At 73.5% G+C, this 57,671-nt stretch carries 48 protein-coding genes (1 of these 48 running past the window's edge); 28 read left to right on the top strand and 20 right to left on the bottom strand.

What is annotated here, in order from left to right:
* Positions 1-8: the 3' end of an SCO1431 family membrane protein gene (locus HZS56_RS19130; protein WP_216721925.1), read on the top strand. 154 nt of this gene lie to the left of the window's left edge; only the last 8 of its 162 coding nucleotides appear in the window; the start codon falls outside the window, past its left edge; its stop codon occupies positions 6-8.
* A gap of 82 nt (positions 9-90) precedes the next feature.
* Positions 91-747 carry a TetR/AcrR family transcriptional regulator gene (locus tag HZS56_RS19125; RefSeq protein WP_216721924.1) on the top strand — a complete coding sequence of 219 codons (657 nt, stop codon included), beginning with the start codon at positions 91-93 and terminating at the stop codon, positions 745-747.
* Between the two features lie 58 nt (positions 748-805).
* On the opposite strand, the gene HZS56_RS19120 is transcribed toward HZS56_RS19125, so the two are convergent.
* A complete protein-coding gene (locus HZS56_RS19120; RefSeq protein WP_216721923.1) occupies positions 806-2,056 on the bottom strand; it encodes a glycoside hydrolase family 18 protein in 1,251 nt (416 codons plus the stop codon).
* A gap of 356 nt (positions 2,057-2,412) precedes the next feature.
* Between HZS56_RS19120 and HZS56_RS19115 the strand changes: the two genes are divergently transcribed.
* Positions 2,413-3,588: an acyl-CoA dehydrogenase family protein gene (locus HZS56_RS19115; RefSeq protein ID WP_216721929.1), complete on the top strand. Its 1,176-nt coding sequence runs from the start codon at positions 2,413-2,415 to the stop codon at positions 3,586-3,588.
* Here HZS56_RS19115 and HZS56_RS39090 read toward each other — a convergent pair.
* Positions 3,551-3,832 (bottom strand): hypothetical protein, encoded by a 282-nt coding sequence (locus tag HZS56_RS39090; protein ID WP_253914497.1) that lies wholly within the window; start codon positions 3,830-3,832, stop codon positions 3,551-3,553. The genes HZS56_RS19115 and HZS56_RS39090 overlap by 38 nt on opposite strands.
* A gap of 179 nt (positions 3,833-4,011) precedes the next feature.
* Positions 4,012-4,449, bottom strand: a complete 438-nt coding sequence (locus HZS56_RS19110; RefSeq protein ID WP_216721922.1) for a hypothetical protein — start codon at positions 4,447-4,449, stop codon at positions 4,012-4,014.
* Positions 4,450-4,726: 277 nt separating this feature from the next.
* Here HZS56_RS19110 and HZS56_RS19105 point away from each other — a divergent pair, with 277 nt between their 5' ends.
* From HZS56_RS19105 to fxsA, 4 genes are all read left to right on the top strand, one after another.
* Positions 4,727-5,167: an Lrp/AsnC family transcriptional regulator gene (locus HZS56_RS19105; RefSeq protein ID WP_216721928.1), complete on the top strand. Its 441-nt coding sequence runs from the start codon at positions 4,727-4,729 to the stop codon at positions 5,165-5,167.
* A 255-nt stretch (positions 5,168-5,422) separates the two neighbouring features.
* Entirely contained in the window at positions 5,423-7,027 is a 1,605-nt protein-coding gene (locus HZS56_RS19100) for an amidohydrolase (RefSeq protein ID WP_216721921.1), read from the top strand.
* A 524-nt stretch (positions 7,028-7,551) separates the two neighbouring features.
* On the top strand, positions 7,552-8,430 hold the full coding sequence (locus HZS56_RS19095; protein WP_216721920.1) for a polyprenol monophosphomannose synthase: 879 nt from the start codon (positions 7,552-7,554) through the stop codon (positions 8,428-8,430).
* Between the two features lie 46 nt (positions 8,431-8,476).
* Positions 8,477-9,049, top strand: coding sequence for an FxsA family membrane protein (gene fxsA, locus HZS56_RS19090; protein WP_216721919.1), 573 nt, complete (start codon positions 8,477-8,479; stop codon positions 9,047-9,049).
* A gap of 215 nt (positions 9,050-9,264) precedes the next feature.
* Here fxsA and HZS56_RS19085 read toward each other — a convergent pair whose 3' ends face one another.
* The 4 genes from HZS56_RS19085 to yczE form a co-directional block, all read right to left on the bottom strand.
* Entirely contained in the window at positions 9,265-9,639 is a 375-nt protein-coding gene (locus HZS56_RS19085) for an RNA polymerase-binding protein RbpA (RefSeq protein ID WP_003977404.1), read from the bottom strand.
* A gap of 277 nt (positions 9,640-9,916) precedes the next feature.
* On the bottom strand, positions 9,917-11,272 hold the full coding sequence (locus HZS56_RS19080; protein WP_216721918.1) for an MFS transporter: 1,356 nt from the start codon (positions 11,270-11,272) through the stop codon (positions 9,917-9,919).
* 54 nt (positions 11,273-11,326) lie between these two features.
* On the bottom strand, positions 11,327-12,094 hold the full coding sequence (locus HZS56_RS19075; protein ID WP_216721917.1) for a glycerophosphodiester phosphodiesterase family protein: 768 nt from the start codon (positions 12,092-12,094) through the stop codon (positions 11,327-11,329).
* Positions 12,091-12,813, bottom strand: a complete 723-nt coding sequence (gene yczE / locus HZS56_RS19070; protein WP_253914496.1) for a membrane protein YczE — start codon at positions 12,811-12,813, stop codon at positions 12,091-12,093. The genes HZS56_RS19075 and yczE overlap by 4 nt, the downstream gene beginning before the upstream one ends.
* Before the next feature lie 64 nt (positions 12,814-12,877).
* Here yczE and HZS56_RS19065 point away from each other — a divergent pair, with 64 nt between their 5' ends.
* On the top strand, positions 12,878-14,377 hold the full coding sequence (locus HZS56_RS19065; protein WP_216721916.1) for an SCO1417 family PLP biosynthesis transcription factor: 1,500 nt from the start codon (positions 12,878-12,880) through the stop codon (positions 14,375-14,377).
* A gap of 145 nt (positions 14,378-14,522) precedes the next feature.
* Here HZS56_RS19065 and HZS56_RS19060 read toward each other — a convergent pair whose 3' ends face one another.
* The gene (locus HZS56_RS19060; protein WP_216721915.1) at positions 14,523-16,487 is read right to left on the bottom strand and encodes a hypothetical protein; all 1,965 of its coding nucleotides are present in this window, start codon (positions 16,485-16,487) and stop codon (positions 14,523-14,525) included.
* A gap of 52 nt (positions 16,488-16,539) precedes the next feature.
* Positions 16,540-16,734: a hypothetical protein gene (locus tag HZS56_RS19055; RefSeq protein WP_003977410.1), complete on the bottom strand. Its 195-nt coding sequence runs from the start codon at positions 16,732-16,734 to the stop codon at positions 16,540-16,542.
* A gap of 196 nt (positions 16,735-16,930) precedes the next feature.
* Here HZS56_RS19055 and HZS56_RS19050 point away from each other — a divergent pair, with 196 nt between their 5' ends.
* The 5 genes from HZS56_RS19050 to HZS56_RS19030 all read left to right on the top strand — a co-directional run bounded on the left by HZS56_RS19050 (position 16,931) and on the right by HZS56_RS19030 (position 22,803).
* Positions 16,931-17,323, top strand: a complete 393-nt coding sequence (locus HZS56_RS19050) for an ankyrin repeat domain-containing protein (protein WP_216721914.1) — start codon at positions 16,931-16,933, stop codon at positions 17,321-17,323.
* Between the two features lie 332 nt (positions 17,324-17,655).
* Complete coding sequence (locus HZS56_RS19045) at positions 17,656-19,074, top strand: HEAT repeat domain-containing protein (RefSeq protein ID WP_216721913.1); 1,419 nt, start codon at positions 17,656-17,658, stop codon at positions 19,072-19,074.
* A 602-nt stretch (positions 19,075-19,676) separates the two neighbouring features.
* Positions 19,677-20,804, top strand: coding sequence for a glycosyltransferase family 4 protein (locus HZS56_RS19040; protein ID WP_216721912.1), 1,128 nt, complete (start codon positions 19,677-19,679; stop codon positions 20,802-20,804).
* Positions 20,801-21,958, top strand: coding sequence for a glycosyltransferase (locus HZS56_RS19035; RefSeq protein ID WP_216721911.1), 1,158 nt, complete (start codon positions 20,801-20,803; stop codon positions 21,956-21,958). Before HZS56_RS19040 ends, HZS56_RS19035 begins: the two co-directional genes overlap by 4 nt.
* Positions 21,955-22,803: an SGNH/GDSL hydrolase family protein gene (locus tag HZS56_RS19030; protein ID WP_216721910.1), complete on the top strand. Its 849-nt coding sequence runs from the start codon at positions 21,955-21,957 to the stop codon at positions 22,801-22,803. Before HZS56_RS19035 ends, HZS56_RS19030 begins: the two co-directional genes overlap by 4 nt.
* A 164-nt stretch (positions 22,804-22,967) precedes the next feature.
* Here HZS56_RS19030 and HZS56_RS19025 read toward each other — a convergent pair whose 3' ends face one another.
* Both HZS56_RS19025 and HZS56_RS19020 read right to left on the bottom strand, forming a co-directional pair.
* Positions 22,968-23,801 (bottom strand): putative hydro-lyase, encoded by an 834-nt coding sequence (locus tag HZS56_RS19025; RefSeq protein WP_216721909.1) that lies wholly within the window; start codon positions 23,799-23,801, stop codon positions 22,968-22,970.
* Positions 23,798-25,126: an MFS transporter gene (locus tag HZS56_RS19020; protein WP_216721908.1), complete on the bottom strand. Its 1,329-nt coding sequence runs from the start codon at positions 25,124-25,126 to the stop codon at positions 23,798-23,800. The genes HZS56_RS19025 and HZS56_RS19020 overlap by 4 nt, the downstream gene beginning before the upstream one ends.
* Positions 25,127-25,307: 181 nt before the next feature.
* On the opposite strand from HZS56_RS19020, the gene HZS56_RS19015 reads away from it, so the two are divergent.
* The 5 genes from HZS56_RS19015 (at position 25,308) to HZS56_RS18995 (ending at position 33,504) form a co-directional block, all read left to right on the top strand.
* On the top strand, positions 25,308-26,003 hold the full coding sequence (locus HZS56_RS19015; RefSeq protein ID WP_216721907.1) for a GntR family transcriptional regulator: 696 nt from the start codon (positions 25,308-25,310) through the stop codon (positions 26,001-26,003).
* 199 nt (positions 26,004-26,202) lie between these two features.
* Complete coding sequence (locus HZS56_RS19010; protein ID WP_216721906.1) at positions 26,203-27,729, top strand: hypothetical protein; 1,527 nt, start codon at positions 26,203-26,205, stop codon at positions 27,727-27,729.
* Entirely contained in the window at positions 27,726-27,884 is a 159-nt protein-coding gene (locus tag HZS56_RS19005) for a hypothetical protein (protein ID WP_216721905.1), read from the top strand. Before HZS56_RS19010 ends, HZS56_RS19005 begins: the two co-directional genes overlap by 4 nt.
* Complete coding sequence (locus HZS56_RS19000) at positions 27,881-28,762, top strand: hypothetical protein (protein WP_216721904.1); 882 nt, start codon at positions 27,881-27,883, stop codon at positions 28,760-28,762. The genes HZS56_RS19005 and HZS56_RS19000 overlap by 4 nt, the downstream gene beginning before the upstream one ends.
* An 80-nt stretch (positions 28,763-28,842) precedes the next feature.
* Positions 28,843-33,504, top strand: a complete 4,662-nt coding sequence (locus tag HZS56_RS18995; protein ID WP_216721903.1) for a hypothetical protein — start codon at positions 28,843-28,845, stop codon at positions 33,502-33,504.
* On the opposite strand, the gene HZS56_RS18990 is transcribed toward HZS56_RS18995, so the two are convergent.
* The 5 genes from HZS56_RS18990 to HZS56_RS18970 all read right to left on the bottom strand — a co-directional run bounded on the left by HZS56_RS18990 (position 33,501) and on the right by HZS56_RS18970 (position 40,551).
* Positions 33,501-34,661, bottom strand: coding sequence for an aromatic ring-hydroxylating oxygenase subunit alpha (locus HZS56_RS18990; protein ID WP_216721902.1), 1,161 nt, complete (start codon positions 34,659-34,661; stop codon positions 33,501-33,503). The genes HZS56_RS18995 and HZS56_RS18990 overlap by 4 nt on opposite strands.
* Positions 34,658-35,806 (bottom strand): N-methyl-L-tryptophan oxidase, encoded by a 1,149-nt coding sequence (gene solA, locus HZS56_RS18985; RefSeq protein WP_216721901.1) that lies wholly within the window; start codon positions 35,804-35,806, stop codon positions 34,658-34,660. Before solA ends, HZS56_RS18990 begins: the two co-directional genes overlap by 4 nt.
* A gap of 21 nt (positions 35,807-35,827) precedes the next feature.
* Complete coding sequence (locus HZS56_RS18980; protein WP_216721900.1) at positions 35,828-38,299, bottom strand: GcvT family protein; 2,472 nt, start codon at positions 38,297-38,299, stop codon at positions 35,828-35,830.
* Positions 38,296-39,381 (bottom strand): S-(hydroxymethyl)mycothiol dehydrogenase, encoded by a 1,086-nt coding sequence (locus tag HZS56_RS18975; protein WP_216721899.1) that lies wholly within the window; start codon positions 39,379-39,381, stop codon positions 38,296-38,298. The genes HZS56_RS18980 and HZS56_RS18975 overlap by 4 nt, the downstream gene beginning before the upstream one ends.
* 345 nt (positions 39,382-39,726) lie before the next feature.
* Positions 39,727-40,551 carry an IclR family transcriptional regulator gene (locus HZS56_RS18970; protein WP_253914493.1) on the bottom strand — a complete coding sequence of 275 codons (825 nt, stop codon included), beginning with the start codon at positions 40,549-40,551 and terminating at the stop codon, positions 39,727-39,729.
* Between the two features lie 200 nt (positions 40,552-40,751).
* Between HZS56_RS18970 and HZS56_RS18965 the strand changes: the two genes are divergently transcribed.
* On the top strand, positions 40,752-41,150 hold the full coding sequence (locus tag HZS56_RS18965) for a bifunctional 3-phenylpropionate/cinnamic acid dioxygenase ferredoxin subunit (RefSeq protein ID WP_216721898.1): 399 nt from the start codon (positions 40,752-40,754) through the stop codon (positions 41,148-41,150).
* On the top strand, positions 41,147-42,322 hold the full coding sequence (locus HZS56_RS18960) for an NAD(P)/FAD-dependent oxidoreductase (protein WP_216721897.1): 1,176 nt from the start codon (positions 41,147-41,149) through the stop codon (positions 42,320-42,322). The genes HZS56_RS18965 and HZS56_RS18960 overlap by 4 nt, the downstream gene beginning before the upstream one ends.
* Before the next feature lie 163 nt (positions 42,323-42,485).
* Here the strand turns inward: HZS56_RS18960 and HZS56_RS18955 are convergent, their stop codons facing one another.
* On the bottom strand, positions 42,486-43,061 hold the full coding sequence (locus HZS56_RS18955) for a hypothetical protein (protein ID WP_216721896.1): 576 nt from the start codon (positions 43,059-43,061) through the stop codon (positions 42,486-42,488).
* A gap of 423 nt (positions 43,062-43,484) precedes the next feature.
* Between HZS56_RS18955 and HZS56_RS18950 the strand changes: the two genes are divergently transcribed.
* The 6 genes from HZS56_RS18950 (at position 43,485) to HZS56_RS18925 (ending at position 49,354) form a co-directional block, all read left to right on the top strand.
* Positions 43,485-46,337, top strand: coding sequence for a sensor histidine kinase (locus tag HZS56_RS18950; RefSeq protein ID WP_216721895.1), 2,853 nt, complete (start codon positions 43,485-43,487; stop codon positions 46,335-46,337).
* A complete protein-coding gene (locus HZS56_RS18945) occupies positions 46,334-46,768 on the top strand; it encodes a roadblock/LC7 domain-containing protein (protein ID WP_216721894.1) in 435 nt (144 codons plus the stop codon). Before HZS56_RS18950 ends, HZS56_RS18945 begins: the two co-directional genes overlap by 4 nt.
* A gap of 10 nt (positions 46,769-46,778) precedes the next feature.
* Entirely contained in the window at positions 46,779-47,174 is a 396-nt protein-coding gene (locus HZS56_RS18940) for a DUF742 domain-containing protein (protein WP_216721893.1), read from the top strand.
* 46 nt (positions 47,175-47,220) lie between these two features.
* Entirely contained in the window at positions 47,221-47,826 is a 606-nt protein-coding gene (locus HZS56_RS18935; RefSeq protein ID WP_216721892.1) for a GTP-binding protein, read from the top strand.
* A 134-nt stretch (positions 47,827-47,960) separates the two neighbouring features.
* Positions 47,961-48,770 (top strand): M15 family metallopeptidase, encoded by an 810-nt coding sequence (locus HZS56_RS18930; RefSeq protein WP_216721891.1) that lies wholly within the window; start codon positions 47,961-47,963, stop codon positions 48,768-48,770.
* Positions 48,771-48,817: 47 nt separating this feature from the next.
* On the top strand, positions 48,818-49,354 hold the full coding sequence (locus HZS56_RS18925; protein ID WP_216721890.1) for an NUDIX domain-containing protein: 537 nt from the start codon (positions 48,818-48,820) through the stop codon (positions 49,352-49,354).
* On the opposite strand, the gene HZS56_RS18920 is transcribed toward HZS56_RS18925, so the two are convergent.
* A complete protein-coding gene (locus tag HZS56_RS18920; protein ID WP_216721889.1) occupies positions 49,345-51,723 on the bottom strand; it encodes a glycoside hydrolase family 31 protein in 2,379 nt (792 codons plus the stop codon). The two genes, HZS56_RS18925 and HZS56_RS18920, sit on opposite strands and share 10 nt — an antisense overlap.
* 212 nt (positions 51,724-51,935) lie before the next feature.
* On the opposite strand from HZS56_RS18920, the gene HZS56_RS18915 reads away from it, so the two are divergent.
* On the top strand, positions 51,936-53,912 hold the full coding sequence (locus HZS56_RS18915; RefSeq protein ID WP_216721888.1) for an acetoacetate--CoA ligase: 1,977 nt from the start codon (positions 51,936-51,938) through the stop codon (positions 53,910-53,912).
* Between the two features lie 121 nt (positions 53,913-54,033).
* The gene (locus tag HZS56_RS18910; protein WP_216721887.1) at positions 54,034-54,969 is read left to right on the top strand and encodes a DUF8829 domain-containing protein; all 936 of its coding nucleotides are present in this window, start codon (positions 54,034-54,036) and stop codon (positions 54,967-54,969) included.
* Between the two features lie 81 nt (positions 54,970-55,050).
* On the opposite strand, the gene ptsP is transcribed toward HZS56_RS18910, so the two are convergent.
* Together ptsP and HZS56_RS18900 are read right to left on the bottom strand one after the other, a co-directional pair.
* Positions 55,051-56,721 carry a phosphoenolpyruvate--protein phosphotransferase gene (gene ptsP / locus HZS56_RS18905; RefSeq protein ID WP_216721886.1) on the bottom strand — a complete coding sequence of 557 codons (1,671 nt, stop codon included), beginning with the start codon at positions 56,719-56,721 and terminating at the stop codon, positions 55,051-55,053.
* 87 nt (positions 56,722-56,808) lie between these two features.
* Positions 56,809-57,258: a PTS sugar transporter subunit IIA gene (locus tag HZS56_RS18900; protein WP_216721885.1), complete on the bottom strand. Its 450-nt coding sequence runs from the start codon at positions 57,256-57,258 to the stop codon at positions 56,809-56,811.
* Positions 57,259-57,671 lie beyond the last annotated feature (413 nt).

The raw sequence follows: 57,671 nt of genomic DNA, 5'->3' as shown, positions 1-57,671 counted from the left end.
TCTTGTGACGTAACCGGCGTGTGACCTGCCTCAAGTTCCGACCTGCCATACTGCGGGTGTCCCGCCGCCCGTAGGAGACCAGGGTCGAAATTGAATATTAGTCAACAACGCGCCGACGCCCGTCCCCGGGCGCGCGGCACCGAGCGTTCACTGGCTCGCCGCGCCGAACTCATCGCCATCGGGCGGAGGTTGTTCGCCGACACGTCCTACGACGCGCTCTCGATGGACGACATCGCGCGGCAGGCGCATGTCGCCAAGGGGCTCATCTACTACTACTTCCAGTCCAAGCGGGGCTACTACCTGGCCATCATCCAGGACTCCGTGACCGACCTGGTCACCACCGCCGCGCGCGGCAACGAACTGCCCCAGGTGGACCGCGTCCAGCGCACCATCGACGGCTATCTGCGCTACGCCGAGCACAACCAGGCCGCCTACCGCACCATCGTGAGCGGCGGAGTCGGTTTTGACGCGGAAGTGCACGCCATCCGGGACGGAGTGCGCGAGGCCATCGTCGCCACCATCGCCGAGGGCGCGTACGGCCGTACCGACATCGGACCACTGGCGCGCATGGGCCTGCTCGCCTGGGTGTGCAGCGTCGAGGGAGCCACCCTCGACTGGATCGGCCGGCCCGAACTGCCCCGCGAGACCATGCGGGAACTGCTGGTGAAGACGCTGGGCGGCGCCCTGCGCGCCATCGAGGAACTGAACCCGGACTGCCCGGCCCCGGCCCCGGCGCGCCGCGACTGACGGAAGGGCGGAGACCCGAGCCGGTCTCCGCCCTTCCGCCCCCCGTGGGTGAGAACGGTCAGTCGATCGCCTTGATCAGCTCACCGTTCGCGGTGTCGCCACTCAGCTCCCAGAAGAACGTGCCGCCGAGGCCCTGCTCGTTCTTGTAGGCCATCTTGGTCGCGATGGTCTCCGGGGTGTCGTAACTCCACCAGTCACTGCCGCACTTGGCGTACGCGGTGCCGCCCACCGTGCCGGTCGCCGGGCAGCTGTCCTTCAGCACCTTGTAGTCCTCGATGCCGTCCTCATAGGTACCCTTCGCCGGGCCGGTGGCGGTGCCGCCGGGCCCGTCCTGGGTGACGCCGGTCCAGCCGCGCCCGTAGAACCCGAGGCCGAGCAGCAACTTCTCGGACGGGACGCCGAGGTCCTTGAGCTTCGCGATCGTGGCCGAGGTGTCGAAGTCCGCCTTCGGGATGCCGTCGTACGAGGTCAGCGGCGAGTGCGGAGCCGTCGGCCCGGTGGGGTCCCAGGCGCCGAAGAAGTCGTACGTCATCGGGTTGTACCAGTCGACGTACTGCGCGGCGCCCGCGTAGTCGGCGGCGTCGATCTTGCCGCCGGACGTGGCGTCGGCCGTGATCGCCGCGGTGACCAGGTAGTCGGAGCCGAACTTGGCGCGCAGCGCGCTCATCAGCTTCGGGAACGCGTCCCGGCCGCTGGTGTCGCAGCTCAGGCCGCAGGCGTTCGGGTACTCCCAGTCGATGTCGATGCCGTCGAAGACGTCGGCCCACTTGGAGTTCTCGACCAGGTCGTAGCAGGACTGGGCGAACGCCGCCGGGTCCTGTGCCGCCTCGCCGAACCCGCCGGACCAGGTCCAGCCGCCGAAGGACCAGAGGATCTTCAGGTCGGGGTGCTTCTGCTTCAGCTGGAGCAGCTGGTTGAAGTTGCCGCGCAGCGGCTGGTCCCAGGCGTCCGCGGTCCCGTCGACGGACTCGTCCGCGGTGTAGGTCCGTTCGGTGGCGGCGAAGGAGTCGCCCATCGCGCACTTGCCGCCGGTCACGTTGCCGAACGAGTAGTTGATGTGGGTGAGTTCGGCGGCCGAGCCGGACGACTCGATGTTCTTGACGTGGTAGTTGCGGTCGTAGACGCCCCATTCCGTGAAGTAGCCGACCACCTTGGAGCCGGCCGCGGCCTGCGTGCCGGACTCCGCGGCCGGGGCGGTGGCCGTGGCCGGACCGGCACCGGCCAGTAGCCCGGCACCGAGGGCGACCGTACACAGGGTGGAGAAGAGCGCCCGTATGGGGCGGACGCGGGGGAGATGCGGGACGTGCATCGGGTGTCTCCTCGTGGGGGAAGAGGGAACGCGCGCCGTTGGCATGAACGCGGTGACGCGTTCGGGGTCGTTACCGTAGAAGGACTAGACCAGTGTGGTCAATGGTGCGGACCATTTGTCCCTGCCGGGGCACCGGAATTCGGCCTTCCGGAAAGGGTTCGAACATTTCTCGAAGTAAGCGGTCGTTAACTGTGACTCCGTGCCTCCGATCGGGCATACTCACTGCGCACAGCCGCTGGTCAGCCGCTTCCGCGACCCGGGAGTGCGAGCATCGACCAGGCCGAACGATCAGGCGGAGCCGCCTCCACCCAAGGCGCATGCCCGCCGATGCGCCCGACAGGGAGGAGAGCGTCGCCATGCCCGACCGCGCCCCGCAGCCGGTGGACCGGCAACTGCCCACGGAGGAGGCCCGGGACCTGCTCTCGCTCGTCCACGACATCGCCCGCCGTGAGATCGCCCCGAGCGCGGCCGAGGAGGAGGACGCCGGCCGCTTCCCCCGCGAGGTCTTCCGCCTGCTCTCCGAATCCGGCCTGCTGGGCCTGCCCTACGACGCGGAATTCGGCGGCGGGGAGCAGCCGTACGAGGTCTACCTCCAGGTTCTGGAGGAGTTGGCCGCCGCCCGGCTCACCGTCGGGCTCGGCGTCAGTGTGCACACGCTCGCCACCCACGCGCTGGCCGTGTACGGCACCAAGGAGCAGCAGGCCGAGCACCTGCCCGCGATGCTGGGCGGGGGCCTGCTCGGCGCCTACGGCCTCTCCGAACCCGCGGCCGGCTCGGACGCCGCGTCGCTGCGGACCAAGGCGGTGCGCGAGAGCGGCGGGGACTGGGTGCTCGACGGCACCAAGGCCTGGATCACGCACGGCGGCGTCGCCGACTTCTACACCGTCATGGCCCGCACCGGTGAGGACGGGCCGCGCGGGATCACCGCCTTCCTGGTGCCCGGCGACGCCGAGGGGCTGAGCGCCGCGGTGCCGGAGAAGAAGATGGGGCTCAAGGGGTCTCCCACCGCCCAGGTCCACCTCGACGGCGTGCGGGTCCCCGACTCCCGGCGCCTCGGCGACGAGGGCCAGGGCTTCGCCGTCGCGCTGTCCGCGCTCCACTCCGGACGCCTCGGCATCGCCGCCTGCGCGATCGGCGTGGCCCGGGCGGCGCTGGACGAGGCGGTCGCCTACGCGGGCGAGCGGCGGCAGTTCGGCAGACCGATCGCCGACTTCCAGGGCCTGCGCTTCATGCTGGCCGACATGGCGACCCAGGTCGAGGCCGGCCGCGCGCTCTACCTGAGTGCGGCGCGGCTGAGGGACGCCGGACTGCCGTTCGCCAAGCAGGCTGCCATGGCCAAACTGCACTGCACCGACGCGGCGATGCGGGTCACCACCGACGCCGTCCAGATCCTCGGCGGGTACGGCTACACGGCGGACTTCCCGGCCGAGCGGTACATGCGCGAGGCGAAGGTGCTGCAGATCGTCGAGGGCACGAACCAGATCCAGCGCATGGTCATCGCCCGTCACCTCGTGGGTCCCGAGGGACGGTGACATCGCCGGTGACGCGGAGGTCGCCGGTGGTGAAGGAGTGCCCGGGCCCGTGCGGGGGCGCTGCGAGCCTGGTCCACTCCGGGTCGTGGCGCCCCGGCAGCGTGCGGCCGCCGTCGGCCCAGGTCCGCATCAGCTCACGGTAGATCGGCGGGTCCGGGACCTGCGGTGCAGACGGAACCGCTCCCGCCGGCACCGGGACGAACACGCGACGCCGACGCCCGGTCTCCGAGTACGTGGGGGTCATGCATGGGCAACGCGGCGACCTGCCGACAGGTCACGCCGGGCGCAATCGGGTGTGCGTTCGCGGACGCACACCGAACCGCGCCACGGCGCGTCGCTGGGCGGTGACGGAGCGGGGTGTGTTCCTCGGAGTGTCCCCCGAATGCCCCCGGAACGGGGGGAGACGGAGAGGAGCCGGGTGGATCAGGCGGCCTCGGCCCGCAGCGTCGGCACCCGCATCGGACGCGAGCCCGGACCACCGACGTGGGAGAAGGGCTGGGTCCGCCAGTCGAGACCCCGGGGGAGCGTCAACAGCAGCGCGGTGTCCTGCTCGTGGGGCCGGAAGGACTCGTCCGCGGGGCGAGCCTCGGCGGCCCGGCGGCCGGTGCCGGCGCAGACCGTGAGCCCGAACGGGTTCCACGGCGAGGCGCACAGGGCGTGCTCCGGCAGCGCCTCCTCGTCCGCCAGCAGGGCGATGGGCTGCGCGCAGTCCGGGCAGATCACCCGGTACATCTCGAAGGTGTCGTAGGCGTCGAGTTCCTCGTCGTCCAGGGCGTCGGGTTCGACGCCCTCCGGTACAAGCTCGACGACCTGCTGCTGCCGCTTGGACGTGGTGCGACCAGGGCGCTTGAGACTGTGCATGGGATTCTCCCCCTCGGGCTGGGCCGTGACGACACTGCGGCCTCGACCACAGCAAGCACTTCCCGTCCCCCTTCCGGGGTAATCACGAGAACATCACGGAGACCGTTCGGACGGTGTGGTCTTCGTCACATGCCGTGCGCAGGTGCCCTCTGCGGCGGTTTTGCCCCGGCCCGCCCGGACTCCGGCACCGTCCGACGCCCCGTCACATCACGAACGGGGCATGACCTGGACTGCTCAGGTGTCCGAGGAGATCGACGGCCCTGTAGGTTCTTGCGCCATGGAGGAGCTGGACCGACAGATCGTGCAGCTGCTCGTCAAGGACGGGCGGATGAGCTACACCGACCTGGGCAAGGCCACGGGCCTGTCCACATCCGCCGTGCACCAGCGGGTGCGGCGGCTGGAGCAGCGTGGCGTCGTCCGCGGTTACGCCGCGGTCGTCGACCCGGAGGCCGTCGGGCTCCCGATGACCGCGTTCATCTCGGTGAAACCGTTCGACCCCAGTGCGCCCGACGACATCGCGGACCGCCTCGCCGGCGTCCCCGAGATCGAGGCCTGCCACAGCGTGGCGGGCGAGGAGAACTACATCCTCAAGGTGCGGGTCTCCACCCCGCACGAACTGGAGGAACTACTGGCCCGGGTCCGCTCTCTCGCCGGGGTGTCCACCCGGACCACGGTGGTGCTCTCGACCCCGTACGAGTCCCGGCCGCCACGCATCTGACCCCTCCGGGGGCACCCGCCGGGACGCACCGCGCGGGCGCCGGGGGCCGGGCTCCGGGGCGGGGAGGCGGCCCGTGGAGGCCGGTCCGCCCGAGGCTGCCAAGGCTGACCGCGCGGGGGCGTCCTCCGTGCGGCCGGGGGCCGGTCGCAGGGAGGACGCCCTCGCCGTTCCCGGCCGCCCGGCCGCTCCTCCCGGTGCCGCCGGGCGGCCGCCCCGGCTGCCGGACAGGCCACGGGAGGGGCGAGACTGGTGCTCATGAGTGAGTCCACCACCCCGTCCTCGACCGTCCTGCTGCGCCGCGGCGAGGTCCACAGTCCCGCCGACCCCTTCGCGACGGCCATGGTCGTCGAACGCGGCCAGGTCGCCTGGGTCGGCTCCGAAGGCGCCGCCGACGCCTTCGCGGACGGGGTGGACGAGGTGGTCGACCTCGACGGTGCCCTCGTCACCCCGGCGTTCACCGACGCACACGTGCACACCACCGCCACGGGCCTCGCACTCACCGGTCTCGACCTGTCCGGCGCCCCCACCCGGGAGGCGGCCCTCGCCCTCGTACGGGACTTCGCCGCCGCCCGCCCGGGCGACCGGGTCCTCCTGGGCCACGGCTGGGACGCGGCCCGCTGGCCCGGGGGCGTGGCCCCGACCCGTGCCGAACTGGACGAGGCCACCGGCGGCCGGCCGCTCTACCTCAGCCGAATCGACGTCCACTCGGCCGTCGTCAGCACCGCCCTGCTCGACCTGGTCGCCGGCGACTCCGCCCGCGCCGACGGACCGCTCACCGGCGACCCCCACCACGCCGTACGCGCCGCCGCCCTCGGCGCCGTCACACCGGCCCAGCGCGACGAGGCCCAGCGCGCCGCCCTCGCCCACGCCGCCTCCCTCGGCATCGGAACCGTTCACGAATGCGCAGGCCCGGAGATCTCCGCCGAGGACGACCTCACCGGGCTGCTGCGCCTGTCGGCCGAGGAGCCCGGACCCCGCGTCATCGGCTACTGGGCCGAACAGGACGTCGACAAGGCCCGTGAACTGGGCGCGGTCGGAGCCGCCGGAGACCTCTTCGTCGACGGCTCCCTCGGCTCGCACACCGCCCGCCTGCACCAGCCGTACGCCGACGCCGGCCACACCGGCACCGCCCATCTGGACGCCGCCGACGTCGCGGCCCACGTCGTCGCCTGCACCGAGGCCGGCCTCCAGGCGGGCTTCCACGCCATCGGCGACGCCGCAGTGACCGCCGTCGTGGAGGGCGTGCGCGCCGCCGCCGACAAGGTCGGCCTCGCCCGGGTCCGCGCCGCCCGGCACCGGATCGAGCACGCCGAGATGCTCACGCCCGAGTCGGTCGCGGCCTTCGCCGAACTGGGCCTGACGGCCTCCGTCCAGCCCGCCTTCGACGCGCTCTGGGGCGGCGCGGACGGCATGTACGCAGAGCGGCTCGGCGCAGACCGGGCCCGCACCCTCAACCCGTACGCGGCCCTGCTGCGCGCGGGAGTGCCGCTGGCCTTCGGCTCCGACAGCCCGGTCACGCCCCTCGACCCGTGGGGCACCGTCCGGGCCGCCGCCTTCCACCGCACCCCGGAGCACCGCGTCTCCGTGCGGGCGGCGTTCACGGCGCACACGCGCGGCGGCTGGCGCGCGATCGGCCGCGACGACGCGGGCGTCCTGGTGCCGGGCGTACCGGCGGACTACGCCGTGTGGCGTACCGGTGAGCTCGTCGTCCAGGCCCCCGACGACCGGGTGGCGCGCTGGTCGACCGACCCGCGCTCCGGCACCCCGGGACTGCCCGATCTGACCCCGGGCGGGGATCTGCCGGTCTGCCTGCGTACCGTGGTGGGTGGCCGGACGGTCTTCGTACGGCCGGGCGAGTGATCTCCACGGCCGACGGGGCGATGATCTTCGCGCGGCCACGACCTGCGGCTCCTCGGCGCTGACCTGCGCATTGGTGCAAAAGGCGCAGGTCGAACGACTGTTGACAGGCGGCGGCGGGGGGCCGGTAGGTTCGGCCGAGTCCACCACCGGACGCCCGACCGGGGAATCTTCCGCGCACGCGTCGCGGCGCCGCTGGGTCAGGGACGGTGCGCCGTACGGCACACCGCCACTGGGAGCCAGGCTCAGCGCTCGCACCGCGACGAGGGAACGTTCCGGCCGGTCGGGAGGTGTGACCCGGGTGGGGCCCGGGCGCTCAGTAGACAACGGCCCAGGACGACTCGCAGCCGGCGGGTCCCGGGCCGGCCCGAAGGGCGCCGGGCCCCCATCCGCAGTGCAAACGGCCCGAATCGGCCATCCCTGCCCCGCTCTTGGGGAATCGACACCACCACAGGCACGTCCTGTCACGTCACCGCAGGCGGTGGCGATTATGGTGGTGCTCTGCGTACGGACACGAAGGGGCAGTGGTGAACGACGGCGACGGGACGCCCGCGGCAGCGGAGCGGGGCAGGCGGTTCGGCCCCCTGGGCACGGCCCTGGTGATCATCCCGACCTACAACGAGGCGGAGAACGTCAAGGCGATCGTCGCGCGCGTCCGCGAGGCGGTCCCCGAGGCGCACGTCCTCGTGGCCGACGACAACAGCCCCGACGGCACCGGCAAGCTCGCCGACGAACTGGCGGCCGAGGACGACCATGTGCAGGTCCTGCACCGCAAGGGCAAGGAGGGCCTGGGCGCCGCCTACCTCGCGGGCTTCCGCTGGGGTCTGGAGCACGGCTACGGCGTCCTGGTCGAGATGGACGCCGACGGCTCGCACCAGCCCGAGGAACTGCCGCGGCTGCTGACCGCCCTGAAGGGCGCCGACCTGGTGCTGGGCTCCCGCTGGGTGCCCGGCGGCCGGGTGGTGAACTGGCCCAAGTCCCGCGAGTTCATCTCCCGCGGCGGCAGCATGTACTCGCGGATCGCCCTCGACCTTCCGCTGCGCGACATCACCGGCGGCTACCGCGCCTTCCGCAGCGAGACGCTGGAAGGACTCGGTCTCGAGGACGTCGCCTCGCAGGGGTACTGCTTCCAGGTCGACCTCGCCCGCCGCGCGATGAAGGCCGGCTACCACGTCGTGGAGGTCCCGATCACGTTCGTCGAGCGAGAGTTCGGCGACTCCAAGATGAGCCGCGACATCCTCGTGGAGGCCCTGTGGCGGGTCACCACGTGGGGCGTGGGGGAGCGGGTCGGCAAGGTTCTGGGCCGCGACCGGCAGCAGTCCGGCAGGCCCTCCGACGGGGCGGCCGCAGAGCCGGCGGAACTGGTGGGCGACAAGTCGGCAAAGGTGCCGGACGGCAACGCCTGACCGGCCCCTTATGCCCATCTGAGCCGGGGCCAGGCACACTGGGAGTATGACGACTGGCGCTCAGACCCCCAGGTCCCCCGCCCGGCCCCCGCGCTCCCGGCTGCGCACGTTCCTGCCGCTGGGCATCGCGGCGTGGCTCGTCCTGGAGATCTGGCTGCTGACCGTGGTCGCGGGCGCGTCCAGCGGCTTCATCGTCTTCCTGCTGCTGGTCGCGGGCGTCGTCCTCGGCTCCGTGGTCATCAAGGCCGCGGGCCGCCGCGCCTTCCGCAACCTCACGGAGACGCTGAACCAGCAGCAGTCCGGCACGGCGACCGAGGCCCGCCCCAACAGCGAGGGCAACGGCCTGATGATGCTGGGCGGCCTGCTCCTGATCCTGCCCGGCCTGATCTCGGACGCGCTGGGCCTGCTGATGCTGCTGCCGCCGGTGCAGAAGGCCGTCAGCCGCTACGCACAGCGCACGGTGGAGCGCAAGCTCCGCGACGCCGGTCCGGGGACGCTGGGCGACGCCTTCCGGCAGGCCCGCATGCAGCGCCCGGACGGCAAGGTCGTCCAGGGCGAGGTCATACGGGACGACCCGGACGACACCCCGCAGGACCCCCGCCCGCCCCTGTCGCGCTGAGCCGCGGGGCTCTTCCGCGCACGACGGGCCCCGCGCGGATCTTTACGGGCACGACGGGCCCGGAGCGCGACGCGGGCACGACGAGTCCGGGGCACGACGGGCGCGACGGGTCAGGGGCACGACGAGCACACGCATGAGGGCGCCGTACGTGGAATCCACGTACGGCGCCCTCATGCGTTTCTCTCGCCGAAGGACCGGCTCAGCCCCCGCGGGGACTACGCACTCTTGCGGCTGTCCCGCGGATGCACCGCGATGTTCATCGCGCCGGAGCGCAGAACAGCCAGCCGCTCCTCGAGGACCTCTTCGAGCTCCTCGCGGGTGCGTCGCTCCATCAGCATGTCCCAGTGCGTACGCGCGGGCTTGGCCTTCTTCTCCTCAGGGCCGTCGCCGTCAACCAGGAGTGCCTGGGCCCCGCAGACCTTGCACTCCCACTCCGGCGGGATCTCCGCCTCGACCGAGAAGGGCATCTCGAACCGGTGCCCCTTCTCACATGCGTACTCCACGGCCTGGCGCGGGGCCAGGTCGATGCCGCGGTCCGTCTCGTAGCTGGTCACCACGAGGCGCGTGCCGCGAAGAGCTCGCTCACTCATGAATCGTGCCTCCCGGGCTTGTCGCCCACAGGACAGGTGTCGCTGTCGTCGTCATCCGGTCAACGTCCGGGCGGCGGTAAAGATTCCCGTTCCGACTCACGATCCGGGCCCTGCGTCGCCGTCGCAGCCGCAGCCTTGCAACCAGTGCAGTACCCGCCGACGTCCGGTTTGTCACCTCTGCTGGCAGATGTGACATAGCGTTTCGGCGCCTTTGACGCGCAGTAACGGTACGCCTGGCAGGCCAAACGCGTACACTACAGCCCTTTCGTGCCGAGCGCTAAATCCTTTCGGGTACCGGATTGCCCGCGTCGCGGATCGCCCGTGCGACCGGCACCCGCGCCAGCAGCACGAAACCGATCGCGAAGAAGGCCACCAGCGAGATGATCGCGTCCCGGTAGCTGCCGGTCAGCTGGTAGGTGAGCCCGAACAGCAGCGGCCCCAGCCAGCTCATCCCGCGGTCGCTGAGCTCGTACGCCGAGAAGTACTCGGCCTCCTTGCCCGGCGGGACCAGATGCGAGAACAGCGACCGGGACAGTGCCTGGCTGCCGCCGAGGACGAGCCCGATCCCGGCCGCCAGCACGAAGAACCACACCGGTGCCCCGGCCGGCAGGAAGTACCCGGCCGCGAGCGTGACCGTCCAGGCGACCAGCGACCCGAGGATCGTGCGCTTCGCCCCGTACGCCCGGGCGAGCCGCCCCAGCGCCAGCGCGCCCGCCACCGCGAGGATCTGGACCAGCAGCACCGCCACGATCAGCGTGGACTGTCCGAGGCCCAGCTCCTCGGAGCCGTAGACCGACGCCTGGGAGATGACCGTCTGGATGCCGTCGTTGTAGACGAGGTACGCCAGCAGGAAGGCCAGGGTCAGCGGGCGCCGGCGCATGTCCCGCACGGTCGCCGCGAGCTGCCGGAACCCGGGCAGGGCGGCCTCCCGCGCGGGGGCGCGCCGGTCGCGCAGCCTGCGGAGCGGGATGAGCGCGAAGGCGCCCCACCACAGCCCGGCGGACGCCAGGCAGATGCGGACCGCCGCGCCCTCGCTCAGCCCGAAGGAGTCGTGGCCGGTGTAGAGGACCAGGTTGACCACCAGGACCAGGGAGCCGGCCGCGTAGCCGAAGGCCCACCCGCGCGAGGAGACCGCGTCGCGCTCCTCGGGCGGGGCGATCTGGGGCAGGAAGGAGTTGTAGAGCATCATCGCCACCGACTGCGCGGCGTTCGCGACGACCAGGAGCAGTCCGCCCAGCAGGTAGCGGTCGCCACCGAGGAAGAACATGCCGGCGGTGGCCGCCGCGCCGGTGTACGCGGCCGCGGCCAGCAGCGGCTTCTTGCGCCCCGAACGGTCTGCGGCGGCACCCACCAGCGGCATCACCAGCACCGCCACGATCACCGACAGGGACACCGAGTACGCGAAGAACGACCCGGCCCGCACGGGTATGCCCAGCGGGTGCACATACCCCTCGGCGTCCGCCGCCGACTCGGCGACCGACGTCAGATAGGGCCCCAGGAACACGGTGAGCACGCTCGTCGAGTAGACCGAGCACGCCCAGTCGTAGAAGTACCAGCCGCGCTGCTCCCGCCGCCGTTCAGCCGCCTCGTCGGCGCCGCCCGTCGCGTCGCTGTGCAGGGTGTCGGTGCCCACCCCGTGCCCTCGCTTCCCCGTGAACGCGCGCCGCCCCCGGGGCGCGGCCGGGTCTCAGGCCCAGACGCCGCGGTCCTCCATGACCTTGCGCAGTACGTCGATGTGATCGGTCATGATGCCATCCACTCCGAGGTCCAGGAGCCGGTGCATGCGCTCCGGGTCGTTCACCGTCCAGACGTGCACCTGCAGACCGCGCGCGTGGGCGGTGCGTACGAACCGTCGGTCCACCACCGGGACCCCGGACTGCGCCTCGGGCACCTGCGCGGCCACCGCGGAGCGCCGCACCGCGGCCGGGAGCCCCCAGGAGCGCAGCCGCAGGCCCAGCACGCCGCGGGTGCCGTACGAGGTGGCCAGGCGCGCCCCCGCCAGCCGCTGGGCGCGGACCACGCGGGCCTCGGAGAACGAGCCGACGCAGACGCGGTCCCAGGCGTTCGTCCGCCCGATCAGCTCCAGCAGCGGCGCCAGCGCCGGTTCCGCCTTCACGTCGATGTTCCAGCGCACCCCGGGGAACGTCTCCAGGAGCTCCTCGAACAGCGGCACCGGCTCCGCGCCCGCCACGCGCGCGCGGCGCACCGTCTCCCACGGCAGGTCGGCGATCCGCCCGGCCCCGTCCGTCACCCGGTCCAGGGTCGAGTCGTGGAAGGCGACGAGCCTGCCGTCGAGCGTGGCGTGGACGTCGGTCTCGATGTACCGGTAGCCCGCCTCGACCGCGCGCCGGAACTGCCGCAGCGTGTTCTCCAGGCCGTCCGCCGCGCCGCCTCGGTGGGCGAAGGCGAGGGGGCCGCAGTGGTCCAGGTAGGGATGGCGTATCGGCGTGGTCACCGACGCAGTATCGCGCGCCGCGGTTGACCGCCGGCAACCACCGCGCTGCCGGACGGTGCCGCGGGAACGGCGAACACCCGCAGGAACACCTGGGCGAGCGGGCCGATCGCGACGGCGTAGAGCACGGTTCCGACACCGACCGTGCCGCCGAGGGCGAAGCCCGTGACCACGACGGCGGCCTCCACGGCCGTCCGCACCAGGCGCACCGAGAGTCCCGTGCGCCGGTTCAGCCCGGTCATCAGGCCGTCACGCGGACCCGGACCGAACCGTGCGGCGATGTACAGCCCGGTCGCGGCGCCGTTGAGGACGATGCCCGCCACCATCGCGGCGATGCGCGGCGTCCAGCCGTGGGCGTCCGGCACGACGCCCAGTGTGGCGTCCATGGCGGCGCCGATCACGAGCACGTTGGAAACCGTGCCCAGCCCCGGCCACTGGCGCAACGGGATCCACAGCAGCAGGACCGCGGCACCCGTGATGGTCAGCACCACCCCCATCGACAGGCCGGTGTGCTCCGCGAGGCCCTGGTGCAGCACGTTCCACGGCTCCAGTCCGAGGCCCGACCTGACGAGCAGTGCCGAACTGGCCCCGTAGAGCACGAGACCGCCGTAGAGCTGGGTCAGCCGCCGCGCGAGCTGCCCGGCCCGCACCGACCGCCTGAGCCGCCTGAGCCGCCTGGACACGATGTGCCTCCCCTGTGTGGTGGTAGTGGCCTGCTGCATGACACCCTGTGGCGTGGGGGAGAGAGCCAACCAGGGCCAATTCCGGGAAGGTGGACTGATTTCCATGGTGCAGTGGACCTCCGCGGTCGGGGCGGGGCAACTGGCCCGGCTGCTCGGCTCCCAGCAAGACCGTCCGGCGGGGCCCGGCACCCGCCGCCCACCCGCCTACCGTGCGCTCGCCGACGGCATTCGGCTGCTGGTGCTCGAAGGGCGCATCCCGGTCGCCGCCCGGTTGCCGGCCGAGCGGGAACTGGCCCTCGCCCTGACCGTCAGCCGCACCACCGTCGCCGCCGCGTACGAGGCGCTGCGGGCAGAGGGCTTCCTGGAGTCCCGGCGCGGCGCGGGCAGCTGGACCGCGGTGCCGGCCGGGAACCCCCTGCCGGCCCGTGGCCTGGAGCCCCTGCCGCCCGAGGCCCTGGGCTCGATGATCGACCTCGGCTGTGCGGCGCTGCCCGCCCCCGAGCCCTGGCTCACCCGGGCCGTGCAGGGTGCCCTCGAGGAGCTGCCGCCCTACGCGCACACCCACGGCGACTATCCGGCCGGGCTGCCCGCGCTGCGCGCGATGATCGCCGAGCGGTACACCGCGCGGGGGATCCCCACGATGCCCGAGCAGATCATGGTGACCACGGGCGCGATGGGTGCCATCGACGCGATCTGCCACCTCTTCGGCGGACGTGGCGAACGCATCGCCGTGGAGTCGCCCTCGTACGCCAACATCCTGCAGCTGATGCGCGAGGCCGGAGCCAGGCTGGTCCCCGTCGCGATGGCCGAGGGCCTGACCGGCTGGGACGTGGACCGCTGGCGCCAGGTGCTCCGTGAGGCCGCGCCCCGCATCGCCTACGTGGTCGCCGACTTCCACAACCCCACGGGCGCCCTCGCCGACGACGACCAGCGGCGCCGGCTGGTGGACGCCGCCCGGTCGGCGGGGACGGTGCTCGTCGCCGACGAGACGATGAGCGAGCTGCGGCTGGACGACGACGTCGAGATGCCGCGCCCGGTCTGCGCCTTCGACCCGGCCGGGTCGACGGTCGTCACCGTCGGCTCCGCCAGCAAGGCCTTCTGGGCCGGGATGCGCATCGGCTGGGTCCGCGCCGCGCCCGACGTCGTCCGCAGTCTGGTCGCCGCGCGGGCGTACGCCGACATGGGTACGCCGGTACTGGAGCAGCTCGCCGTGAACTGGCTGTTCAGCACCGGCGGCTGGCAGCAGGCCGTGACCGTGCGCCGCGAGCAGGCCCGGCAGAACCGGGACGAGCTGGTCTCGGCGGTGCGGCGGGAGCTGCCCGACTGGGAGTTCGAGGTCCCGCGCGGTGGGCTCACCCTCTGGGTGCGGACCGGCGGTCTGTCGGGGTCGCGGCTCGCCGAGGCGGGGGAGCGGGTCGGGGTGCGGGTCCCGTCCGGGCCGCGCTTCGGTGTCGACGGTGCCTTCGAAGGGTATGTGCGGCTGCCGTTCACCGTCGGCGGCGCGGTGGCCGAGGAGGCGGCGGTACGCCTGGCCGCGGCGGCCCGGCTGGTGGAGAAGGGCGGCGCCGGGGGTGGTGAGGCGCCGCGGACGTTCGTGGCCTAGGAGGTCGTGCCCCAGCAGGCCGGGCTCGCGAAGTGGTGGGCTCGGGTGCCGGGTGCCTTTCCTGGTGCGCGGGCCGCGCGGGGACGTGCGGTGGGGCCGGGGCGGCGCGGTGGGTCGTGCCGCCGCCCCGGTCCCGGCCACGGCGTCAGGAGGTCTCTGCCGCGACCGCGTCGGCCGGGACGGTCTCCCTCGCGGGGGCGGCGTCCGACGGGACGGTTTCCCTGGAGGGGACGGTGTCCGCCGGGAGAGCTCCCTCGGCGGGAACGGTGCCCGTGCGGGCCGGGCCGGCGTCCGCCCGCGGCGCGGGCGTTTCCCCCGTGGCCGGTGAGGGCCCGGCGTCCGCCCCGGCCTCCTCGCGCCCGCCGCCCGCCGTCGCCCGGACGGCGTACGTCTCCTTCTCCTCGCTCTTCGCCATGGTCACCGGGTCCTTCGAGGCCGACCGCACGGACTCCTCCGTCATGGAAACGGGCTCCGCGGGCATGGGCCCCACGGACACCGGCATCTTCTCCATGGCCACTGGCCCCGGCCCTTCCTCCGTCTTGTCCGCCTCCGCCTCCGCGCCCGCCTCCGGAGGGAGCGGGGCCTGCTCCCCGTCCGCAGGTGTGGTGCGCGGCGGGAGCAGGCCGAGCACCGCCTCCCGGTGGGCGTCGCTGGTCGCGTCGTCGTAGGGGTCGGGGGTGGCCGGGACCTGGAGGCGGTGCACGGGACCGTGGCCCAGGCGGGCGTAGCCGCGACCGGGCGGCACCTGGTCGACGGGTGTGGTGTGCGGGGGAGCGCCCAGCACCCTCGTCAGCTCGTCCGCCGTGGCCGGACCGAGCACCACACGCGCGCGCGTGTGGTGCCGTACGGCGTCGGTGAGGCCGTCCAGGGCGTCCAGCTGGTCGGCGACGACCACGGTCACGTTCGCGGCCCGCCCGTGCCGCAGCGGGATCTGGAGCAGGGTCTGCGGGTCCCTGCGGCCGTCGGCGCCTGCCAGGTGCGTGAAAGCGGTGGGACGGTCCAGGAAGACCCACAGGGGCCGCCTGGTGTCGTCCGGCGCCGCCAGCCCCTCCTGACGGGCCCTGTTGACGGAGATCAGGCGGCGCTCCGTCTCGGCGGCCGCCCACTCCAGGCTGGTCAGCGCCCCGGTGAGACCGCACTCGACGGCCAGGACGCCGTCCCGGCCGACCAGGCAGGCGTACTCGCCGGTGCCGCCGCCGTCGACGATCAGGAGATCGCCGTGGTGCAGTGCCTGGAGGGCGACCGAGCGCAGCAGGGTGGACGTGCCGGTGCCGGGCTGTCCCAGGACCAGCAGATGGGGCTCGGTCGAGCGGATGCCGGTGCGCCAGACGACCGGCGGCACGTCGCGCTGCTCCGCGCCGTGGGTGAGCGGGAGGGTGCGCTGGACCCGGGTCGGGTCCGTGAAGCCGAGGACGGTCTCGCCGGGCGCCGTCACGAAACGCTGGGCGGCGATGTCGGTGGGCAGCGCCGGGAGCACGTCGACGGTGAGGTGGTTGGCCTCCTCGTCCCACTCGAAGTGGTACTCGCGGCGCCGGCCCGCCTTCGCGGTGAGCAGGTGCTCGATCCGGGCCCGGGACTCGGCCTCCCCGTCGGTGAAGTGGGCGGGATAGCGGATCACCAGGTGGGAGAGGCGTCCGCCGTCGTCGACCTCGTACGCCGGGAACGCCCTCTCCCAGGTGCCGCCGTGGGCGTACAGGGGAGCGGGGTCCTCGGCGAGCTGGAAGTAGGGGACCAGTGCCTCGTAGAGCGACTGCAGACGTCCGGTCTGCGCGTTGTCGGGGCCTTCGGGCGCCGGCGGGGTGCGGTCCCGGCCCTGCCAGGCTGCCGCCGCCATCAGGGCGATGACGGCGAGCAGCGGACCGTACGGCACGAGCGCCACGACCAGGACCACCGAGGCCACCAGGAACAGCAGTGCGCCGCGCCGGTCCTTGGGGGTCTCGGTCCATCGGCGCCGGGCGGCCGCGGCCAGCCGGCGCAGACCGCGGGCGATCGTGATCAGCGGCTGGAGGACGTCGGTGGCGCTGTCGGCCGCCGTCCGGGCCAGCTCCCGGCTCCGGGCGAGCTGTGCGCCGCCGTTGCTCAGAATGCGGGGGAGGGGCCGCCGGGCCACTGCTGCCTCCTGGAGGTGCGTACGTGCGGGTGTCGGGCGTGGGAGCGGGCCGTCAGAACTTGATGCCGCCGAGGAGACCCGCCAGGCTCTCGCCGCCCGCCTTGATGCTCGGGGCGATGGCCGTGCTCGCGAGGTAGAACCCGAACAGGACCGCGACGAGGGCGTGCGAGGCCTTGAGGCCGTCCTTGCGGAAGAAGATGAAGACGACGATGCCGAGCAGGACCACGCCTGAGATCGAGAGGATCATGTGAGTTCTCCTGGTTCACGGGGACAGTCACCATGAGTACTTCCAGGCTCACAGCATGTATCCATACGATAAAAGGTGCAAATGGGCGAAATTCTCTGGAATTGCCCCGGGTGGCGGAGCGGTCCTTGGGCCGGTCGGGCTCCCCGCGAGCCAGTACCCTGGCGTTTCGCAGTCACAGTGAGAGGTGGTCCAGTCGATGAGTGAAGCCCCCGACCCCGAGGTCGTGGAGCTGGCGACCAAGATCTTCGATCTGGCCCGGCAGGGGCGGACCGAGGAACTGGTGGCGTACGTGGATGCCGGCGTTCCGGCGAATCTCACCAACGACCGCGGTGACTCCCTCGTCATGCTCGCCGCCTATCACGGCCACGCCGAGGCGGTGCGCGCACTGCTGAGTCGTGGCGCCGACGCCGACCGCGTCAACGACCGGGGGCAGACCCCGCTCGCCGGAGCCGCCTTCAAGGGTGAGACGGAAGTGACCAGGGTGCTCCTGGAGGCCGGCGCGGACCCGGCCGCGGGCACTCCGTCGGCCGTCGACACGGCCCGGATGTTCGCCCGGACGGAGCTGCTGGAGCTCTTCGGCGCTCAGTGACCGGATGCCGGCCCGGACCTTCACCAGGTCCGGTCCGTCCTCTGTGACCAGGTAAAACACTCACAACGGGGGAGGCGGTACAGGGCCGCCGAAATTTCGGTCGCGGCAGATGTGACCGCCGGGCCATCATGACGACGTGGTTCACGGACGTGATGGCTGGGCAGGTGTTGCCGCACCGCGCGGGCCGTGACACGGCCCGCAAGGGCCACCGACGAGAGGCAGGAACATGGTCTTCGGCAAGCAAGAGACGGCGGGCGCTCCGACGTGTTGGCGCACGGCCAGGTAACGCGTGCTCCCCGGTTGCGTCGACGCTTGATGTGAGGCTGTTTCCCATGTTCGATCCGGTCATAGCGCCCAGCGGTACGCTGCTCGGCCTGCTCCAGCGGGGTCGCGGCGACGGCACGCTGCACGCGCTCACCGCCCCCCGCGCGGAGGCGCTCGCCGCGCTGAACCACTGTGTGCTGCACGACCCCCGCCACGACTGGCAGGTGGAGAACCGCTCCCTCTACTACGCCCGCCTCTACCTCGACCTGAACGGCGGGCTGGAGGCGATCGAGGCCCATCTCTTCGACCCCGAGGACGTCCTGGACGCCGACGAGTCGCGCACCGGCCTCGCCCTCGCGGTCCTCGGACACCTCGCCTCGTACGGCAGGCCGGACGCCCTCGGACTGCTGCGCCGGTACGCCGCGCACGGCGTCAACTGGGCGTGGGCGCTGGACGAGCTGGCGCTGCGCGACGACGACGCCGGGCTGCACGCCCTCGCCGCGCCGGTCCTGGCCCGTTTCCCCCGCGATCCCGAGGGCGAGGCCGAACTGGCCGCCGCCGTGCGGGACGCCTTCGAACCCCGGCCCTGGCGCCTGTGGGCCGACGATCCCCGCGAATCGATCGGCACGCGCGTGCGTGCCGCCCAGGAGACGGGCTGCTTCGACCGCTGGCAGCGGCAGCTGACCCCCGCCGGGCCGCGTCCCGGGTGGAGCGTGCGGGCCGTCTTCGACTGGGCCGACCAGGGCGCCGAGCGCGGCACCGCGCTCCATGTGCCCGCCGCCCGCTGCCTCCTCGCCGTCGCCGGCCCCGAGGACCGGCCCGAGATCCTCGAGGCCGCGCGCTCCGGCACCGAGGGCGCCCGCTGCACCGCCCTGCACTACCTCGCCGACGGCAACGACCCGGACGTCCTCGACCTGATCGAGGGTGCCGTGGTCACCGGCTCCACCCCGGTCGTGGAGGCCGCCGTCGCCGCCTACGAGCGCATGCGCAGCCTCGCCGCCGTCGACCGGGCCCGCGGCTGGGTGCACCGGCCCGACGCCCTGGGCGCCGCCGCCGGACGGGTACTCGCCTGCCGGGGCGCCGCCCAGGACCGCGACCTGGTCCTCGCCGCGCTGCGGGAGGCCGTACGGGGCGAAGGGCCCGACGCGCCGACCCTGTGGACCCTCGCCGACGGTGCGGGACGGCTGGGCATCGCCTGCGCGGCCCCCGTACTGCGCCACATCTACCGCGAGACCGCCTCCTCCCACCTGCGCGGCCGGGCCGCCCGCGCGCTCGCCGCCACCGATCCGTCCTTCGCCGCGGGCTTCGCCGTCGAGTGCCTGTGGGACTGCGAGGAGACCACCCGGGGGGTCGCCGCCCGCCACGCCGAGACCGGTGACAACCGCGTCGTCGAACGGCTGCGCAGGCTCGCCGCCGATCCGGCCGAGGAGGACGAGGTCCAGACGGCCGTACGCAGCCGTTTCGGACCGGACGCGCCCGCCGTGTGAGACCGGGCGACACAGGCGGATTACCGGACCGGGCATGCTCGTCGGGTGACCGGACCGGGCGTCCTCGTCGCATGATTTGACCGGGCGTCCTGGTCGGCTGACCGGACCGAGTGCCTCCGCCGCGTGGGACGCCGCCCGGCCGGGGGGAGTCCCACGCGGCGGGCGGAGAAGTAACAGAGGAGTACACGTCGGCGTGGGGGGGGGCGGGGCCGGGGCGGGGGGGGCCGGGGGGGGGGGGGGGCGGGGCGGCGGGCGCGCCGCGCGGGGGGGGGGGGGGGGCCGGGCGGGGCGGGGGGGGGCGGCGCCCCCCGCGCGCCCGCGGCGGGGGCCCCCCCGCGCGGGGGGGGGGCCCCCCCCGGGGGCGGGCGGAGAAGTAACAGAGGAGTACACGTCGGCGTCGTCCCGGCCGGCCGGGACGATGTTCCAACGGGCGGCGAGGACGCCGGGAGGGCCCGTTCGCGTGAACGACGGATGGCCCGCCGGCCAGCCGGGCGTGGCCGGTGACCGACCCCTTCGGGCGGGCGTGCAACGCTCACGGGCCGTTCCTCGGCCGGAAAGATCGACGTTGACGCGAGCACGTCCAGCGCGGCGACAACACCGGTATGCGTGTCGTCATCGTGACCGAATCCTTTCCCCCTGATGTGAACGGCGTCGCCCACTGCGCGCTCCAGACCGCCCGGCACCTCGTCGACCGCGGGCACGACTGCCTCGTCGTCGCACCGGCCACCGCCGCCGGCGGCGAGTCGGACGCGTCCGCCCCGTGCCCGGTCGTCCGGATCCCCTCCCTCCCGCTCCCCGGCTACCCCCAGGTCCGTGTCGCCCTGCCCAGCCGTCGCGTCGCCGCCGCCATCGCCGAGCACCGCGCGGACGTCGTCCACCTGGCCAGCCCCTTCGTCCTCGGCGTCCGGGGCATGGCCGCCGCCGCCCGGCTCGGCGTCCCCGCCGTGGCCGTCTACCAGACCGACCTCGCCGGATACGCCCGTACGTACATGGGGGCGGGCGAGGCGGCCGCCTGGCGCCGCATCCGCTCCGTGCACTCCGCCGCCGAACTCACCCTCGCCCCCTCCAGCGCCGCCCTGCACGACCTGCGCGCCCACGGCGTGCCCCGGGTCGAGCTGTGGCCCCGCGGCGTGGACACCGTCCGCTTCCGGCCCGGGCGGCGCGACGAGGCGCTGCGCCGCGAACTCGCGCCCGACGGCGAGCTGATCGTCGGCTACGTCGGCCGCCTCGCCCCCGAGAAGCAGGTCGAACTGCTCTCGGGCGTCTGCGCCCTGGACGGTGTGCGTGTCGTGGTCGTCGGGGACGGACCGAGCCGGGCGGGCCTGGAGGCCGCGCTGCCGGGCGCCGTCTTCCTCGGCCGCCGTACCGGCGACGGACTCGCCCGGGTCTTCGCCTCCCTGGACGTCTTCGCGCACACCGGCCCCTTCGAGACCTTCTGCCAGACGGTGCAGGAGGCCATGGCGAGCGGCGTGTCGGTCGTGGCGCCCGCCGCGGGCGGCCCGCTGGACCTCGTGGCCCACGGACGCACCGGCCTGCTGGTGCCGCCGCGCGACGCCGGAGCCGTACGGGACGCGGTGTGGTCCCTGGCGTCGGACCCCGCGCTGCGGGCCGCGTACGGAGCGGCCGGCCGCTTGGCCGTGGAGAGCCGCACCTGGGCGGCCGTCGGCGACCGGCTGATCGGCCACTACACCGACGTGCTCGCCGCGCGGAAGGCGGTACTGGCGGCATGAACGCGCTGCGGATCGTCCGGCTCGCCAACTTCGTCGCACCCGCGTCCGGCGGCCTGCGCACCGCACTGCGCGAGCTGGGCCGCGGATACCGGGCGGCGGGGCACGACCCCGTCCTCGTCGTGCCCGGCGCCCACGCCGACGACCGGGAGACCGAACAGGGCAGGGTGATCACCCTGCCCGGACCTCTGCTGCCCGGCACCGGTGGCTACCGCGTCCTGACCGGCAGGCGGCAGGTGGCCGCGCTCCTGGAGGACCTGGCCCCCGACCGCCTGGAGGTGGCCGACCGCACCACCCTGCGCTGGACCGGCAGGTGGGCCCGGCGGGCCAGGGTTCCCGCCGTGATGGTCTCCCACGAGACCGCCGACGGGGTCCTGCGGACCTGGGGTCTGCCCGAGCCCGCGGCCCGGCGCGCCGCCGACGCCCTCAACCTCCGTACGGCACACAGCTACGCGCGCGTGGTGTGCACCACCGAGTTCGCCGCGCGGGAGTTCGTCCGCATCGGTGCGCGCAACGTCGTACGCGCACCCCTGGGCGTCGACCTGGCCGGACGCCACCCGGCGCTGTGCGACCCCGGACTGCGCGCCCGGTACGCGCGCGCGGACGAGACCCTGCTGGTGATGTGCTCCCGGCTGTCCGTGGAGAAGCGGCCCGGTACGGCGCTGGACACGCTCGACGCGCTGCGACGGCGCGGCGGGCGCGCGGTGCTGGTGGTCGCCGGTGACGGCCCGCTGCGACCGCGGCTCGAACAGCGGGCGCGGGAGCTGGCGCTCCCGGTCACCTTCCTCGGTCATCTCGCCGACCCCGGTGCACTGGGCGCGCTCCAGGCCAGTGCCGACGTCTGCCTGGCCCCCGGTCCCGCCGAGACCTTCGGGCTCGCGGCACTGGAGGCGATGGCGTCCGGCACACCGGTGGTGGCGAGCGCGTCGTCGGCGCTGTCCGAGGTGATCGGCTCCGCCGGTGCCGTCGCCTCGGACCACGGCGAGGCGTTCGCGGAGGCCGTGGAAGTGGTCCTCGCCCGCCGCGAGGCGGACCGGCGCGGAGCGGCACGCGCGCGTGCCGAGTGCTTCGGCTGGGGCACGGCCGTCGAGGCCTTCCTGTCCGCGCACGACGCGGCGGTGCCCACCCGCCCCGCACTGCCGGGGGCCGCCCCGTGAGACGCCTGCGTTTCGTCGCCCTCGGCGACTCGCTGACCGAGGGCGTGGGCGACCCGGTGGACGACCGGTGGCGCGGCTGGGCCGAACTCCTCGCCGCCGGGCTCGCCGAGGAGCCGGTGGGCTTCACCAACCTCGCCCGCAGCGGAGCGCAGACCCGCGACGTCGCCGAGCGCCAGCTGCCGGCCTGCCTCGCCCTGCGGCCCGACCTGGTGGCCGTCGTCGTCGGCGTCAACGACACCCTGCGCCGCACCTTCGACCTCGGCGCCGTCGCCACCCGGCTCGACACCGTGTACGCCGCCTGCGCCCGGCGGGGCGCACTGCTGCTCACGGCATGTCTGCCGGACCCCGGGGCGATGCTGGGGCTGCCGGCCGCGCTCGCCCGGCCGCTGGCGCGGCGGCAGCGTGCGGTCAACGCCGTGGTGCACGCACTGTCGGACCGGTACGGGGCCGTGCACCTCCACGTGTGCGAGGGCGACTGGATCACGGACCGCTCCCTGTGGAGCGCGGACCGGCTGCATCCCGGCGAGAGCGGCCACCGCAGGCTGGCCCTGCGCTTCCACGAACTGCTCGCCGAGCGCGGCACCGCCACTGGACCGGCGCCCTCATCCGTCAACTCCTCCCCGGCGCCCACCCGGACGGCGAGCCTGTGGTGGCTGGCCACCTCGGGCACCGGCTGGGTCGCCCGGCGCTGCACCGACCTGCTGCCCCAGCTCCTCGCCCTGGCCGCCGACGAACTGCGCCACCGCGCGCGCGGGACGACCGCCCGGCTCGACCTGCGCACCACCGCCGCGGTCTCCACCGCGCTCGCGGCACTGACGACGACGGAACGGCACGAGGCGGCGTGAGACAGGGGCGGCAGGGCTCAGGGGCCGCGCGCGCGGCGCGTCCTGGTCCGGGACAGGACCGCTCATGATCCGGACCAGGACCGTTCGCGCCGCTCACGGCCCCCGCAGCCCGCATCGCTCACGGCCCCCCGCAGTTCGCGTCGCCCACGGCCCCGCAGTCCGCGTCAGACGATCCGGTACTGCTCGTCCCGGGCATCGGTGAGGAACATCTGCCCCGGCGCGTGGGTGAGGGCGAAGGGCGGACGGGACGCCATGACCGCCGCCTGCGGAGTGACCCCGCAGGCCCAGAACACGGGGATGTCCCCCGGCTCGGTGTCCACCGCGTCGCCGAAGTCCGGCCGGCCCAGATCGCCGATGCCTAGCGTCGACGGCGTGCCGCAGTGCACCGGACCGCCGTGCACCGCGGGCAGCAGGCTGGTCTCGCGGATGGCCGCCTCCAGGTGCGCGGGCGGCACCGGACGCATGGACACCACCATGGGCCCGCGCAGCCGGCCGGCCGGGCGGCACTGCCGGGTGGTGACGTACATCGGGACGTTGCGGCCCTGATCGACGTGACGGACCGGCACACCGGCCGCGCCCAGCGCCCACTCGAAGGTGAAACTGCACCCGATCAGGAACGTCACCAGGTCGTCCCGCCAGTGCCCCCGCACGTCGGCCGGCTCGTCCACCAGTACGCCGTCCCGCCACACCCGGTAGCGGGGCAGGTCGGTGCGCAGGTCCGCGCCGTCGGCGAGCACCGTGGTCCAGGACCCGGCGTCCGTGACGTCGAGCACCGGGCACGGCTGCGGGTTGCGGGTGCAGAACAGCAGCATCTCGTACGCCCAGTCGGCGGGCACCGAGATCAGGTTGGCCTGGGTGTGGCCGGCCGCGACCCCGGCCGTGGGGCCCGCCAGCCCCTCCCGGAAACGGGAGCGGGCCGCTTTCGGGCTCCACGCGCGCGCGTGCTCGTCGACGAGGGCGACCGGCCGGTCGCAGGACACGGGGCGCGAGCCTGTCATGCCAGTTCCTTCCCGCGTGTCTCCGGCAGCCACAGCAGGGCCAGCGCCGCGATGCCGTAGCCGATGGCGCCGAAGACCAGCGCACCGCCCACGCCCCAGCTGTCGGCCAGGAAACCGACCGTGGTCGGGAAGACGGCACCCACGGCGCGTCCCGTGTTGTACGTGAAGCCCTGGCCCGCGCCCCGCACCGCCGTCGGGTACAGCTCGCTCAGATACGAGCCGAAGCCGCTGAAGATGGCCGACATGCAGAAGCCCAGCGGGAAACCGAGCACCAGGAGCAGGGTGTTGGCGCCGCTCGGGATGTTCGCGTAGGCCAGGATGCAGAGGGCCGACAGCAGCGCGAAGAGCCAGATGTTGCGCTTGCGGCCCAGTACGTCGGTGAGATAACCGCCGGTGAGGTAGCCCACGAAGGCGCCCGAGATGAGGAACGTCAGATAGCCGCCCGTGCCGACGACCGACAGGGCCCGCTCGTCCTTGAGATAGGTCGGCACCCAGGTGGCGAGGGTGTAGTAGCCGCCCTGGACGCCGGTGGAGAGCAGACTCGCGAAGAGCGTGACGCGCAGCAGGCCGGGGGAGTCCGCCGTGTCCGGCCGGAAGATCGCCGCGAACGAGCCCTTGCCGGCGCCCTTCTCGCGGACCTCTGTGGCCCTCGGCGCGTCGTGGACGCTGCGCCGTACCCACACCACCAGCAGCGCCGGCAGCGCGCCCGTCCAGAACATGACGCGCCAGGCGAGGTCGTCACCGGCGAGCGAGAAGACCAGCGTGTAGACGATCACCGCGAGCGCCCAGCCGACGGCCCACGAGCTCTGGATCGCGCCGAGCGTACGCCCGCGGTGCTTGGCGCTCGCGTACTCGGCGACCAGGATCGCGCCGACCGCCCACTCGCCGCCGAACCCGAGGCCCTGGAGCGCGCGGAAGACCAGCAGCGTCTCGTAGTTGGGTGCGAAACCGCAGGCCACCGTGAAGACGGCGTAGGTGATCACGGTGAGCAGCAGGGCCCTGACCCGGCCGATCCGGTCCGCGAGGACGCCCGCGAGGGCGCCGCCGACCGCCGAGACGACCAGCGTGACAGTCGTGAGCAGGCCGGTCTGGCCGCTGTCCAGGCCGAAGTACGCGGCCAGCGCCACCATGGTCAGCGGCAGCGTGAAGTAGTCGTAGGAGTCCAGGGCGTAGCCGCCGAACGCGCCGCCGAAGGCACGGCGGCCCCGCGGGCCGAGCGCGCGCAGCCAGCCGAACGGGCCGTCGTCAACGGCCTGTTCGCCCGCGCCGGGACGGATCCCGGACGAGAGGGACCGCGGCGGGGAGGGTGGAGGGGTGGTACTCATGGGCACCTCGCAAGGGAGGACGGAGGGTGCTTGTCGAGTGATCCGGGCGGTGCGGTGCGGCGGCGGCGCGACGATCGGAGCGGCCGCCGGAGCGGGCACCTGAAGGCACGGTAGAGGATCGTTCAACGATCCCTCAATACCCCTGTTGTTTCGTTCTGGTATCTGCGATTGAATTCCGGGCATGGCAGAGCAGTTGACGGGACTGGCGGACGACCGGGCCCTCCTCGGGCGCACCAGCACCGCCGAGCGGGTGTCGGACATCCTCAGGAGCCGGATAGCCGAGGGCTACTTCCCGCCCGGGACCCGGCTGTCGGAGGACAGCATCGGCGGCGCGCTCGGCGTCTCCCGCAACACCCTGCGCGAGTCGTTCCGGCTGCTCACCCACGAACGCCTGCTCGTCCACGAACTGAACCGGGGCGTCTTCGTCCGGGTGCTGACCGTCGAGGACGTCGAGGACATCTACCGCACCCGCTCCCTCGTCGAGTGCGCCGTCGTCCGCGGCCTCGGTGAGCCGCCGTACGCCCTGGACGGACTCGCCGAGGCGGTCGAGGACGGTCGGCGCTCGGCCCGCGAAGGCGACTGGAAGGCCGTGGGCACGGCCAACATCCACTTCCACCGCGAGCTGGTGGCCCTCGCGGGGAGCGAGCGCACCGACGAGCTGATGCGCAGTGTCTTCGCCGAACTGCGCCTCGCCTTCCACGTCGTGGACGACCCGCGGCGCCTGCACGAGCCCTACATCGCACGGAACGCGGAGCTCCTCGAGACCCTGCAGAACGGCGAGCGCGAGAAGGCCGAACGGCTGCTCGCGGTCTACCTCGACGACTCGCTCGAGCGGGTCGTCGAGGTGTACCTGCGGCGGGTCGGCGACGACGGGTAGGGGCGGAGGACGGTAGAGGCGGAGGAGGACGGGGCGGGTCCTCGGACGCCGTCCGTCCTGCGGGACGCCGTCCGTCCTGTGGGACGTCGCTACGTCCTTCGGGACGCCACCCGTCCTGCCGGAGGCGAGGGGCCTGGGGCCCAGGGGCCCATCTGCGTCGTTTGGGTCGATGTCAGACCGAGGACCTAGTCTGTGCACCGTGACTTCGCCTGCATCGACGGACCGCGTTCCGCCCCAGCTCAGCGCGGGGCCGCGCCCCGCACCGGGCCCGGCCGCCGACGAGGGGCTGGCGCGCCGGCTGCGCGCGCTCGCCTGCACGGCGCCGCTGCACGACCTCGACGCCCGCAAGGCCAACCTCGCGGGCGAGTACTCGGTGTACGGCATGGCAGAGGTCGCCCTCGCCGCCATCGACCTCGTCACGCTGAACATGGACTTCGACACGGGTGCCGACCACGACCAGACAGTGGCCAGGCTCATTCCGCGCGTCGCCGCCCAGGCCCCGCGCCGCCCCGCCGCCGAGCACGAGCGCGTGGCCCGCTGGGTCCTGGAGAACCTGATCAACGTCGGCAGCGTCGACCGCGGCTTCCGCGCGGTGTACGGCACCTTCGGACCGGACGGCAGCTACGTCCGCCGCGACTACGACTTCAAGCTCCTGGAGGAGGTCCCCGCCCCCGGCGGCACCGTCTACCTGCGCACCACCGACGAGGCGGTCAACGTCCTCGTCGGCGCCCTGGACACCGACGTCACCAGCGCCCAGATCGCCGCCGAGGTCAAGCTGGAGGTGCTGATCAGCCGGGGCCGCCTCGCCGACGCCCAACTCGCCGCCGAACAGGCCCGCTACCGGACCGTGCAGTACTCGGAGACCCTCCGCCGCGCCCTCGACGCCACCCGGCGCAACGTCCGCGCGGTGGACTGGCTCAGCGCCGTCCCCGACATGATCGCCGAGGCCCTCGACCACGTCGCCGACCGGTACCGGCACGAGAACGCGATCCTCACCAACATCCGCAAGGCCCGGGACGAGACCGAGGACCCCGAGCACAAGCGCCGCGCCGCCGAGCTGGTCGACATCGTCAAGGACTGCATCCGGCGCCACACCCAGCTCCAGTCCCGCCTCCTGGAGGCCGGCCCGCTCTTCCGCGCGGAACAGGACCGGCAGGCCTTCGCCACCCCCCTGACCACCTCGGGCCTCGACCTGTACGGACACCTCGTCGCCCCCGTCCTGCCGCTGCCCCTGGAGGGCGCCCTCCGCGTCACCGACGCCTTCTTCGCCCGCGGCACGGGCCTGCGCACGCCCGTCTCCGTCCGCGTCGGCGACCTCGTCGACATCCTCCTGACGCCGCCCGCGGAGCGGGAGCACCTGGGCGCCGAGATGCCGGAACCCGACCTGATCGCCACCCCGGACGACAGCCGCTTCAGCGAGGAGCAGCTGGCCGCCGCCACGGAGCTGCTCGACCTGCCGCACGACGCCCCCCGCCGGCTTTCCGGGCTTCTGGCCGACGCCCGCGCCCAGGATCCCGACCTGCCGTACCTCGTCGCGCTGCTGGCCGTCCACGCCGCCAGCCCGCCCGTCGGCACCGCCTACCGGCAGGGCGAGCCGAAGCTGCTCTTCGCCGTGGACGACGGCACCGAGCTGGACGACCCCGAGTTCGGCGGCGCCGACCTGATCGTCGGCACGGCCCTGCTGGACGCCGCGGGCATGGCCGCCGACCGGACGGAGGCGGCATGACGGGCCCGCACCACCGCACCCACGCCCGAGCCGACCGAGCCAACGCCCGCACCCGCCGGCACCACCATCAGCACAGGCACCACGACCAGTACAGGCACCAGTACCAACCCGAGCACGAGCACCAGCAGCAGCGGAGCAAGGAGTACCGACCGTGACCGAGCACGTCGACCGGAGCGAAGCGGAGGCGGGTGCCGCGCCGCCCACCGCGGCCGTCACGCCCGCCGACGCCGCCGACGCGGCGCGGCTCGTCGCCTTCGGCCTCCAGCCCAAGCTGCTGCCCGCACGCGACCAGGAGTACTCCGACCTGCTGCGCCGGTACCGCGAGGACCCGCCCTTCGCCCGCCTCGCCGACGCCGTGGCCGCCGGGCTCGGCCTGGTCGTCCTGGAGGTGTCCCCGCGCGCGGGGATGGCCGTCACCGCCGCCGAGGACTCGGTGTTCGCCGTCCGCATGGGCGACTACGCCCGTCGCGCCGCCACCGACTCCGGCGACCGCTTCCTGCACGGCCTCGCCCACCTCGCCGTCGCCGCCATGGCCTACCCGCGCCCCGAGGACCTCGCCGACGACGGCTACATCGGCCGCGTCACGGTCAACGGTGTGGACGCCTTCGTCCGCCAGGCCTGCCGACGGCTGGAGGAGAGGGCCGGCGAGCAGGGCGAGAACACCGACCCGGCCACCGACGCCCCGGGACTGGAGGCCGCCTGGCGGATCTGGGCCCGCCGCAGCGCCACCGGCGCCACCAAGGACGCCCGCCGGCTCCCCGGGTCCACCACCGGCATCGTCGGCAAGGCCGCCGCCTTCCTCACCGAGTCCGGCTTCCTCCAGCGCACCGGCGACGACCACGGCGGCACCTACCGCACCACCGCCCGCTACCAGCTCCAGGTGCGCGACATGGCGGGCAGCGCGGCCATGGCCGAGCTGCTTGACCTCGGCGTCGTCCCCGTCACCGACGGCACCGCGACGCTGCTGCCCGCCGAGGACACCGAGGACCTGGAGCTGGTGGCCGACGCCGGACTGCCGTTCCACTCCTCCTGACCCCGCGCCCGCCCTGCACCCGCCCCACCCGTCCCGCATCCCCCACCTCCCGACTTCCCGAAGACTTACGAGAGTCCGCCATGTACGAGCTGTCCCGGGTCCGCCTCTACTCCATCGGACCCGCCGGTGCGCGCTACGCCGACACCGTGCTTGACCTGCGCGGGGTGGGCGAGGCCGTGCCCGACCCCGCCCCCACGCAGGCGGAGTTCTTCGAGGAGGAGCCGGTCGGCCCGCCGCGCCGCCCCGCACCCGCGGGCGTGCTCTTCCTGGAGAACGGCGGCGGCAAGTCCGTCCTGCTCAAGCTGATCTTCTCGGTGATGCTGCCGGGCCACCGCAACACCCTGGGCGGCGCCAGCTCCGGCGTGCTGCGCAAGTTCCTGCTCGCCGACGACTGCGGACACGTGGCGCTGGAGTGGCAGCACGTGCAGACCGGCGAGTGCGTCGTCGTCGGCAAGGTCAGCGAATGGCGCGGACGGCAGGTCTCCGGCGACCCCCGCAAGTTCGCCGAGGCCTGGTACTCCTTCCGGCCGGGACCCGGACTGACCCTGGACAACCTGCCCGTCGCCGAGGCCACCGCCGTACGCCCGCCAGTCGAGGGCGTCTCCGGCGCGCAGGGCAGGCGGCGCACCATGAAGGGCTTCCGGGACGCCATCACCGAGGCGGGCAAGGCCTATCCGCACCTGGAGGTGCACTGGGAGGAGATCCACGACCGGTGGATCGAGCACCTCGGCGACCTCGGCCTCGACCCCGAACTCTTCCGCTACCAGCGCGAGATGAACGCCGACGAGGGCGAGGCCGCCGGTCTCTTCGCGGTCAAGAAGGACTCCGACTTCACCGACCTGCTGCTGCGCGCCGTCACCGACACCCGCGACACCGACGGACTCGCCGACCTCGTCAGCGGCTTCGGCAACAAGCTCGGCCGCCGGGCCGAACTCATCGCCGAACGCGACTTCACCGCCGGGTCCGTCGACCTCCTCGGCCGGATCGTCGAGGCCACCGACGCCCGCACCCGGGCACGGGACATCCACACCGCAGCCGAACGCCGCACCAGGACCCTCGCCCGCCGGCTCTCCGCCCGCGGCGCCCAGGAGCGGCTGCGGGCCGGTGACCTCGCCCAGCGGGTGACCGCGGCCGCCTACGCCGTCACCCACGCCGAGTCGGCCCGGGACCGCAGCGCCCTCGTGGCCGCCGAACTCGCCTACCGGCACGCCTCACTGGCCCTGACCGGCGCCGAGAAGACCGCCGCCGCCCAGAAGCGCGAACTCGCCGAGGCCCGCACCCTGCACTCCGCCTGGCAGGCCGCCGAGGCCGTCCTGCGCCACCGCGCCGCCGCCGACCGCGTCGCCCGTGTCTCCGCCGCCATCCGCGAGGCCGAACGGGACGCGGCCCCCGCGCTCGCCGCCCGCACCGAGGCGGCCGTCGCACTCGTCCGCGCCCTGCACGCGGCGGCCGGCCGGGCCGAACACCACGCCAACGAGGAGGAGGAGCGCTCCGCCGCGCTCCAGGAGGTCAGCGACGCCGCCCACCGCGACTCCACGTCCGCCGCCACCGAGGCCCAACGCGCCCGCAGCGAGGCCGGGCACCTGCGCCAGCGCCTCACCGAGGTGGAGCAGGAGACCGCCGAGGCCGTCCGCGCCGGCTGGCTCGACGACAGCGCACCCGACGCCGACCCCGCACGCGCCGCCCTCGCCGCCAGCGACGCCGAGAAGACGACCGTCGCCGCCTGGGACACCGCCCGCGAGGCCGCCCGCCGGGCCACCGAGCAAGCGCGCGAGGCGGCCGGCGCGGAGAGCCGCGCCGAACTGACGGCCGCCCGCGCCGCCGACGCTGCCACCGCCGCCGAACGCGCCCATGAGGCCGAGCGCCGCACCGCCGAAGCGCTGGCCGCCGAGGACCGCCTGGCGGAGCTGCTCGGCCTGGCCGCCGGAACACGCGCGGGCATCCCGCAGCCCCGCCAGGAGGCCGACCGCGACCGGGCAGCCGTGCCCGGGGCCGCCGAGGGAGCCCTCGCCCCCGAGGAGCTGGACCGCTTCGCCGACGAGCTGCGCGAACTGCTCGACGACACCGTCTCCTCCGCCGAACGCCAGCTGTTCGACCTGCGCACCGCCGCCGCCGACGACTCCCGCATCCTCGGCGCGCTCGGCGACGGCGGCCTCCTGCCGCCCGGCCCCGACGTGCTGGCCACCGTCGAGTTCCTCGGCGAGCACGGCATCCCCGCCCTGCCCGGCTGGCGCTACCTCGCGCAGGCCGTGGACCCCGCCGACCACGCGCGCGTGCTGGCCGCCCGCCCCGAACTGGTCGACGGCGTGATCATCACCGACCCCGACTCGCACACCCGCGCCCGCGAGGTCCTCGGCGACGCGGCCCTGCTGCCGCGTTCCGCCGTCGCCGTCGGCACGGCCGCCGCCCTTCTCGCCCCCACCCCGGCCACCGGGACCGGCACCGGCGACGTCTTCCTCGTACCGCCGAACCCGGCGATGCACGACGAGCACGCCGCCGACGAGGAGCGGCACGCGCTGCGCGCGCGGGCGACGTCGCGGGACGAGGAGATCCGCACCCTGGCCGCCCGGCTCGGCAAGGACCGGGAGCTGGCGGCGAGGCTCGCGTCCTGGCGCACCGGCTGTCCCGCCGGACGCCTCGCGGAGCTGGCCCGGAGTGCCGAGGAGGCCCGCGCCTTCGCCGAGGAGACCGAGGCCGAGCTGACCGAGGCGCGCACCGCGCGGGCCGAGGCGGACGAGGGCGCCGCCGAGGCCGTGCACCTGCGGGACGAGCGGCAGGAGGCCGCGCAGAAGGCGCGCCGCGCCGCCGACGCCCTCGCCGGACTCGCCTTCCGGCTGCGCGAACGCGCCGGCTGGCAGGCCAAGGTCCGCGAACTCGCCGACGAGGGCGCCGAGGCCGAGACCCGCGCCCAGGCCTGCCTCGACCGGGCCCGCGCCGCCGACGAGGACCGCCGTGCCGCCCAGCGTGCCGCCGACGACGCCCGGCGCACCGCCCGCGCGCTGCGCGCCGAGCGCTCCGAGATCGCCGGCGCCCCCGACGACGTACCGGAGGAGGCGCCCGGCGACAGCGCCGGGACGCCGAAGGCGCCCCTGCCCGACCTCCGCGAGGCCTACCGCGCCGCCTCCCAGGTGTACGAGAAGGTCGGCGTCGGCGCCGACCTGCGCGCCGAACAGGCCCGCGCGGAGAGCGACGAGAGCGCCGCGCGCGCGGAGCTGGACCGGCTCAGCAACAAGGTCCGCACCCGCGCCGGGCAGCTCCTTCAGTCGCCCGACGGCTCCGACGGTCCCTCCCGGCAGGCCGCCGCCGCCCGCGCCGAGGAACTGGTGCAGCTCCTGGAGACCCGCATGTCCAGCGCGAGCGAGCAGCTCGGCCGGCTGCGCGGCGAGGCCGAACGGCACGCGCCCGAGGACGGCGACGCCCACACCGACCTCCCCGAGGAACTCCTCCCGCGCGACGCCGAACACGCCCAGACCCTGCTGCGCACCGCGACCGCCGAACTCTCCTCCCGCACCGAGGCGCTCGCCCGGGCCCGCGAGGCGCACGCCGAACTCCTCGACGCCCACCGCGCCGCCGAGGACGCGGCCGGCGGTTTCGACGAGACCGCCGCCATGCTCCGCGACATGCTGCGCGAGCACGCGCCCGAGGAGGAGCCGGAGGAGCCGGAGCCCCACCCGGCCGGTCTCGAGGAAGCCCGTCACTTCGCAGCCGAGGCCCGCCGTTCGCTGCGCGGCTGCGCCGCCGACCTGTCCGCCGCCGAGGCCGCCGTCCGCGAGGCGAGCGACGTCCTGGTCCGGCACGCCAACTCCACCCGCTTCGAGCAGGTCCGCACCCCCGCCCGCCAGCAGATCCGCGAACTGCCCGCCTCCGCGCTGCCCGAGCACGCCGCCAAGTGGGCGGACGCCTTCGCCCCCCGCCTGCGCGTCCTCACCGACGAACTGGCGCAACTCGAGCGCAACCGCGACTCGATCGTGGACCGGCTGCGCGGCCTGGTCGAGTCGGCGCTCGCCACCCTCCGTTCCGCCCAGCGGCTCTCCCGGCTGCCGGAAGGGCTCGGAGAGTGGTCCGGTCAGGAGTTCCTGCGCATCCGCTTCGAGGAACCCGACCAGGCCACCCTCACCGAGCGCCTCGGCGAGGTCGTCGACGACGCCACCCGCGCCGCCGTGAAGAAGAACTCCGACCTGCGCCGCGACGGCATGTCCCTGCTGCTCCGAGGCGTCGCCGCCGCCCTGCAGCCCAAGGGCGTCGCCGTCGAGATCCTCAAGCCCGACGCCGTACTGCGCGCCGAACGCGTCCCCGTCGGCCAGATGGGCGACGTCTTCTCCGGCGGCCAGCTGCTCACCGCCGCCATCGCCCTGTACTGCACGATGGCCGCGCTGCGCAGCAACGACCGGGGCCGCGACCGGCACCGCCACGCCGGCACCCTGTTCCTCGACAACCCCATCGGCCGCGCCAACGCCACCTACCTGCTGGAGCTGCAGCGCGCCGTGTCCGACGCGCTCGGCGTGCAGCTGCTGTACACCACCGGCCTGTTCGACACGACCGCGTTGGCGGAGTTCCCGCTGGTCATCCGGCTGCGCAACGATGCCGACCTCCGCGCGGGACTGAAGTACATCAGCGTCGAGGAGCACCTGCGGCCCGGCCTGCCCCAGCCCGCCCCGGCCCCCGAGGGGGAGGGCGAGGCGGTGCACAGCGAGATCACCGCGACCCGCATGTTCAAACGCCCCACCCAGTCACCCGCCTAGGCGGTACCTCCGCCGGCCGGACCTCCGCCGGCCGGGCCTTCGCCGAGCCGGTCGAGCAGCCACTGGTGGAACGCCCCGATGTGGTGCTCGGTCGGCACCAGCACGCCGCCCGTGCGATAGGCGCGGGAGGCCATGGCCGGCTGGGTGCGCTCGCAGGCCGCGAAGTCCTGCGTGTTGACCCGGTGGAAGAGCTCGACCGACTTCGACAGGTCCGCCCCGGACGCCACCACCTCGGGCGCGTACAGCCAGTCGCACTCGACGACCGTGCGGTCCTCGGCCAGCGGGAACATGCGGTGCAGGATGACATGGTCCGGCACGAGATTGACGAAGACCGTCGGCCGCACGGTGACGGCGTAGTAGCGCCGGTCCTGGCCGTCCGTCACCTCGGGCAGCCGGCCGAAGCCCTCGCTGCCGTCGACCGTGAACCCCTTCACCTCCTCGCCGAACTCGGCACCGTGGCCCACGTAGTACTGCGCCGCGTAGCCGTCGGCGAACTCGGGCAGCACGTCGGTGAGTTCGGGGTGAATGGTCGCGCAGTGGTAGCACTCCATGAAGTTCTCGACGATCAGCTTCCAGTTGGCCCCCACGTCGTACCTGATGCGCCGGCCGAGCGCGAGGCCCTCCGTGCCGTACGCCTCGACGGCGGCCGGGTCGCCGAGCCGTTCCACGGCCGCGCCGCGCACCGTCTCCTCGAAGGAGGGCGGTTCCTCGGCCAGGCACACCCAGGCATAACCCAGCCACTCGCGCAGGGCGACCTCCACCAGGCCGTACGCGGACCGGTCGACGTCCGGCATCTTCGTCAGGTTCGGCGCGGCGACCAGCCTGCCGTCGAGGTCGTACGTCCATGCGTGGTACGGGCACTGGAGGGTGCGGCGCACCTCGCCGGACTCCTCCAGGCAGAGCCGGGCGCCGCGGTGCCGGCAGATGTTGAGGAAGGCGCGCAGCCCACCCGCGCGGGTGCGGGTGACGAGCACGTTCTCTCGGCCGACCTGCACGGTACGGAAGGCGCCGGGGCGTTCGAGGTCGGCACGGCGCACGGCGCAGAACCACATCGCCTCGAAGACGTGCTCCTGTTCCCGCCGGAAGACCTCCGGGTCGGTGTAGTAGCGGCCCGGGAGCGTCGCGAGGAGGCTGGGGGAGACGGGGGTCGTCGTCATGTGCGTACTCCTCGGGCGGGGTCGAAGAGGCCGATGGGGTGCGCCGTGGTGCCGGTCAGCGCGAGGTCGGCGAGGATCTCGCCCACGACGGGCACGAACTTGAACCCGTGCCCGGAGAAACCGCACGCCACCGTGACCGAGTCCGGGTGCGCCGGATGGCGGGCGATGACGAAGTGCTCGTCGGGTGTGGTGGTGTACATGCAGGTCGCGGCCTTGCGGAAGGTGCCGGGCAGATCGGGGATGCGGCCGGACATGTGGTCCGCCATGTCCCGGACCTCGTGGTCGTGCACGGTGCGGTCGATGGTCTCGGGGGTCGTGTCGTTCCCCTTGCGGAAGAAGGCGACCTTGGCGCCGTCGTCGGGGCCGTCGATGGCGGGGAAGCCGTAGACCTGGACGCCGGCCGGGTCCTCCCAGACGTAGATCGGCTGGTTGGCGGGGCGGAAGGGCTCGATGCCGCCGCGGGGCCGGAACCAGTACATGACCTGACGCTCCACCGTGAACGGCACGCCGAGACCGGCGAGCAGCCGCGGCGCCCACGCCCCGGGGCAGACCACCAGGTGGGCGGCGGTGTAGGTGTTCTCGGGGGTGTGCACCCGCACGCCGTCGCGGTACGGCTCCCAGCGGGTCACCGGTTCGTCGAAGTGCAGGTCGGCGCCCTGCCGGGTGGCGAGCTGGAGATGGGCGGCCACGGTGTTCTCCGGGCGCAGGAGGCCTGCCTTCGCCTCGTAGAGGGCGACCTCGTCGTCCGCGGGGGCGAACGTCGGGAAGCGGCGGCGGATCTCCCGCGCGTCCAGCATCTCGTGCGGCAGGTCCCACTCGCGTGCCGAGCGCAGGGAGCCGGAGACGGTCCAGGAGTCGGGGCGGCCGACCATCACCCCGCCGCAGAGCAGGGCGATCTCCCGGCCGGTGGCCCGTTCCAGGTCGGCGTACAGCTCGTAGGAGCGCAGGAGCAGGGGCACGTACGCCGGGTCCTCGAAGTACGACTGCCGGGTGATCCTCGAACCGCCGTGGCTGGAGCCCCGGTTGTGCACCGGCCCGAACTTCTCCAGACCCAGCACGCGGACGCCCCGCGCGGAGAGGTGATGGGCGGCGGCGCTGCCCATGCCGCCGAGACCGATGACGATCACGTCGTAGGTGGGGGACAACTCGGAGCCTCCTGGGGGCGGTCAACGGCGGATGCGGGTCATCTGCGGGTCGAACAGCGGCTCTTCGGCGACCGTGGCGGGCACCTTCTCGCCGAAGTACTCGATGTGCACGCCGCTGCCGGTCTCCAGCGCCGCGGGCAGCCAGGCGTACGCGACACAGCGGCCGAGCGTGTAGCCGTACGCGGCACTGGTCACGTACCCGGCGGGCGTGCCGTCCACGTACACCGGCTCCTTGCCGAGCACCACGGCCGCCGGGTCGTCCAGCAGGAGGGGCGTCAGGCGCCGCGCCGGCGCGTCCGCGTGCTCCAGGGCGGCCCTGCCGACGAAGTCCGCCTTGTCCATACGGACCGCGAAGCCGACCCCCGCTTCCCAGGGGTTGTCCTCGGCGGTCATGTCCGTGCCCCAGGCCCGGTACCCCTTCTCCAGCCGCAGCGAGTTGAAGGCGGACCGCCCGGCCGCGACCACGCCGAGACCGCGCCCGGCCTCCCACAGCGTGTCCCAGAGCCTCAGCCCCAGGTCGGCGGTGGTGTACAGCTCCCAGCCCAGCTCACCGACGTAGCTCAGGCGCAGCGCGGTGACCGGGACATGGCCGACGTACGTCTCCTTCGCGCGGAAGTAGCCGAAGGCCCCGTGCGAGAAGTCGTCCGGCGTCAGCGGCTGCACGAGGTCCCGGGCGAGCGGGCCCCAGACGCCGACGCAGCAGGTGCCGGAGGTGATGTCCCTGATGTGCACCCCCTGCGGCGCGTGGCGCAGCAGGTGGTCGAGGTCGGCGGGGGAGTTGGCGCCGACCTGGAAACGGTCGGGGGCGAGACGGGCGACGGTCAGGTCGGAGCGGATGCCGCCCCGCTCGTCGAGCAGGAGCGTGTAGGTGACGGCGCCGGGCTTCTTGCGGAGGTTGTTGCTGGTCATGCGGTCCAGGAAGCCGAGGGCCGAGGGGCCGGTGACCTCCAGGCGGCGCAGCGGGGTCATGTCGTACAGGGCGGCCCGCTCGCGGGTGGCACGGGCCTCCGCAGCGACGACCGGGGACCAGTGGCGGGCCGACCAGGCGTCCCGTCCGGGGAGCCGCGCCGCTTCTGCCTCGGGGAGGCCGGCGTTCGCCTCGTACCAGTGCGGGCGCTCCCAGCCCCCGCCCTCCAGGAAGTACGCGCCGAGCTGCTGCTGCCGGGCGTGGAAGGGGCTGACCCGGAGCGGACGCGGCCGCTCCATCGGCTGGAGCGGGTGGATGACGTCGTACACCTCCACGAACTGCTGCGCGCCGCGCTCTCGGACGTACGCCGGTGAGCGCTGCGCCTCCTCGAACCGCGTGAGGTCGCACTCGTGCACGTCGAGCGACGGCCGCCCGTCCACCATCCACTCGGCGACGGCCCTGGCGACCCCGGCCGAGTGGGTCACCCACACCGCCTCCGCCAGCCAGAAGCCCCGCAGCACGCGGGACTCGCCGATGACCGGCATGCCGTCCGGGGTGAAGGAGAAGACACCGTTGAAGCCCGTGTCGATCCCGGCTTCGCGCAGCGCGGGCATCAGCCGCCGGCAGTCCTCCCAGCTCGGCGCCCAGTCCTCAGGGGTGAAGGGGTAGGAGGACGGCATCTCCATGTCCCGGGCGCGCGACTCGTCGTAGCCGGGCACGGCGAACGGGTCCACGGGCAGCGGGCGGTGGGCGTAGGAGCCGATGCCCAGGCGGTCGCCGTGCTCACGGAAGTACAGGTCGCGGTCCTGGAAGCGGAGGATCGGCTTCGAGGCCTCCGCGGTGGCACCGCCGAGTCCGGGCAGCGGACCGGTCCGCGCGTACTGGTGGGCCAGCGGCTGCAGGGGGACGTCGACACCGGCCATGCGGCCGACGACCGGCCCCCAGAAACCGGCGGCGGAGACGACGTGGTCGGCCGGGAAGGTGCCCCGGTCGGTGACGACCGCCGTCACCCTGCCGTCCTCCTGCTCGATGCCGGTGACCGTGTGCCGGTCCAGGGCCCGGGCGCCCCGCGCGGTGGCGCGGTCCAGCTGGGCGCGGGAGGCGTGCAGGGCGCGGGCCAGGCCGTCCTCGGGGGTGTGGAAGCCGCCGAGGACCACCGACTCGTCGAGGAGCGGCCAGAGTTCCTTGCAGCGGGCGGCACCGACGATCTCCCCGCTCACGCCCCACGAGGTCGCGTAACCGGCCCTGCGGTGCAGGTCGGCGAGGCGTTCCGGGGTGGTCGCCAGCTCCAGGCCGCCGACCTGCTGGAAGCACGGCACGCCGTCCGCGGTCAGGGAGGCGAACTTCTCGACGGTGTAGCGGGCGAACGCGGTGAGGGTGCGGGACGGGCTGGTCCGGAAGACGAGACCGGGCGCGTGCGAGGTGGAGCCGCCGGGTGCGGGCAGCGGGCCCTGTTCGAGGACCGTCACGTCACTCCAGCCGCGGGCGGTCAGCTCGTCGGCCAGGGAGCAGCCCACGACGCCGGCGCCGATGACGACCACACGGGGCGGGCGGCCGGGGGCGCGGTCATTGGCACGGTTGCTCACAGGACCACCACCGAGCGCAGTACCTCGCCGCGGTGCATCTTGGCGAACGCGTCCTCGACCCCGTCCAGCGTCGTCGTCTCCGAGACGAAGGCGCCCAGGTCCAGCAGCCCGTAGAGGTACTGGTCGATCAGGAACGGGAAGTCGCGGCTGGGCAGGCAGTCGCCGTACCAGGACGACTTGATCGCGCCGCCGCGCGAGAACACGTCGACGAGCGGGAGTTCGACCGTGGTGTCCGGCGTGGGCACCCCGACCTGGACCAGTGTGCCCGCGTGGTCGCGCATGTAGAACGCCTGGCGGAAGGTCTCGGGGAGCCCCACGGCGTCGATCGCGATGTCCACGCCGTGGCCGTCGGTGAGGGCACGGACCGCCGCCACCGGGTCGGTGCCCCGGGAGTCGACGGTGTGCGTGGCGCCGAACCGTTCCGCCCGGTCCAGTTTCCGGCCGTCCACGTCGACGGCGACGATCTTCATGGCGCCGTTCAGTGCCGCGCCCGCGATCGCCGCGGCACCGACGCCGCCGCAGCCGATGACGGCGACCGAGTCGCCCCGGCCGACCTGCCCGGTGTTGACCGCGGCCCCGTAACCGGCCATCACCCCGCAGCCGACGAGCCCGGCGGCCTCGGGCCGGGCGGCGGGGTCGACCTTCACCGCCTGTCCGGCGGCGACCAGGGTCTTCTCGGCGAAGGCGCCGATGCCGAGGGCGCCGGTCAGCGGGGTGCCGTCCAGGAGGGTCATCGGCCGGGCCGCGTTGCGGGAGTCGAAGCAGTACCAGGGGCGCCCCCGCCGGCAGGACCGGCAGCCCCCGCAGGGCGCCCGCCAGGCCAGGACCACGTAGTCGCCCGGCGCCAGACCCGAGACGCCCTCGCCGACGGCCTCGACGGTGCCCGCCGCCTCGTGGCCCAGCAGGAACGGGAACTCGTCGTTGACCGCGCCCTCCCGGTAGTGCAGGTCCGTGTGGCAGACCCCGCAGGCCTGCACCGCGACCAGCACCTCGCCGGGACCCGGGTCCGGGACGACGATCGTCTGCACCTCGACGGGTGCGCCCCTTTTCACAGCGACTGCGGCACGGACCTCGTGTGTCACGACAAGCTCCTCTGCTGTTGCGCATTGCACGATGGGTTGCGCGATGAGGAACATAGTGGGAACACCGCCAACTGGCCGTCAAGGGGGCACGGGTCAACCCGCGCCAAAAGGAACGCGACGGCTGGAATCCGCCGACGGCAGCGGTGGGTGCGGCTGGCGCGCCCACCACTGCCGGGTGCCGAACGTGGGAGGCGGCACCGGTCGTCGGAGCCGGCACCGGGCGTCGAGGTCGGAGCCGGGCGTCGAGGTCGGAGCCGGAGGCCCGGCCGGAGCCGGTACGCGGCGCGGGGGCGGCGGACTACTGGTGAGTCCGCCGCCCCCGCGCCGCGTCGGCCGTGCGCCGGGTCAGTCGCCGTAGCCCATGCGGCGGGACAGCTCGATCCCCGCAGCCAGGGTCCGCTTGGCGAGATCCGGCAGCCGCTCCGGCGTCAGCCGGTACACCGGTCCCGAGACGCTGATCGAGGCGATCACCTTGCCGTCGTGCGACCGGACGGGCGCCGCCACGGCCGCCAGCCCGATCTCCAGCTCCTCCTCCGTGATCGCGTAGCCCTGGCCGGTCACGGTCTCCAGCTCGCCCCGCAGCACCGCCGCGCCGGTGACGGTGCGCTCGGTGAACCGGTGCAGCGGGCGGGCCAGCAGCCCCTCCCTCAGCGTGTGCGGCAGGTGGGCGAGCAGCACCTTGCCGCTGGCGGTGGCGTGCAGCGGGGTGCGCCGGCCGAGCCAGTTCTGCGCGGTGACCGAGGCGGTGCCGCGGGCCTGCATGACGTTGACCGCCGCGTCGTCGTCCAGGACCGCGATGTTCGCCGTCTCGCCCAGCTCGTCCGCGAGTTCGCGGCAGACGGGCACGCCCTCCTGCGAGATGTCCAGCCGCACTGCCGCCGCCCCCGCGAGGCGCAGTACGCCGGCGCCCAGGTAGTACTTGCCGCGCTCCTTCTCCTGGGCCACCAGGCCTCGGTTCTCCAGCACGCCGAGCAGCCGGAACGCGGTGGACTTGTGCACCTCCAGCTCGTCGGCGATCTCGGTGACGCCCGCCTCGCCGTGCCGGGCGAGGATCTCCAGCACGCTCACGGCGCGGTCCACCGACTGCACGGCGCTCGCCGCGCCCCTGGGGGCCTGCCTGTTCTCCACGCGGTCCTCACCATGGTCGGGCTGCTTCTGTGTGCGGGGCATGGCTCAACTCTCACCACCTGGCGGCCTGGTTCGGGCCGCGTCTGCGGGAAGCCCTTGACGCCACGGGCGCCCGCCCGGATTCTGTTGCGCATAGCGCTCTTCAATGCGCCATGTGAAACATCATGTTATCGAAGTGTCCGGATCCCGGAAGGGTACGCGTCCGTGCACCCGCCGCAGGCTCCGGACCGAGAGGGGAGCCCGTGATTCCCGTCTGCCGCCTCGAAGACCTCCCCAAGGGCGAGTCCGCCCGCGTCGGGACCATTCCGCCGATCGCCGTCTTCCACACCGACGACGGCGATCTCTATGCCATCGACGACACCTGCAGCCACCAGGACGCCTCCCTCTCCGAGGGCTGGCTGGAGGGCTGCCTGGTCGAATGCCCGCTGCACGCCGCCTCGTTCGACCTCAGGACCGGCCGGCCCACCTGCCTGCCGGCCCGCAGGCCGGTCCGCACCCACCGCGTGACCGTCGACGACGGCTTCGTCCACGTCCATCTCGCAGCGGAGGAGAACGCCGTGGAGCAGACCGCCGTGCGGCACAACGGCGTGCGGCACAACGCCGTGGAGCAGAACGCCGTGGAGCAGGACAACGCCGCATGAGGACCGTCACCGTCGTGGGGGCCTCGCTGGCCGGTCTGTACGCCGCCCGGGAGCTGCGGGCCCAGGGGTTCGACGGCCGGCTGGTGATCGTCGGCGACGAGACCCACGGGCCGTACGACCGGCCGCCCCTCTCCAAGGACTACCTCACCGGCCGGGCCGGAGAGGAGGGTCTGGCGCTCACCGACGCCGAGGAGAGGGCAGAACTGGACGCCGAATGGCTGCTGGGCGTCCGTGCCGGCGGCCTGGACGCCCGCGGACGGACCGTGGTGCTCGGCGACGGCCGCACCGTCTGCACCGACGGTGTCGTCGTCGCCACCGGGGCCTCGGCCCGGACCCTGGGCGGCGGCCGCCGGACCGGCGTCCACACGCTGCGCACACTGGACGACGCCCGCGCCCTGCGCGCCGAACTCACCGGGGGCGAACGCCGCGTGGTGATCGTCGGCGGCGGATTCGTCGGCGCGGAGACCGCCTCCTCCTGCGCCGCGCTCGGCCACACCGTCACCGTCGTGGAGAGCGCGCCGCTGCCGCTCGTGCCCCAACTGGGAGCGGAGATGGCCGCCGTCTGCGCCGCGCTGCACCGCCGCAACGGCGTCGCACTGGTCACCGGGGCGTCCGTGGCCGCCCTGCACGGCACGACGGCCGTCACGTCCGTGGAACTCACCGACGGCCGGACCCTGCCCGCCGACGTGGTGGTCGTCGGCATCGGTGCCACGCCCAACACCGCCTGGCTGGCCGGTTCACCCCTGGCGCTGAACGACGGCGTCCTGTGCGACGACGGCTGTGCGACCGCCCTGCCGCAGGTGGTCGCCGTCGGCGATGTGGCCCGCGTCGGCGGCACCCGTGCGGAACACTGGACCGCCGCCACCCGGCAGCCCCGGGCCGCCGTGACCAACCTGCTCGCCGGCCACACGGTCGCCGACGCGAGGTCGGTGCCCTACTTCTGGTCCGACCAGTACGGCGTCCGTCTCCAGTTCACCGGCCGACGGCGCGAGGGCGACACCGTCCGTGTCACCGAGGGCGAGGTGGCCGACGGCGCGCCCGGCGAGGACGGTTTCCTCGCCCGGTACGAACGGGACGGGCGGACCACCGCCGTGCTCACGGCCAACCGCCCACGCTCCTTCATGCGGGCCCGCCGCGAACTCGCCCGCGAGATCCACGGGGTGCCCGCCTAGGAGTATCCACGGGGTGCCCGCCCAGGAGTGCGTGCTGTGCGCCGTCGCCCCGGACGGTCGCGGGGCCGTGGGCGTCGAGATGCCGGCCGGGGCGGGCGGTGCCACGGGGCCGCGGCCGGGCAAGCGCCCCACGCCCCGCCGACACCCTTCGGTACCACGCCGCTCAGGAGTGCGACAGCTGCCCCGCGCCGCCGCGCCGGCCTATCCGATCCTGGCCCCGCTCGGCGGCCCGCGCCTGCCGCCGCGCCCGGCGACGCTCGCGCCGTACGGCCCGCGCGGTACTGCTCGGCACCGACACCACGCCGTGCCGTTGGTTCCAGACCTGCCGCGTCACCCACACGTCCAGCACGCCCCAGGTGGCCACGACCGTGCCCGCCACACTGCCGAGCACCATCGGGAAGGCCAGCCACGACTCCGCCAGCGTGCACAGGAAGGCCACCATCGCCAGGATCAGCGTCACGGCGACGACGAGCACCGCGCGCACGGCCGCCGTACGGACCGGATCCGGCAACCTGCGCCGCCGCGCGGGCTCCTCCCGCCACAACGGCCTGTACCCCGGCTGCCGCTCAGGCGCCCGGGGCTCCCGCCGCTCGGGTACCCGCGCGTCCCGCCCGTCCGCCGGAATCTCCCCGTCCGAGTCCTCCGGGACCAAAGGCGCGGTCACCTCGGCCGCACCGCCACTCCCGGCCGCCTCGTCACCCTCGGCCGCCCTGTGCCGCTCCGCCGTGCCCATCGACATGTCACTCCCCACCGCCGGCAGACAGCTCGTCCGTGTCCCACGACACGGCTCCCCCCTGACTGCCCTGCTCGCGCTGCTTTACGCCGCCCATGGGGGCGGAACGCGGCTCCTGTGGCCGATTCCGCCTCCGTTTCCCGTAGTGAAGGACGAACGAAGGGGCCACAAGATTCCCGAAAAGGCCGCGCAGTCGAAGAATTTCGGCCAATCCGCCCGTCCCGGCGGAGGATCACGTTCCCGGTTCACCACCGGATCCGGGTGGGCAATCTCCCGCAATGACCGGACAACTGACCATCATCCCCCACCGGAGCGGAGGTTCGACCTCCGGACGGGTCTTCGAGTTGGCTGTGCGGCAGTAGTAGGCTCGCGCCGTTTGTTGACGCACATGCGTACCCCCTGCCGGTGGGGGTCGAGCTGGGGGAGGCCATGCGCTTTCGCGGAAAGTCGATCCGCCGGAAGATTGTGGCGCTTCTCCTCGTGCCCCTGGTGGCCCTCACCGCGATCTGGGCCTTCGCCACGGTGCTCACGGGACGCGAGGCGGCACGGCTGTTCAGCGTGTCGACCGTCGTCGAGGAGATCGGCTACCCCGTGCAGGACACCGTCCGTGTCCTGCAGCAGGAGCGCCGCCAGACCCTCGTCCACCTCGCCGACCCGCGTGCCGCCAACGGTTTCTCCGCCCTGGAGCACAGCCGCACCGCCACCGACGAAGCCGTCGCCGAGATCCGCCGCAACGCCGCGAACGCCGACGTGCGCGACGACCTCGGACCGGCCGAGGAGGAACGTCTCACCGCGGTGCTGGACGCCTTCGACGGCCTCGGCTCCCTGCGCAGCAGTGTCGAGGCGGGCACCGTCAGCCGCGCCCAGGCCCTCACCCTCTACAACCGCCTCGTCGACCCCTGTCACGACCTGCTCGCCAACCTCGAAGTCATCGACGACGTGGGCCTGGACAAGCAGTACCGTGCGCTCGTCAACATCTCCCGCGCCCGCGAGCTCCTCTCCCGCGAGGACGCCCTGCTCGGCTCCGCCCTCGTCGCCGACTGGCTCAGCCGGACCGAGATACGGGACGTCAACGACCTCGTGGCGCAGCGCACGATGCTGTACGACAGCAACCTGCCGCTGCTGCCCGCCGCCGAGCGCGGCCGCTACGAGCGCTTCTGGAAGAACGCCTCCTCCGCGCCCCTCAGGAGCGCCGAGCAGGCGGTCGTCTTCTCCGAGGAGGGCAAGCCGGACGGCGTCACCGCCAAGAGCTGGGACACCACCGCCGGCGGCGTCCTCGACGAACTCGGCGACCTCGACGACCAGGCGTCCGACCGCTACCAGGACCGGGTCGACCCGGTCGCCACCAGGACCATCGCCGAGGCCGTCGTCGCCGGAGCCCTCGGCCTGATCGCCCTGCTGTACTCCCTGTTCCTGTCCGTACGCATCGGCCGTTCACTCATCCGCGACCTCAAGCAGCTGCGCCTGGAGGCCCACGAGGCCTCCGGGGTCCGGCTGCCCAGCGTCATGCGCCGCCTGTCCGCGGGCGAGGAGGTCGACGTGGAGACCGAGGTGCCGCGCCTGGAGTACGACAAGAACGAGATCGGCGAGGTCGGCCAGGCACTCAACACGCTGCAGCGCGCCGCCGTGGAGGCCGCCGTCAGGCAGGCCCAACTCCGCGCGGGCGTCTCCGAGGTCTTCGTCAACCTCGCGCGCCGCAGCCAGGTGCTGCTGCACAAGCAGCTCACCCTGCTCGACACCATGGAGCGCAGGACCGAGGACACCGAGGAACTCGCCGACCTGTTCCGCCTGGACCACCTGACCACCCGTATGCGCCGGCACGCCGAAGGCCTCGTCATCCTCTCCGGCGCCGCACCGTCGCGGCAGTGGCGCAGGCCCGTCCAGCTCATGGACGTGGTGCGCGCGGCCGTCGCCGAGGTCGAGGACTACGAGCGCATCGAGGTCCGCAGGCTCCCGCGCGTCGCCGTCACCGGACCGGCCGTCGCCGACCTCACCCACCTCGTGGCCGAACTCCTCGAGAACGCCACGGTCTTCTCGCCCCCGCACACCGCCGTGCAGGTCCTGGGCGAGCGCGTCGCCAACGGCTTCACCCTGGAGATCCACGACCGCGGTCTCGGCATGGCCGCCGACGCCCTCCTGGACGCCAACCTCCGGCTCGCCGAGACACCGGAGTTCGAACTCTCCGACACCGACCGGCTCGGCCTGTACGTCGTCAGCCGGCTCGCCCAGCGCCAGAACGTCCGGGTGTCCCTCCAGCCCTCCCCGTACGGCGGCACCACCGCCGTCGTCTTCGTGCCCGACGCCCTGCTCACGGACGACGCCCCGGACACCAACGGCGTCGGCTTCCGTCTCGACCGTCCCCAGCAGGTCACCGACAAGGAGCGGGAGGAGAGCCGCCGTTCGGCCCTCGCCCACGTGCCCGCGCGACTGGCGGACCGGCCGGCCGCGCTGCTGGACGGCCCGGTCGAACTGGAGGCGACCGTCGACCTGGACGCCCTCGACGACCAGGACGGCGAACGCGGCGGTCTGTTCCGGCCGCGCCGCTCACTGGTCGCCGCCGACGACCAACCGGCCGACGGCCGGTCCGAACCGCGGCGCCCCGGGAGCGACCGCGACGACGCGCAGGCCCGCGAAGCCGGTGAGGCCGAGACGGAGGAACCCGTCGCGCTGCCCCGCCGCCGCACCCCCAAGCTGGTCAGTTCGCACGGGCGCCCGGTCCCCGAACGCGCCCCCCGCGAGGGGAACGACGAACGGTCACCCGCCGACGGCCGGCCCTCCGCGGACGGGACGCGGCCCGGGACGGCACCTCACGCACGGGAGGACGAGCTGCCCGAACTGCCCGCCCGACGCCGCCGCGAGGACCGCACCGGAGCGGGCGGCCCCGCGGGAAGCCCGCACGGCGGCCGCGCCGGCAGCCGGGACGCCGGCAGCACGGACGCCGACGGGCTGCCGTCGCTCCCCGCCCGCCGCCGCGGCGCGTCGCCCGCGCGCGCGGACACCGCGTCCGGCGGGGGCGAACCCGGCCCGCTGCCGCGGCGCGTGCGGCAGGCCAGCCTCGCCCCCCAGCTCAGGCAGAGCCCCGAACCGACGGCCGAGGACCGCACCGACCCCGCCGACCGCGACGCCGACGAGGTCCGCAGCCGCATGGCCTCCCTCCAACGCGGCTGGCAGCGCGGCCGCAGGGAGAACGCCGGGGGAGAAGACAACTCCGGCGGAACAGGTGGAACAGCACCATCAGCACCATCAGCACCACGAGGAACGAACAAGGGGGACGGTCGATGACCGCACCGAAGCCGACCGGCCACAACGACACCAACTCCAGGGAGCTGAACTGGCTCCTCGACGACCTGGTGGACCGTGTCGCCAGCATCCGCAAGGCCGTCGTCCTGTCCGGCGACGGCCTCGCAACGGGCGTGTCGAAGGACTTGACCAGGGAGGACAGCGAGCACCTGGCCGCCGTGGCGTCCGGGTTCCACAGCCTCGCCAAGGGCGTGGGCCGGCACTTCGAGGCGGGCAGTGTCCGGCAGACGGTCGTCGAACTCGACGACGCCTTCCTGTTCGTCACCGCCGCGGGAGACGGGAGCTGCCTGGCCGTCCTGTCGGACGCCGACTCGGACGTGGGCCAGGTCGCCTACGAGATGACCCTCCTGGTCAAGCGGGTCGGCGCACACCTGGGCACCGCGCCGCGCACCGATCTGCCCTCGGGCGGGTAAGTGGGATGACATGAGCGCAGACGGTCAGGGAAGAAACCACTGGTTCGACGACGAGGCCGGCCCCGTCGTCCGTCCGTACGCCATGACGCGCGGCCGCACCACCAGCGCGGCCCAGCACCGCCTCGACCTGATCGCGGTGGTCGTCACCGAACCACACGCGGACGACCCGGAGGCGGACGTCACCCTCTCCCCGGAACACGTCGACATCGTCGGCCTGTGCCGGGACACCCCCCAGTCGGTCGCCGAACTCGCCGCCGACCTCGACCTGCCCGTCGGAGTCGTAAGGGTCCTGGTCGGAGACCTCGTGGACGCCGAACTCGTCCGCGTCAACCGGCCCGTCCCCCCGGCGGAACTGCCGGACGAGAACATCCTGCGCGACGTGATCAACGGACTGAGGGCACTGTGAGCCGGGCCCCGGACGCGTCGGGCGGCACATCAAGGAGAAGAGATCGATGATCTTCGGGCGTTCTCAGCGGGGCAAGCCGCCGGTCGAGCCCGTCACGCTGAAGATCCTGGTGGCAGGCGGCTTCGGCGTGGGCAAGACCACCCTCGTCGGTGCCGTCAGCGAGATCAGGCCCTTGCGCACGGAGGAACTGCTCACCGAGGCCGGACGGCCCGTCGACGACGTCAGCGGCGTCGAGGGCAAGCACACCACCACGGTGGCCATGGACTTCGGCCGGATCACGCTGCGCGAGGACCTGGTGCTGTACCTCTTCGGCACGCCCGGGCAGGAGCGGTTCTGGTTCATGTGGGACGAGCTGTCCGAGGGTGCGCTGGGCGCCGTCGTCCTGGCCGACACGCGGCGCCTGGAGGACTGCTTCGCCGCCGTCGACTACTTCGAGCGGCGCTCCATCCCCTTCGTCGTCGGCGTCAACTGCTTCGAGGGCGCCGCGCGCTACCCGACCGAGACCGTGCGCCAGGCCCTCGACCTCGACGCGGACGTGCCCCTGGTGGCGTGCGACGCCCGTGACCGGGAGTCCGTCAAGGAGGTCCTCGTCGGTGTGGTCCAGCACGCCATGACCCAGGCGACCGACCGCCGCCGCGCCGTCACCACCTGACTCGTCACCACCTGACTCGTCACCACTGACCGACGGCGGCCCGCACGGAAACGGCGCCCACGCGCGCGTGCGCACGCCGAGCTGCCCGAGCGACCCTTCCCACGGGGAGCCCGGTCCTGATAGACGCAGGGAACATGACACGACTCTCCACCGCGTTCCGCGGACTGGTCACCGCCTTCGCCGCCGTGCTCGCCGTCACGGCCGCCCCCGCCACCGCCCGGGCCGGGACCGAGCCGACGGCCCCCGAGGACTTCGTCGCCCTGAGTGACGTCGACCCGACCATCCTCGAGGAGATCCGCTACGTCACCCCGCACAACTTCGTCGGCGAGCCCGTGGACGGCTACCGGCAGCCCCTGTGCATCCTCACCCGCCCGGCGGCCGAGGCCCTCCACCGGGCCCAGACCCGGCTGCTGAGCCAGGGCTACTCCCTCAAGGTCTACGACTGCTACCGGCCGCAGCGCGCCGTGGACCACTTCGTCCGCTGGGCCGAGGACCTCGACGACCAGGACATGAAGGCCGAGTTCTACCCCGACGTCGACAAGACCCGCCTCTTCGCCGACGGTTACATCGCGGAGAAGTCCGGCCACAGCAGGGGCTCCACCATGGACCTCACGATCGTACGGCTCCCCGCCGAGCCCACCCCGCCGTACCAGCCCGGCCGGCCCCTGGTGCCCTGCTTCGCACCCCAGGACGAACGCTTCCCCGACAACTCCGTCGACATGGGCACCGGCTTCGACTGCTTCGACACCCGCTCCCACACCCTCGACCCCCGCATCCAGGGCACCCAGCGCGCCAACCGGCTGCTGCTCAAGGACACCCTCGAGGACGTCGGCCTGGTGAACCTCCCCGAGGAGTGGTGGCACTTCACCTACGAGGCCGAGCCCTACCCGGACACCTACTTCGACTTCCCGGTCTCCGCGGAGTCGCTCGCAGGCCGCCGCTGACCGGCCTGGCGGAGCCGCCCGCTCCGCGATCGGATACAGTCCGCCGCGTGTCCGAAACCGAAGCCTCCGTTCCCAACTCCGCGCCGAATTCCCACTGTTCGAGCTGCGGCACGCCCTACGGAGAGGGCGTCTCCGGCTGGCCCCGCACCTGCCCCGCGTGCGGCACCGTGGCCTACCGCAACCCGCTCCCGGTCGCGGTGGCCCTCCAGCCCGTGTACGACGAACAGGGCACCGCCCTGGTCGTCATCACCCGCACCGTGCCTCCCGCGCGCGGGGGAGTCGCCCTGCCCGGCGGCTACGTCGACGACCGCGAGGACTGGCGGCAGGCCGTCGCCCGCGAACTCAAGGAGGAGACGGGCATCGACGCGGCGAGCCGCGACATACGGCTCGCCGACGCCATGAGCTCGTCCGACGGCCACCTGCTGCTCTTCGGCCTGCTGCCCGAGCGGTCGGCCCATGGCCTGCCGCCCTCCGCCGCCACGGACGAGACCGAGGGGTGGCACCTCCTGCGCAGGGCCGACGAACTCGCCTTCCCGCTCCACACCGCAGCCGTACGGGCGTTCTTCGAGGGCCGCTACATCTGAGCCGGCCGCCCCACAAGCCCACGCACGCGCACCGGGCAGGACGGCGCACTCGTGCCGTCCTCGCCCTCGCGCTCCACGACCACCCGCCGTCCCTCCCAGCGCGACACGTACCGCTCGATCTCCGGTTCCGCCCAGCCGTCGCCCGGGTCCGGCACGACCAGCCCCTCGCCGGTCCGCCCCCGGGCGGGCGCCCACACCTCCAGCTCCACCGCGCCGTCCTGTCCGCGCACCGGCAGCACGGCTCCCGCGCGCGCGAGGACCGGGATCCGCTCCAGGGGAGCGTCGACCACCACCTGCGCGGGACCCTCGTACACGCGCTCCGTCACCACGTCGTACCAGCGCCCGCGCGGCAACCGCACCACCCGCCGCGCCACCCCCGGCTCCAGCACCGGAGCCACCAGCAGGCAGTCCCCCAGGAGGAACGCGTCCTCGCAGTCGCGCAGCGCCCGCTCCTCCGGCGCCGACCACCACAGCGGCCGCACGTAGGGCGCACCCGTACGCCGCGACAGGTGCGCCAGCGTCACGAAGTACGGCAGCAGCCGCCGCCGTTCCACGAGCGCCGCGCGCGCGTGCTCCAAAACCTCGGGCCCGAACTCCCACGGCTCCCGCAGCCCCGCCTCCAGCCCCCCACGCGTCCGCAGCAGCGGCAGGCGGGCCGCCAACTGCAGCCACCTCAGGTACAGCTCGGGCGACGCACTGCCGTCGCGCCCGCCCACCTCCGCCCCCGAGTACGGCACTCCGCACAGCCCGAGCCCCACCGCCAGCCCCAGCGACGCCCGCAGCCCGGGCCAGCCCGCGCCCACGTCGCCGGACCACACACCGCCGTAACGCTGCATGCCGGCCCAGCCCGAGCGCGACAGCACGAAGGGCCGCTCGTCGGGCGCCAGGGCCCGCAGCCCCTCGTACCCCGCCCGCGCCATGCACAACGCGTACACGTTGTGCACCTCCCGGTGGTCCACGCCATCGCCCGCCGGCCCGTGCCGGGCCGACCGCGGGAGCGTCGCCTCCCCGAAGGCCGCGAACGACGTGGGCGCGTCCAGGTCCTGCCAGACCCCGGAGAAGCCCTGCCCCAGCCGTTCCTCGTGCAGCCCGCCCCACCACTCGCGCACCTCCGCGCGCGTGAAGTCCGGGAACACCACGTCCCCCGGCCGCCCCACACCCCGGACCACGCGTCCCGAGGCGCCCCGCACGAACGCGTCCTCGCGCCCGCCGCTGTCGTACACGGCGTTGCCCGGCACGGCCGCGACCGCCGGCTCGACGACCGACACCAGCCGGATCCCGTCCCGCCGCAGCTCCTCGGCGAGCACGGGCAGCTTGGGGAACCGCATCTCGTCGACGGTGAACACCTGCCGCGCGTCCGCGTGACCGACGCCCAGATGGACCGCGTCGAGCGGCAGATCGCGCTCCTGGAAGCCGGCGACGACCCGCCGCACCTCCTGCTCGTCGCCGGAGCCCCACCACCCGTGGTGATGACCGAGCGCCCACGACGGCGGCAGCGCCGGCGCGCCGGTCAGCGACGCCCAGGCGAGCAGCACGCGCGCGGGCGTGCCCACCATCACCCAGCACCGCAGCGCACCGCCGTCCATCCGCAGGACGCTCCGCCCCGGCCGGTCGTGCCCGGACCCGGCGCCCTCCTCGCCCTCCCGCAGCGCCACCGTGCCGTCCCACGAAGTGTCGTGGAAGACCAGATGCGTCCCCGCGTCGGCCACCACCACCTGCACCGGCATGGTCACCGACGACCGGTCCGCGCCCGCCGCGAAGGGCCCGCCCGGACCGGTGTTCCACAAACGGTACGTACCCGTCCGCAACCGCGGCCCCGCCGCCCGGCCACCGAGCCCGAAGAACCGGGCGTCGGCCGCCACCTCGGAACGCTGCGTCCAGCGCGCCGGCCCGCCACCGACCGGCTCCCACCAGCGCGGTGGCAGCTCACGGCGCAGCACCACACCCCCGGGCGTACGGACCTCGATCGCACCGTGCCGGGACACGGCCACCGTCGCCCGCTCCGCCACCACCCGCCAGCCGCCCTCCTTGTCGGGCTCCAGCACCGCCCGCGGGTCCGGCTCCGGACAGCGGCCCGCCAGCGCGTAGGACGGCTCAGGACCGGCGCCGTCCCAGCCCCAGAAGACAGCCCCGTTCACCGCCACGAGGATGCGCAACTCGGAACGGCCGAACCGTACGACACCGCCCCCCGGCCCGGTCTCCACCTCACGCATCGGCCCCGGCACCCGGGCCCGCTCCGCTCCCCGCCGCGGCAGCACCGCGGCGTCGGCACGCCGGTGGCGCCACGCCGCCCGCACCGAACGCAACCCCTGCGCCGCCCCCGCAGAACCGACCGACTTCATCGAACGCACCAGGTCACGACCGTCCATAGTGATCACCCTGCCATCGACCACCTCGCGCCGGGGGGTCGTTCAACTGCCGTTCACCCGTGACCGGAGCACCCCTTCCTGACACCGCCCTGTGATCCGTGCCCTGGTGCGGAAGTCGATCACATGGCATCGTCCCTGTCAGCCGCGTTCCGCGCACACCCCAGCCCGTGGGCACGGGACGCACACGACGCGCACAGCCCGGGAGCCGCCCCATGTCGACCGTGAACCCTCAGCCGCTCTGGCAGCCCGACGCACAGCGCATCGCCCGGGCCCGGATCACCGCGTTCCAGACCTGGGCCGCGCAGCACCACGGAGCGCCCGCCGAAGGAGGCTACGCAACCCTGCACCGCTGGTCCGTCGACGCCCCCGAAACCTTCTGGCAGGCCGTCACGGAGTGGTTCGACGTCCGCTTCTCCACCCCCTACGCGCGCGTGCTGGGCGACACCGCCATGCCCGGCGCCCAGTGGTTCCCGGGAGCCACCCTCAACTACGCCGAACACGCCCTGCGCGCGGCGGCCACCCGCCCCGGCGAACCGGCCCTGCTGCACGTCGACGAGACCCACGAACCCCGCCCCGTCACCTGGGCCGACCTGCGCCGCCAGGTCGGCTCGCTCGCCGCCGAACTGCGCGCCCTCGGCGTACGCCCCGGCGACCGCATCAGCGGCTACCTCCCCAACGTCCCCCAGGCCGTCGTCGCCCTCCTCGCCACCGCCGCCGTCGGCGGCGTGTGGACCTCCTGCGCCCCCGACTTCGGCGCCCGCAGCGTCCTCGACCGCTTCCAGCAGGTCGAACCCGTCATCCTGTTCACCGTCGACGGCTACCGCTACGGCGGCAAGGAGCACGACCGCCGCGACACCGTCGCCGAACTCCGCCGTGAACTGCCCACCCTCCGCGCGGTCGTCCACATCCCGCTCCTCGGCACCGACACACCCGACGGCGCCCTGCACTGGGACACGCTGACGGCCGCCGACACCGAGCCGGTCTTCGAGCAGGTGCCCTTCGACCACCCCCTGTGGGTGCTCTACTCCTCCGGCACCACCGGCCTGCCCAAGGCCATCGTCCAGTCCCAGGGCGGCATCCTCGTCGAACACCTCAAGCAGCTCGGCCTGCACTGCGACCTCGGCCCCGGGGACCGCTTCTTCTGGTACACCTCGACCGGCTGGATGATGTGGAACTTCCTCGTCTCCGGCCTGCTCACCGGCACTACGATCGTCCTCTACGACGGCAGCCCCGGCTTCCCGGCCACGGACGCCCAGTGGCGCGTCGCCGAACGCACCGGCGCCACCCTCTTCGGCACCTCCGCCGCCTACGTCATGGCCTGCCGCAAAGCCGGCGTCCACCCCGCCCGCGACCACGACCTCTCCCGGATCCAGTGCGTCGCCACCACGGGCTCCCCACTCCCGCCCGACGGCTTCCGCTGGCTCCACGACGAGTTCGCCGCGGCCGGCGCCGACCTGTGGATCGCCTCCGTCAGCGGCGGCACCGACGTCTGCTCCTGCTTCGCAGGTGCCGTCCCCACCCTGCCCGTGCACATCGGCGAACTCCAGGCGCCGGGCCTCGGCACCGACCTCCAGGCCTGGGACCCCGACGGGAACCCCCTCACCGACGAGGTCGGCGAGCTGGTCGTCACCAAGCCCATGCCTTCGATGCCGATCCGCTTCTGGAACGACCCCGACGGCAGCCGCTACCACGACAGCTACTTCGACACCTACCCCGGCGTCTGGCGGCACGGCGACTGGATCACCCTCACCTCACGCGGCTCCGTCGTCATCCACGGCCGCTCCGACTCCACCCTCAACCGGCAGGGCGTCCGCATGGGCTCGGCCGACATCTACGAGGCCGTCGAACGCCTCCCCGAGATCAGGGAATCCCTGGTCATCGGTGTCGAACAGCCCGACGGCGGCTACTGGATGCCCCTGTTCGTGCACCTGGCCCCGGGAGCCGTCCTCGACGAGAGCCTCCTCGACCGCATCAGGCGGACCATCCGCGCCGAGCTCTCCCCGCGTCACGTCCCCGACGAGGTCATCGAGGTACCCGGCATCCCGCACACCCTGACCGGCAAACGCATCGAGGTCCCGGTCAAGCGCCTCCTCCAGGGCACCCCGCTCGACAAGGCCGTCAACCCCGGCTCCATCGACAACCTCGGCCTGCTCCACTTCTACGAGGAACTCGCCCGCAAACGCGCCTGACCAGGACTTCGACCCACCGGCCGCCCCGCACGGCGGCCGGGAACCCCGCTCAGCCGCACGCCGTTGTCAGTGCCCCCGGTTACTGTGAGTGAGCATTGATCGACCGTGCACAGGGGGAAACATGGCGCACACCAACCAGAACGGCCGGACCAACCGGTCCGGCCGGACGGGCCGGACCGACCGGAGCATGCGACGCGTCCTGCACCGCGAGATCGCGGGCACCATCGGCCTGCTCACCGACGAACACGACTTCCGCGCCATGCGGCGCTACCGCAGCTTCACCTTCCACGACCACACCGTCTACCTGCGCCAGATGGAAGCCCTCCTGAGGGAACGCGCGACACAGGGCAGCCACACCACCATCGCCCTGTTCGACCCCGAGGAGTACGCCGACTACTGCACCAGGACGGGCCTCGACCCCGACGCCCCCGCCAGCCGCACCCGCTTCACCGCCGAACTCGCCGCCCAGGGCCCCACCGTGCCCTACGAGGGCCAGCCGCTCACCGACCTCGTCCCGGCCCTCGTCGACGAAGCGGTCCGGCAGGCCACCTGGCAGTACGCGGCCACCCTGCTCGCCCGCCTCGGCAGCTGCAGCACCTGCGGCGAAGACCTGGGCCGGGCCGCGTTCACCCGCGCCTCACGCCTCCTGGCCCGCGTCCTCGACACGGCCCCGCCCGGCAACCGGCACCTGGTCTGCAGCATCTCCCGCTCCCCGGAGAACCTGCTCTCCGTCCTCCACGCCGACGACAACACCGACGGCACCCCGGACATCGACGAGGCCGAAGCCCTGGAATTCACCAGCGTCCTCGCCCTCGGCCTCGCCACCCACAGCCCCGGGGGACTCGTCATGCGCGTCAGCCCGCCGAGCGGACCCGACCGCATCCACGGCTGGCGACTGCGGGGATACGGCCTCGAACCCCTCACCGCCGGCGAGGTCTTCGACGCCTACTGCACGGACGTCGAGAACGACGACCTCATCCCCCCGGAGTCCAACGTCGACTACTGCGCCCCACCCGACCTCGGAGACCAGCACCTGCCGCCGGGACACCACCACTGAACGGCGAACGGCCGCGGGGCGCCCCACCCGAAGGCGGCACGCCCCGCACCCGACACCGACGGCCCTCGGCCGCACCCGGGCCTACTCGCCGGACAGCACCGCCTGAGCGGCGCTGCGCGCCTCGTCGGCACTGTCGGCGGCCCGGGCTGCGGCAGCGGCCCGCTCGCACTGCGCCAGCGTGAACTTCGCCAGGGTCGCCCGCACATACGGCAGCGACGCCGCACCCATCGACAGGGAGGTGACACCGAGACCGGTCAGCACACACGCCAGCAGCGGGTCCGACGCGGCCTCACCGCAGACACCGCAGCTCTTGCCCTCGGCCTTCGCCGCCTCGGCCGACAGCGCGACCAGGTCGAGCAGCGCCGGCTGCCACGGGTCCTGCAGCCGGGACACCGCGCCCACCTGACGGTCCGCGGCGAAGGTGTACTGCGCGAGGTCGTTCGTGCCCAGCGAGAGGAACTCGACCTCCTGCAGCACCGAGCGCGCACGCAGCGCGGCCGACGGAATCTCCACCATCGCGCCGAACTTGGCCCGCAGACCGGCCTCGCGGCAGGCGTCGGCGAACGCCTTGGCGTCCGCCCGGTCGGCCACCATCGGTGCCATGACCTCGAGGTAGACGGGCAGCCCCTCCGACGCCTTGGCCAGCGCGGTCAGCTGGGTGCGCAGGACATCGGGGTGGTCGAGCAGCGTCCGCAGGCCCCGCACGCCCAGCGCCGGGTTGGGCTCGTCGCCCGGGGTCAGGAAGTCCAGCGGCTTGTCCGCCCCGGCGTCCAGCACACGCACGACGACCCGGCCCTCCGGGAAGGCCTCGAGCACCTGCCGGTAGGCACTGACCTGCTTCTCCTCCGAGGGCGCGTTCTTGCTGTCGTCCAGGAAGAGGAACTCGGTACGGAACAGACCGACACCCTCCGCGCCCGCCTCCACGGCCGCGGGCACATCGGCCGGACCTCCGACGTTCGCGAGCAGCGGCACCTTGTGCCCGTCCGACGTGGCACCGGGGCCGGTCGCAGCGGCCAGAGCGGCCTTCCGCTGGGCCGCCTCCGCGGTGAGCCGTGCCCTCTCCTCCTCGCCGGGGTTCACGAAGACCTCACCGGTGCTGCCGTCCACGGCGACCACCGTTCCCTCGGGAATCTCCCCGGCGCCGGGAAGGGCCACCACGGCAGGCACGCCGAGTGCCCGAGCCAGGATCGCGCTGTGGCTGGTGGGCCCGCCCTCCTCGGTGACGAAACCGAGCACGAGCGTCGGGTCGAGAAGCGCGGTGTCGGCAGGTGCCAGGTCCCGGGCGATGAGGACGTAGGGCTCGTCGCTGTCCGGCACCCCGGGCATCGGCACGCCCAGCAGTCGGGCGACGATACGATTCCGCACGTCGTCCAGGTCCGCCACCCGGCCGGCCAGGTACTCACCGGCACCGGCCAGCAGGGCCCGGTACGCGGCGAAGGCGTCGTACACCGCGCGCTCGGCCGTGCTTCCGACGGTGATCCGCCGCTCCACGTCCGCCAGCAGCTCGGGATCCTGGGCCATCATGGCCTGTGCCTCGAGCACGGCCTGGGCCTCGCCTCCGGCCAGATTGCCGCGCGCGATCAGATCGGCGGCCACGGCTTCGACGGCCTGACGGGCGCGCCCCTGCTCACGCTCGGCGTCCTCGGCCGGGATCTGCTTGGCCGGCGGCTCCAGGACCGCCGTCCCCATGTGCCTGACCTCGCCGATCGCCACTCCGTGGCTCACACCGACGCCTCGCAGCGTTGTCTCCATCTCACCCGTCCCGCATAGTGCGACGGGCCCCGCCGCCGCAGTGGTTGTCCTACCAGCCGTCGGTGCCGCCGTACTGCGACACCGACGTCACTTCCAGAGGAAGAGGCTCTCGCCGGCCTTCACGTCGCCGTCCTCACGGAGGTCGGTGAGGGCCTCGGCCGTCGCCTCCAGAGCCACCACGGGGCAGACCGGCGACTTGCCCGCGGCCTCGACGGCGGCCGGGTCCCAGCGGACCACCGCCTGTCCGCGCGCGACGGTGTCGCCCTTGTTCACGAGCAGTTCAAAACCCTCGCCGTTGAGCTGCACGGTGTCGATACCGAGGTGAGTCAGTACGCCGTGCCCGCTGTCGTCGACGACGACGAAGGCGTGCGGGTGCAGGGAGACGATGACACCGTCGACGGGGGCGACGGCCTCGGAGGCCTGCCGTACGGGGTCGATGGCGGTGCCCGGGCCGACCATGGCTCCGGAAAAGACGGGATCGGGCACTGCGGCCAGGCCGATGGCGCGTCCTGCGAGCGGGGACGAGACGGTGGTCATGGGAAGCCTCCCAGGGCGGGGATCTGTACGGGCCGTCGCTGCCTGTCCCGGACGGCACACTGGGCAGCAGCGTATGACATAGGAAGTACCGGTTCCGCATGAGCGTTGCGAATGAGGTCTAGACCACCCTGCTCCATGGATTTGCACCCGTTCGGCGGCCCCGTGTACAGTCGCTAGTCCTGCCTGAGGTTGAGGGATGTGCAGCAAGACATCCTCACCACGGCAGCACCCAACTCATCAGATCCTATCGCTGGATCCCCTTCTGTATGCATTCGGAAGGGTGGTCAGAAGCAACGGAAAAGCCTGATAGCGTTGGAAACACCGAAGGGAAGCGCCCGGAGGAAAGCCCGAGAGGGTGAGTACGAAGGAAGCGTCCGTTCCTTGAGAACTCAACAGCGTGCCAAAAGTCAACG

This window comes from Streptomyces mayonensis, assembly GCF_018982965.1.
Taxonomy (GTDB): domain Bacteria; phylum Actinomycetota; class Actinomycetes; order Streptomycetales; family Streptomycetaceae; genus Streptomyces; species Streptomyces mayonensis.
The sequence above is the reverse complement of the archived record's forward strand: the minus strand, read 5'-3'. Positions and strand labels throughout refer to the sequence as shown.

What these genes read in the sequence shown, in the direction of transcription:
- HZS56_RS19020 (WP_216721908.1), bottom strand. Translation starts at nt 25,126, where the DNA reads ATGAGTACCACCCCTCCACCCTCCCCGCCGCGGTCCCTCTCGTCCGGG.
- HZS56_RS19035 (WP_216721911.1), top strand. Translation starts at nt 20,801, where the DNA reads ATGAACGCGCTGCGGATCGTCCGGCTCGCCAACTTCGTCGCACCCGCG.
- HZS56_RS18900 (WP_216721885.1), bottom strand. Translation starts at nt 57,258, where the DNA reads ATGACCACCGTCTCGTCCCCGCTCGCAGGACGCGCCATCGGCCTGGCC.
- HZS56_RS19050 (WP_216721914.1), top strand. Translation starts at nt 16,931, where the DNA reads ATGAGTGAAGCCCCCGACCCCGAGGTCGTGGAGCTGGCGACCAAGATC.
- HZS56_RS18950 (WP_216721895.1), top strand. Translation starts at nt 43,485, where the DNA reads ATGCGCTTTCGCGGAAAGTCGATCCGCCGGAAGATTGTGGCGCTTCTC.
- HZS56_RS18915 (WP_216721888.1), top strand. Translation starts at nt 51,936, where the DNA reads ATGTCGACCGTGAACCCTCAGCCGCTCTGGCAGCCCGACGCACAGCGC.
- HZS56_RS19065 (WP_216721916.1), top strand. Translation starts at nt 12,878, where the DNA reads ATGGTGCAGTGGACCTCCGCGGTCGGGGCGGGGCAACTGGCCCGGCTG.
- HZS56_RS18910 (WP_216721887.1), top strand. Translation starts at nt 54,034, where the DNA reads ATGGCGCACACCAACCAGAACGGCCGGACCAACCGGTCCGGCCGGACG.
- HZS56_RS19045 (WP_216721913.1), top strand. Translation starts at nt 17,656, where the DNA reads ATGTTCGATCCGGTCATAGCGCCCAGCGGTACGCTGCTCGGCCTGCTC.
- HZS56_RS19040 (WP_216721912.1), top strand. Translation starts at nt 19,677, where the DNA reads ATGCGTGTCGTCATCGTGACCGAATCCTTTCCCCCTGATGTGAACGGC.
- HZS56_RS18945 (WP_216721894.1), top strand. Translation starts at nt 46,334, where the DNA reads ATGACCGCACCGAAGCCGACCGGCCACAACGACACCAACTCCAGGGAG.
- HZS56_RS18970 (WP_253914493.1), bottom strand. Translation starts at nt 40,551, where the DNA reads ATGCCCCGCACACAGAAGCAGCCCGACCATGGTGAGGACCGCGTGGAG.
- HZS56_RS19115 (WP_216721929.1), top strand. Translation starts at nt 2,413, where the DNA reads ATGCCCGACCGCGCCCCGCAGCCGGTGGACCGGCAACTGCCCACGGAG.
- HZS56_RS19120 (WP_216721923.1), bottom strand. Translation starts at nt 2,056, where the DNA reads ATGCACGTCCCGCATCTCCCCCGCGTCCGCCCCATACGGGCGCTCTTC.
- HZS56_RS19100 (WP_216721921.1), top strand. Translation starts at nt 5,423, where the DNA reads ATGAGTGAGTCCACCACCCCGTCCTCGACCGTCCTGCTGCGCCGCGGC.
- yczE (WP_253914496.1), bottom strand. Translation starts at nt 12,813, where the DNA reads ATGCAGCAGGCCACTACCACCACACAGGGGAGGCACATCGTGTCCAGG.
- HZS56_RS18990 (WP_216721902.1), bottom strand. Translation starts at nt 34,661, where the DNA reads ATGACGACGACCCCCGTCTCCCCCAGCCTCCTCGCGACGCTCCCGGGC.
- HZS56_RS18955 (WP_216721896.1), bottom strand. Translation starts at nt 43,061, where the DNA reads ATGTCGATGGGCACGGCGGAGCGGCACAGGGCGGCCGAGGGTGACGAG.
- HZS56_RS18960 (WP_216721897.1), top strand. Translation starts at nt 41,147, where the DNA reads ATGAGGACCGTCACCGTCGTGGGGGCCTCGCTGGCCGGTCTGTACGCC.
- HZS56_RS18930 (WP_216721891.1), top strand. Translation starts at nt 47,961, where the DNA reads ATGACACGACTCTCCACCGCGTTCCGCGGACTGGTCACCGCCTTCGCC.
- HZS56_RS19110 (WP_216721922.1), bottom strand. Translation starts at nt 4,449, where the DNA reads ATGCACAGTCTCAAGCGCCCTGGTCGCACCACGTCCAAGCGGCAGCAG.
- HZS56_RS19015 (WP_216721907.1), top strand. Translation starts at nt 25,308, where the DNA reads ATGGCAGAGCAGTTGACGGGACTGGCGGACGACCGGGCCCTCCTCGGG.
- HZS56_RS18935 (WP_216721892.1), top strand. Translation starts at nt 47,221, where the DNA reads ATGATCTTCGGGCGTTCTCAGCGGGGCAAGCCGCCGGTCGAGCCCGTC.
- HZS56_RS18920 (WP_216721889.1), bottom strand. Translation starts at nt 51,723, where the DNA reads ATGGACGGTCGTGACCTGGTGCGTTCGATGAAGTCGGTCGGTTCTGCG.
- HZS56_RS18940 (WP_216721893.1), top strand. Translation starts at nt 46,779, where the DNA reads ATGAGCGCAGACGGTCAGGGAAGAAACCACTGGTTCGACGACGAGGCC.
- HZS56_RS19105 (WP_216721928.1), top strand. Translation starts at nt 4,727, where the DNA reads ATGGAGGAGCTGGACCGACAGATCGTGCAGCTGCTCGTCAAGGACGGG.
- HZS56_RS18995 (WP_216721903.1), top strand. Translation starts at nt 28,843, where the DNA reads ATGTACGAGCTGTCCCGGGTCCGCCTCTACTCCATCGGACCCGCCGGT.
- HZS56_RS39090 (WP_253914497.1), bottom strand. Translation starts at nt 3,832, where the DNA reads ATGACCCCCACGTACTCGGAGACCGGGCGTCGGCGTCGCGTGTTCGTC.
- fxsA (WP_216721919.1), top strand. Translation starts at nt 8,477, where the DNA reads ATGACGACTGGCGCTCAGACCCCCAGGTCCCCCGCCCGGCCCCCGCGC.
- HZS56_RS19055 (WP_003977410.1), bottom strand. Translation starts at nt 16,734, where the DNA reads ATGATCCTCTCGATCTCAGGCGTGGTCCTGCTCGGCATCGTCGTCTTC.
- HZS56_RS19005 (WP_216721905.1), top strand. Translation starts at nt 27,726, where the DNA reads ATGACGGGCCCGCACCACCGCACCCACGCCCGAGCCGACCGAGCCAAC.
- HZS56_RS19025 (WP_216721909.1), bottom strand. Translation starts at nt 23,801, where the DNA reads ATGACAGGCTCGCGCCCCGTGTCCTGCGACCGGCCGGTCGCCCTCGTC.
- HZS56_RS19085 (WP_003977404.1), bottom strand. Translation starts at nt 9,639, where the DNA reads ATGAGTGAGCGAGCTCTTCGCGGCACGCGCCTCGTGGTGACCAGCTAC.
- ptsP (WP_216721886.1), bottom strand. Translation starts at nt 56,721, where the DNA reads ATGGAGACAACGCTGCGAGGCGTCGGTGTGAGCCACGGAGTGGCGATC.